At 73.4% G+C, this 55,247-nt stretch carries 52 protein-coding genes, 1 other RNA gene, 2 pseudogenes and 1 riboswitch (2 of these 56 only partly in view); of the genes and pseudogenes, 30 read left to right on the top strand and 25 right to left on the bottom strand.

Translation table 11 applies throughout. The annotated features are described in order from the left end of the window. Together AC2RP6_RS27250 and AC2RP6_RS27245 are read left to right on the top strand one after the other, a co-directional pair. On the top strand, positions 1-678 hold the 3' portion of the coding sequence (locus tag AC2RP6_RS27250) for a Bcr/CflA family multidrug efflux MFS transporter (RefSeq protein WP_486448576.1). Its footprint begins 639 nt before the window's first position; only the last 678 of its 1,317 coding nucleotides appear in the window; the start codon falls outside the window, past its left edge; the stop codon is at positions 676-678. A gap of 57 nt (positions 679-735) precedes the next feature. Continuing rightward, positions 736-1,746 (top strand): small ribosomal subunit Rsm22 family protein, encoded by a 1,011-nt coding sequence (locus tag AC2RP6_RS27245; RefSeq protein ID WP_486448575.1) that lies wholly within the window; start codon positions 736-738, stop codon positions 1,744-1,746. 11 nt (positions 1,747-1,757) lie between these two features. Here AC2RP6_RS27245 and ddaH read toward each other — a convergent pair. Continuing rightward, positions 1,758-2,585 (bottom strand): annotated as a pseudogene (gene ddaH / locus AC2RP6_RS27240) (dimethylargininase); the annotation flags it as partial. 160 nt (positions 2,586-2,745) lie between these two features. On the opposite strand from ddaH, the gene AC2RP6_RS27235 reads away from it, so the two are divergent. After that, the gene (locus AC2RP6_RS27235) at positions 2,746-3,357 is read left to right on the top strand and encodes a TetR/AcrR family transcriptional regulator (RefSeq protein ID WP_486448574.1); all 612 of its coding nucleotides are present in this window, start codon (positions 2,746-2,748) and stop codon (positions 3,355-3,357) included. A 170-nt stretch (positions 3,358-3,527) separates the two neighbouring features. Then, positions 3,528-4,277: a bifunctional DNA primase/polymerase gene (locus tag AC2RP6_RS27230; RefSeq protein WP_486448573.1), complete on the top strand. Its 750-nt coding sequence runs from the start codon at positions 3,528-3,530 to the stop codon at positions 4,275-4,277. 34 nt (positions 4,278-4,311) lie between these two features. Here AC2RP6_RS27230 and yaaA read toward each other — a convergent pair whose 3' ends face one another. Genes yaaA through AC2RP6_RS27215 form a run of 3 tightly spaced genes read right to left on the bottom strand, consistent with a single transcriptional unit; the run spans position 4,312 to position 6,743 of the window. Then, positions 4,312-5,115: a peroxide stress protein YaaA gene (gene yaaA, locus AC2RP6_RS27225; RefSeq protein ID WP_486448572.1), complete on the bottom strand. Its 804-nt coding sequence runs from the start codon at positions 5,113-5,115 to the stop codon at positions 4,312-4,314. Between the two features lie 51 nt (positions 5,116-5,166). After that, complete coding sequence (locus AC2RP6_RS27220; RefSeq protein WP_486448571.1) at positions 5,167-6,012, bottom strand: hypothetical protein; 846 nt, start codon at positions 6,010-6,012, stop codon at positions 5,167-5,169. Further along, entirely contained in the window at positions 6,009-6,743 is a 735-nt protein-coding gene (locus AC2RP6_RS27215; protein WP_486448570.1) for a MerR family transcriptional regulator, read from the bottom strand. The genes AC2RP6_RS27220 and AC2RP6_RS27215 overlap by 4 nt, the downstream gene beginning before the upstream one ends. A 77-nt stretch (positions 6,744-6,820) precedes the next feature. Between AC2RP6_RS27215 and rnpB the strand changes: the two genes are divergently transcribed. Then, an RNA gene (rnpB, locus tag AC2RP6_RS27210) (RNase P RNA component class A) lies at positions 6,821-7,222 on the top strand. Positions 7,223-7,626: 404 nt separating this feature from the next. Here rnpB and AC2RP6_RS27205 read toward each other — a convergent pair. The 3 genes from AC2RP6_RS27205 to AC2RP6_RS27195 are packed head-to-tail and all read right to left on the bottom strand — an operon-like array spanning position 7,627 to position 10,588. Continuing rightward, positions 7,627-8,991: a bifunctional RNase H/acid phosphatase gene (locus tag AC2RP6_RS27205; RefSeq protein WP_486448569.1), complete on the bottom strand. Its 1,365-nt coding sequence runs from the start codon at positions 8,989-8,991 to the stop codon at positions 7,627-7,629. After that, positions 8,991-9,734: a zinc ribbon domain-containing protein gene (locus AC2RP6_RS27200; RefSeq protein ID WP_486450462.1), complete on the bottom strand. Its 744-nt coding sequence runs from the start codon at positions 9,732-9,734 to the stop codon at positions 8,991-8,993. The genes AC2RP6_RS27205 and AC2RP6_RS27200 overlap by 1 nt, the downstream gene beginning before the upstream one ends. Beyond that, a complete protein-coding gene (locus AC2RP6_RS27195; protein WP_486448568.1) occupies positions 9,731-10,588 on the bottom strand; it encodes a Nif3-like dinuclear metal center hexameric protein in 858 nt (285 codons plus the stop codon). Before AC2RP6_RS27195 ends, AC2RP6_RS27200 begins: the two co-directional genes overlap by 4 nt. 224 nt (positions 10,589-10,812) lie before the next feature. On the opposite strand from AC2RP6_RS27195, the gene AC2RP6_RS27190 reads away from it, so the two are divergent. After that, the gene (locus tag AC2RP6_RS27190) at positions 10,813-11,946 is read left to right on the top strand and encodes a hypothetical protein (protein ID WP_486448567.1); all 1,134 of its coding nucleotides are present in this window, start codon (positions 10,813-10,815) and stop codon (positions 11,944-11,946) included. Between the two features lie 15 nt (positions 11,947-11,961). Here the strand turns inward: AC2RP6_RS27190 and AC2RP6_RS27185 are convergent, their stop codons facing one another. From AC2RP6_RS27185 to AC2RP6_RS27175, 3 genes are all read right to left on the bottom strand, one after another. After that, positions 11,962-12,903 carry a 3-oxoacyl-ACP reductase gene (locus tag AC2RP6_RS27185; protein WP_486448566.1) on the bottom strand — a complete coding sequence of 314 codons (942 nt, stop codon included), beginning with the start codon at positions 12,901-12,903 and terminating at the stop codon, positions 11,962-11,964. A 42-nt stretch (positions 12,904-12,945) separates the two neighbouring features. Continuing rightward, positions 12,946-14,022: a Zn-dependent alcohol dehydrogenase gene (locus AC2RP6_RS27180; protein ID WP_486448565.1), complete on the bottom strand. Its 1,077-nt coding sequence runs from the start codon at positions 14,020-14,022 to the stop codon at positions 12,946-12,948. Positions 14,023-14,097: 75 nt separating this feature from the next. Then, positions 14,098-14,952, bottom strand: coding sequence for a MaoC/PaaZ C-terminal domain-containing protein (locus AC2RP6_RS27175; protein ID WP_486448564.1), 855 nt, complete (start codon positions 14,950-14,952; stop codon positions 14,098-14,100). A 207-nt stretch (positions 14,953-15,159) separates the two neighbouring features. Here AC2RP6_RS27175 and AC2RP6_RS27170 point away from each other — a divergent pair, with 207 nt between their 5' ends. The 3 genes from AC2RP6_RS27170 (at position 15,160) to AC2RP6_RS27160 (ending at position 16,508) form a co-directional block, all read left to right on the top strand. Further along, positions 15,160-15,513 carry a response regulator gene (locus tag AC2RP6_RS27170; protein WP_486450461.1) on the top strand — a complete coding sequence of 118 codons (354 nt, stop codon included), beginning with the start codon at positions 15,160-15,162 and terminating at the stop codon, positions 15,511-15,513. A 157-nt stretch (positions 15,514-15,670) separates the two neighbouring features. Beyond that, positions 15,671-16,222, top strand: a complete 552-nt coding sequence (locus AC2RP6_RS27165; protein WP_486448563.1) for an RNA polymerase sigma factor — start codon at positions 15,671-15,673, stop codon at positions 16,220-16,222. After that, complete coding sequence (locus AC2RP6_RS27160; RefSeq protein WP_486448562.1) at positions 16,203-16,508, top strand: hypothetical protein; 306 nt, start codon at positions 16,203-16,205, stop codon at positions 16,506-16,508. The genes AC2RP6_RS27165 and AC2RP6_RS27160 overlap by 20 nt, the downstream gene beginning before the upstream one ends. 72 nt (positions 16,509-16,580) lie before the next feature. Here AC2RP6_RS27160 and AC2RP6_RS27155 read toward each other — a convergent pair whose 3' ends face one another. Both AC2RP6_RS27155 and AC2RP6_RS27150 read right to left on the bottom strand, forming a co-directional pair. Further along, the gene (locus tag AC2RP6_RS27155) at positions 16,581-17,768 is read right to left on the bottom strand and encodes a lipid-transfer protein (RefSeq protein ID WP_486448561.1); all 1,188 of its coding nucleotides are present in this window, start codon (positions 17,766-17,768) and stop codon (positions 16,581-16,583) included. A 15-nt stretch (positions 17,769-17,783) separates the two neighbouring features. Further along, a pseudogene (locus AC2RP6_RS27150) lies at positions 17,784-19,917 on the bottom strand (acyl-CoA dehydrogenase family protein). A 147-nt stretch (positions 19,918-20,064) separates the two neighbouring features. On the opposite strand from AC2RP6_RS27150, the gene AC2RP6_RS27145 reads away from it, so the two are divergent. Next, positions 20,065-20,406, top strand: coding sequence for a hypothetical protein (locus AC2RP6_RS27145; protein WP_486448560.1), 342 nt, complete (start codon positions 20,065-20,067; stop codon positions 20,404-20,406). A gap of 38 nt (positions 20,407-20,444) precedes the next feature. On the opposite strand, the gene AC2RP6_RS27140 is transcribed toward AC2RP6_RS27145, so the two are convergent. The 3 genes from AC2RP6_RS27140 to AC2RP6_RS27130 are packed head-to-tail and all read right to left on the bottom strand — an operon-like array spanning position 20,445 to position 23,153. Continuing rightward, positions 20,445-22,049, bottom strand: coding sequence for a serine/threonine-protein kinase (locus AC2RP6_RS27140; protein ID WP_486448559.1), 1,605 nt, complete (start codon positions 22,047-22,049; stop codon positions 20,445-20,447). Between the two features lie 35 nt (positions 22,050-22,084). Next, a complete protein-coding gene (locus AC2RP6_RS27135) occupies positions 22,085-22,345 on the bottom strand; it encodes a DUF397 domain-containing protein (protein ID WP_486448558.1) in 261 nt (86 codons plus the stop codon). Next, positions 22,305-23,153: a helix-turn-helix domain-containing protein gene (locus tag AC2RP6_RS27130; protein ID WP_486448557.1), complete on the bottom strand. Its 849-nt coding sequence runs from the start codon at positions 23,151-23,153 to the stop codon at positions 22,305-22,307. The genes AC2RP6_RS27135 and AC2RP6_RS27130 overlap by 41 nt, the downstream gene beginning before the upstream one ends. A gap of 111 nt (positions 23,154-23,264) precedes the next feature. Here AC2RP6_RS27130 and AC2RP6_RS27125 point away from each other — a divergent pair, with 111 nt between their 5' ends. The 6 genes from AC2RP6_RS27125 (at position 23,265) to AC2RP6_RS27100 (ending at position 31,699) form a co-directional block, all read left to right on the top strand. Further along, positions 23,265-25,067, top strand: a complete 1,803-nt coding sequence (locus AC2RP6_RS27125) for a serine/threonine-protein kinase (protein WP_486448556.1) — start codon at positions 23,265-23,267, stop codon at positions 25,065-25,067. A gap of 90 nt (positions 25,068-25,157) precedes the next feature. Next, positions 25,158-25,799, top strand: coding sequence for a class I SAM-dependent methyltransferase (locus AC2RP6_RS27120; RefSeq protein WP_486448555.1), 642 nt, complete (start codon positions 25,158-25,160; stop codon positions 25,797-25,799). Positions 25,800-25,882: 83 nt separating this feature from the next. After that, positions 25,883-26,866 carry an N-acetylmuramoyl-L-alanine amidase gene (locus tag AC2RP6_RS27115; RefSeq protein ID WP_486448554.1) on the top strand — a complete coding sequence of 328 codons (984 nt, stop codon included), beginning with the start codon at positions 25,883-25,885 and terminating at the stop codon, positions 26,864-26,866. A gap of 155 nt (positions 26,867-27,021) precedes the next feature. Then, positions 27,022-27,843: a hypothetical protein gene (locus AC2RP6_RS27110; RefSeq protein WP_486448553.1), complete on the top strand. Its 822-nt coding sequence runs from the start codon at positions 27,022-27,024 to the stop codon at positions 27,841-27,843. 162 nt (positions 27,844-28,005) lie between these two features. Beyond that, a complete protein-coding gene (locus tag AC2RP6_RS27105) occupies positions 28,006-30,591 on the top strand; it encodes a peptidoglycan recognition protein family protein (protein ID WP_486448552.1) in 2,586 nt (861 codons plus the stop codon). 97 nt (positions 30,592-30,688) lie between these two features. After that, the gene (locus tag AC2RP6_RS27100) at positions 30,689-31,699 is read left to right on the top strand and encodes an LLM class F420-dependent oxidoreductase (protein WP_486448551.1); all 1,011 of its coding nucleotides are present in this window, start codon (positions 30,689-30,691) and stop codon (positions 31,697-31,699) included. 42 nt (positions 31,700-31,741) lie between these two features. On the opposite strand, the gene AC2RP6_RS27095 is transcribed toward AC2RP6_RS27100, so the two are convergent. Both AC2RP6_RS27095 and AC2RP6_RS27090 read right to left on the bottom strand, forming a co-directional pair. Next, on the bottom strand, positions 31,742-32,125 hold the full coding sequence (locus AC2RP6_RS27095) for a hypothetical protein (protein ID WP_486448550.1): 384 nt from the start codon (positions 32,123-32,125) through the stop codon (positions 31,742-31,744). A gap of 93 nt (positions 32,126-32,218) precedes the next feature. Beyond that, the gene (locus tag AC2RP6_RS27090; RefSeq protein ID WP_470195392.1) at positions 32,219-32,722 is read right to left on the bottom strand and encodes a hypothetical protein; all 504 of its coding nucleotides are present in this window, start codon (positions 32,720-32,722) and stop codon (positions 32,219-32,221) included. A gap of 241 nt (positions 32,723-32,963) precedes the next feature. Between AC2RP6_RS27090 and AC2RP6_RS27085 the strand changes: the two genes are divergently transcribed. Then, positions 32,964-33,266, top strand: coding sequence for a hypothetical protein (locus tag AC2RP6_RS27085; RefSeq protein WP_486448549.1), 303 nt, complete (start codon positions 32,964-32,966; stop codon positions 33,264-33,266). Positions 33,267-33,351: 85 nt separating this feature from the next. Here AC2RP6_RS27085 and AC2RP6_RS27080 read toward each other — a convergent pair whose 3' ends face one another. The 3 genes from AC2RP6_RS27080 to AC2RP6_RS27070 form a co-directional block, all read right to left on the bottom strand. Next, entirely contained in the window at positions 33,352-34,434 is a 1,083-nt protein-coding gene (locus tag AC2RP6_RS27080) for a prenyltransferase/squalene oxidase repeat-containing protein (RefSeq protein WP_486448548.1), read from the bottom strand. After that, positions 34,431-35,165, bottom strand: coding sequence for a class I SAM-dependent methyltransferase (locus AC2RP6_RS27075; RefSeq protein WP_486448547.1), 735 nt, complete (start codon positions 35,163-35,165; stop codon positions 34,431-34,433). Before AC2RP6_RS27075 ends, AC2RP6_RS27080 begins: the two co-directional genes overlap by 4 nt. Before the next feature lie 64 nt (positions 35,166-35,229). Next, positions 35,230-36,543, bottom strand: a complete 1,314-nt coding sequence (locus AC2RP6_RS27070) for a glycosyltransferase family 4 protein (RefSeq protein WP_486448546.1) — start codon at positions 36,541-36,543, stop codon at positions 35,230-35,232. A 217-nt stretch (positions 36,544-36,760) separates the two neighbouring features. Here AC2RP6_RS27070 and AC2RP6_RS27065 point away from each other — a divergent pair, with 217 nt between their 5' ends. From AC2RP6_RS27065 to AC2RP6_RS27050, 4 genes are all read left to right on the top strand, one after another. After that, positions 36,761-37,384 carry a TetR family transcriptional regulator gene (locus AC2RP6_RS27065; protein WP_486448545.1) on the top strand — a complete coding sequence of 208 codons (624 nt, stop codon included), beginning with the start codon at positions 36,761-36,763 and terminating at the stop codon, positions 37,382-37,384. 569 nt (positions 37,385-37,953) lie between these two features. Continuing rightward, positions 37,954-38,439: a lactococcin 972 family bacteriocin gene (locus AC2RP6_RS27060; RefSeq protein ID WP_486448544.1), complete on the top strand. Its 486-nt coding sequence runs from the start codon at positions 37,954-37,956 to the stop codon at positions 38,437-38,439. A 167-nt stretch (positions 38,440-38,606) separates the two neighbouring features. After that, positions 38,607-39,242 carry a hypothetical protein gene (locus tag AC2RP6_RS27055; protein ID WP_486448543.1) on the top strand — a complete coding sequence of 212 codons (636 nt, stop codon included), beginning with the start codon at positions 38,607-38,609 and terminating at the stop codon, positions 39,240-39,242. A 58-nt stretch (positions 39,243-39,300) separates the two neighbouring features. Beyond that, positions 39,301-39,672, top strand: coding sequence for a VOC family protein (locus AC2RP6_RS27050; RefSeq protein ID WP_486448542.1), 372 nt, complete (start codon positions 39,301-39,303; stop codon positions 39,670-39,672). 145 nt (positions 39,673-39,817) lie between these two features. On the opposite strand, the gene AC2RP6_RS27045 is transcribed toward AC2RP6_RS27050, so the two are convergent. Together AC2RP6_RS27045 and AC2RP6_RS27040 are read right to left on the bottom strand one after the other, a co-directional pair. Beyond that, complete coding sequence (locus AC2RP6_RS27045) at positions 39,818-40,051, bottom strand: ferredoxin (RefSeq protein ID WP_486448541.1); 234 nt, start codon at positions 40,049-40,051, stop codon at positions 39,818-39,820. Further along, positions 40,051-41,514, bottom strand: a complete 1,464-nt coding sequence (locus AC2RP6_RS27040) for an aldehyde dehydrogenase (protein WP_486448540.1) — start codon at positions 41,512-41,514, stop codon at positions 40,051-40,053. The genes AC2RP6_RS27045 and AC2RP6_RS27040 overlap by 1 nt, the downstream gene beginning before the upstream one ends. A 184-nt stretch (positions 41,515-41,698) precedes the next feature. On the opposite strand from AC2RP6_RS27040, the gene AC2RP6_RS27035 reads away from it, so the two are divergent. The 7 genes from AC2RP6_RS27035 (at position 41,699) to AC2RP6_RS27005 (ending at position 49,710) form a co-directional block, all read left to right on the top strand. Continuing rightward, entirely contained in the window at positions 41,699-42,748 is a 1,050-nt protein-coding gene (locus tag AC2RP6_RS27035) for a Strvi_7410 family MBL fold metallo-hydrolase (protein ID WP_486448539.1), read from the top strand. Between the two features lie 103 nt (positions 42,749-42,851). Beyond that, a riboswitch (cobalamin riboswitch) is annotated at positions 42,852-42,918 on the top strand. 138 nt (positions 42,919-43,056) lie between these two features. Then, positions 43,057-44,331: an SCO2321 family membrane protein gene (locus AC2RP6_RS27030; RefSeq protein ID WP_486448538.1), complete on the top strand. Its 1,275-nt coding sequence runs from the start codon at positions 43,057-43,059 to the stop codon at positions 44,329-44,331. After that, the gene (locus AC2RP6_RS27025) at positions 44,331-45,002 is read left to right on the top strand and encodes an SCO2322 family protein (protein ID WP_486448537.1); all 672 of its coding nucleotides are present in this window, start codon (positions 44,331-44,333) and stop codon (positions 45,000-45,002) included. Before AC2RP6_RS27030 ends, AC2RP6_RS27025 begins: the two co-directional genes overlap by 1 nt. After that, the gene (locus tag AC2RP6_RS27020) at positions 44,999-46,243 is read left to right on the top strand and encodes an energy-coupling factor transporter transmembrane component T (RefSeq protein WP_486448536.1); all 1,245 of its coding nucleotides are present in this window, start codon (positions 44,999-45,001) and stop codon (positions 46,241-46,243) included. Before AC2RP6_RS27025 ends, AC2RP6_RS27020 begins: the two co-directional genes overlap by 4 nt. After that, on the top strand, positions 46,240-48,120 hold the full coding sequence (locus tag AC2RP6_RS27015) for an ABC transporter ATP-binding protein (protein ID WP_486448535.1): 1,881 nt from the start codon (positions 46,240-46,242) through the stop codon (positions 48,118-48,120). The genes AC2RP6_RS27020 and AC2RP6_RS27015 overlap by 4 nt, the downstream gene beginning before the upstream one ends. Continuing rightward, the gene (locus AC2RP6_RS27010; protein ID WP_486448534.1) at positions 48,117-48,995 is read left to right on the top strand and encodes an ECF transporter S component; all 879 of its coding nucleotides are present in this window, start codon (positions 48,117-48,119) and stop codon (positions 48,993-48,995) included. Before AC2RP6_RS27015 ends, AC2RP6_RS27010 begins: the two co-directional genes overlap by 4 nt. Positions 48,996-49,305: 310 nt before the next feature. Beyond that, the gene (locus AC2RP6_RS27005; protein ID WP_486448533.1) at positions 49,306-49,710 is read left to right on the top strand and encodes an aggregation-promoting factor C-terminal-like domain-containing protein; all 405 of its coding nucleotides are present in this window, start codon (positions 49,306-49,308) and stop codon (positions 49,708-49,710) included. A gap of 154 nt (positions 49,711-49,864) precedes the next feature. Here AC2RP6_RS27005 and AC2RP6_RS27000 read toward each other — a convergent pair whose 3' ends face one another. Beyond that, on the bottom strand, positions 49,865-51,034 hold the full coding sequence (locus AC2RP6_RS27000) for a steroid 3-ketoacyl-CoA thiolase (protein ID WP_486448532.1): 1,170 nt from the start codon (positions 51,032-51,034) through the stop codon (positions 49,865-49,867). Positions 51,035-51,275: 241 nt separating this feature from the next. On the opposite strand from AC2RP6_RS27000, the gene AC2RP6_RS26995 reads away from it, so the two are divergent. Further along, positions 51,276-52,520, top strand: coding sequence for a cytochrome P450 (locus AC2RP6_RS26995; protein WP_486448531.1), 1,245 nt, complete (start codon positions 51,276-51,278; stop codon positions 52,518-52,520). Positions 52,521-52,774: 254 nt separating this feature from the next. Here AC2RP6_RS26995 and AC2RP6_RS26990 read toward each other — a convergent pair whose 3' ends face one another. After that, a complete protein-coding gene (locus tag AC2RP6_RS26990) occupies positions 52,775-53,311 on the bottom strand; it encodes a PaaI family thioesterase (protein ID WP_486448530.1) in 537 nt (178 codons plus the stop codon). 106 nt (positions 53,312-53,417) lie between these two features. On the opposite strand from AC2RP6_RS26990, the gene AC2RP6_RS26985 reads away from it, so the two are divergent. Further along, complete coding sequence (locus AC2RP6_RS26985; protein ID WP_486448529.1) at positions 53,418-54,359, top strand: GlxA family transcriptional regulator; 942 nt, start codon at positions 53,418-53,420, stop codon at positions 54,357-54,359. Between the two features lie 9 nt (positions 54,360-54,368). Here the strand turns inward: AC2RP6_RS26985 and AC2RP6_RS26980 are convergent, their stop codons facing one another. Beyond that, a protein-coding gene (locus tag AC2RP6_RS26980; protein WP_486448528.1) for a phosphatase PAP2 family protein crosses the window boundary here: on the bottom strand, positions 54,369-55,247 show its 3' end. It continues 1,245 nt past the right edge of the window; the window shows 879 of its 2,124 coding nt (coding positions 1,246-2,124); its start codon lies off the right edge, out of view; it ends in the stop codon at positions 54,369-54,371.

Genomic DNA, 55,247 nt, shown 5'->3' with positions numbered 1-55,247 from the left:
ACCCTGCCGCCCGAACGGCGGCACACCGGCGGCGTCGGCTCCGCGCTGCGGACCATGCGCGGCCTGCTCGGCGACCGGGTCTTCGCCGGCTACACCCTGACCGGCGGATTCGCGTTCGCCGTCCTCTTCTCCTACATCTCCGCCTCGCCCTTCGTGGTGCAGGAGATCTACGGGGCCTCGCCCCAGACCTTCTCCCTGCTCTTCGGCCTGAACTCCGTGGGTCTGATCCTCGTCGGCCAGATCAACGGCAAGCTGCTGGTCGGCCGGGTCCGGCTGGACAAGGTGCTGGCCGTCGGGCTCGCGGTCGTGCTGACCTCCGCGGTGTCCCTGCTGCTGATGACGACGGGAGTCTTCGGCGAGGTCGGACTGACCCCGATCGCCGCCGCGCTGTTCGTCCTGATGTCGGCGATGGGCATCGTGCTGCCGAACACCAACGCGCAGGCGCTGATGCGGACCCCGCACGCGGCCGGATCGGCCTCCGCGCTGCTCGGCACCTCCTCCTTCCTGGTCGGCGCGGTCGCGTCCCCGCTGGTGGGCATCGCGGGCGAGGACACGGCGGTACCCATGGCACTGGTGCAGCTGGTGTGCGCGGTGCTCGCGGCGAGCTGCTTCCTGGCCCTGTGCCGGCCCTGGCAGCAGCGGGACGCGCACGCCGCGCCCGCCCCCGTCACGGACTGAACCGGGGGGCGGGGCCTCGCGGACGGGCCCGGCCCCGGCCCGCCGTAAACTCGGCAGGTGAACGCCTCCGCCCCCACCACCGCCGAGACCCTCCGCAGCACGCTCGGCGGGCTGCTCGACGGACTCCCGCCCAAGCAGGCCACGGCCGCCGTCGAGCGGCTCATCGCCAACTACCGGGGCCGGACCCCCACCGACGCGCCCGTCCTGCGTGACCGCTCCGACGTCGCGGCGTACGCGGCCTACCGGATGCCCGCCACCTTCGAGGCCGTACGGGCCGCCCTGGACGCCCTCGCCGACGCGGCGCCCGGCTGGGCTCCGGGCTCCCACGTGGACGTGGGCGGCGGCACCGGCGCCGCGACCTGGGCCGTGGACGCCACCTGGGACGGCCCGCGGGAGACGACGGTGCTGGACTGGGCCGAGCCGGCGCTGGCCCTCGGCCGGGAACTGGCGACGGCCTCCGGCTCGCCGGTGCTGCGCGGCGCCGAGTGGCGCCGGGCCGTCATCGGCTCCGGCATGGCGATCCCCGACGCCGACCTGGTGACGGTCTCGTACGTCCTGGGCGAGCTGACCGAGCAGGCCCGTACCGCCGTCGTCGCCGAGGCGGCCCGCGCCGGACGCGCGGTGGTGCTGATCGAGCCGGGCACTCCGGAGGGGTACCTGCGCATCCGCGAGGCCCGCGAGCAGCTGATCGCGGCCGGGCTGCGGGTCGCCGCCCCGTGCCCCCACGACGGGACCTGCCCCGTCGAGGTCGGCCAGGACTGGTGCCACTTCTCGGCGCGGGTCAGCCGCTCCTCCCTGCACCGGCAGGTCAAGGGCGGCTCGCTGCCGTACGAGGACGAGAAGTTCAGCTACGTCGCGGCGACCCGCTTCCCGGTGGAGCCGGCCGCCTCCCGGATCACGCGCAGGCCGCAGATCCGCAAGGGGCTCGTGCTGCTGGAACTGTGCGGCCCCGAGAAGGGCGACGGCGCGGGCCTGACCCGGACCAACGTGACCAAGCGCCACGGCGGCCTCTACAAGGCCGCGCGCGACGCCGACTGGGGCCAGGCCTGGCCGCCGCCCTCGGAGTAGGGCACCGCCCCCTACGGACGCAGCTCCTGGGTGCAGCACTTGACGCTGCCGCCGCCCTTGAGCAGTTCCCCGAGGTCCATCGGGACCGGCTCGAAGCCCCGGTCGCGCAGCGGGCCGAACAGCCCCGTGGCCGCCTGCGGGAGCAGGACGTGCCGGCCGTCGGACACCGCGTTCAGGCCGAGGGCGGCCGCGTCCCAGCCGTCGGCGATCAGCGCGTCGGGGAAGAGCCGCCGCAGCACGCCCTGGCTGCCGGGCGAGAAGGCGTCGGGGTAGTACATGACCTCGTCGCCGTCCAGGACGCTGAGCGCGGTGTCCAGGTGGTAGTAGCGCGGGTCCACCAGGTCGAGGCCGACGACGGGCCGGCCGAAGAACTCCTGGGCCTCGGAATGCGAGAGCGGGCTGGAGCGGAAGCCCCGGCCGGCGAGGACGAAGCTCGCCGTGACGGCGAAGTCGCCCTCGCCCTCGTTGACGTGGGCGGGCTCGTGGACGTCCTGGTAGCCGTGGTCGCGGAACCAGTCGAGGTGGATGCGGGCCTCGGGGCCCCGCTCCGGATGGGCGAACCGGGCCCCCAGGACCCGGCCGTCGACCACCAGCGCCCCGTTCGCCGCGAACACCATGTCGGGCAGCGCGGGATCGGGTACGAGGGTCTCGACGGTGTGGCCCAGGGACAGGTACCGGTCCCTGAGGTCTTCCCACTGTGCCTGGGCGAGGGGCAGGTCCACCGGTTTCGTGGGATCCATCCACGGGTTGATGGAGTACGTGACCTTGAAGTGTGCGGGTGGGCACATCAGGTAGCGCCGGGGTGTGGCGTCTCTGCGCAAAGAAGGCTCCTCACGACTTTCACGACTCGGGACGAGTGCTGGAAAGAATCGTCTCTCCTGGACCGGTACGACGCAGTGGACCGATGGGGTGGTTTACGAGAACGACGAACGGAACCGAACGGAACCGGACGGAGCCGGACGGAGAGGAGACGAGACGTCTCGCTGCGATACTGCGGGCATGACCAAGACCCCTGACGCCACGCGCCGCAGCGACCGCTCCCGGCGCGCCATCCTCGACGCCGCGCTCGCCCTGGTCGGGGAGGTCGGCTACAACAAGCTGACCATCGAGGCCATCGCCGCCCGCGCCGGCGTCGGCAAGCAGACCATCTACCGCTGGTGGCCCTCGAAGGCCGCCGTCCTCCTCGAAGCCTCCCTCGCCCTCGCCGGGGACGCGGAGGCGGAGGCGGAGTGGACCGGCTTCCCCGACACCGGGGACCTCGCCGCCGACCTGAAGCACGTCCTGCGCGCGACGGTCGACGAGTTCAACGACGAGAAGTACGAGGCCCCCGCGCGCGCCCTGGCCGCCGCCGGAGCCAACGATCCCGAGCTCGGCGCCCGGTTCACCGAGCAGCTCCTGGAGCCGCAGCTCGCCCTGTACGAGGCCCGGTTGCGCACGGCCCGCGAGGCCGGCCAGCTCGCGCCCGACACCGACCTGCGGCTGACGGTCGAGATGCTGGTCGGCCCGCTGACGTACCGCTGGCTGATGCGCACCGCGCCCCTCACGCACGCGTACACCGACGCGCTGGTGGACAAGGTGCTCACCGGGGTGGCAAACGTCACCGCGCGCTAGCCCCCCGACAACCTGCGTTCACCCGGGAATGTTTGCCTTGATTCTGTGGGTATGTTGCGGTTGGCGCTCACCCGTCCCCGGCCCCCCGGTCATCGAGAGCGGTCACCCGGGGCGCAGGATGGTGGGACCATGTGAAGGTCTGCCGGGGCAACGGTGAGGTGAGGGGATAGATGGGGTCTGAGTCCGGCCGCGTCAAACGCGGCGAGCAGAGCAGGATTTCCCAGTGGCTGCGCCGGCGGCAGAAACCCACCGCCGAGGACCCGGCGGGAGAGCGCGAAGCCCTCCTCCTGGCCGTCGCCGCCGCCGGTCTCCCGCTCGCCCCGGCCGCCCATCCCGTCGGCTACCGGTGTTCGTGCGACCGGATCGGCTGTCCGACCCCGGCCCGACATCCGGTCTCCTTCGCCTGGCAGACCCAGTCGACCACCGACCGCGCACAGATCGAGCGCTGGGCCCGCAACGAGCCCCGGGCCAACTTCATCACCGCGACCGGCATGGTCCACGACGTACTCGACGTCCCCCTGGAAGCCGGCGCCGCCGCCCTCGCGCGGCTCCTGGAGGCCGACGTCAAGGTCGGCCCCGTCGCCGAGTCGGGCGGCACCGGCGACCAGGCGCGGATGCTCTTCTTCACCGCCACCCGCGGCACCCCCGAGGACGAGGACGAGTGGTGGCCGTGCGCGCTGGACTGCCACCCCGAGACGATGGACGAACACCCCGGCCTGCGCTGGCACTGCCGCGGCAGCTACGTCCTGGTCCCGCCGGCGGCCCTCCCCGGTGACCAGGCGGTCACCTGGATCCGCGGCATGGAGCACCCCCTCCCGGACCCGCTCTCCCTCCTGGAAACCCTGACCGACGCCTGCGCCGCCTACGCGGACACCTCCGAGCGCACCCCGGCGACGGTGGCCTGGCCCCTGGGCCGTTGAGGCCCGGCGCGCCGGGGGTGCCCGGGCCGGCGCGTCAGTGGTGGATCTGCGTCACGACCACGTCGAGGGACCAGGCCCGGCCGCCCTTCGCGGGGGCTTCCGCCTCGACGACGTAGCCCAGGTCCCGCAGGGCCGTGACCAGCTCGGCCGGCGAGCCGGGAACGGCCCCCGCCACCAGCAGGTCCCGGACGAGCCGGCCCTTCGTCGCCTTGTTGAAGTGGCTCACCACGGAGCGCTTCTCCACGCCGTCGACCAGCTGCGAGTGCAGCACCCGCACCGTCGCCGTCCGGCCCGCCACCTCACCCTTCGGCTTCCACGCGGTCGCGTACGCCGCCGAACGAAGGTCCAGCACCAGTCCGTCCCCGGCGGCCGCGGGCAGCACTTCGGCCATCGGCCCGCGCCAGTACGCGCCGAGCGCGCCCAGTCCCGGGAGCTTCACGCCCATCGAGCAGCGGTAGGAGGGGATCCGGTCGGTCACCCGCACCGCGCCCCACAGCCCCGAGAAGACGAGGAGCGCGTCCTCGGCGGCCGCCCGCGCCGCCGCGGGCAGATCGGCCAGGCCCAGCGCGTCGTAGAGCACGCCCGTGTAGACCTCCCCCGCCGGGCGGGCCGCCGCCGAGCGCAGCCCGGCGTTCTTGGCGACCTCACCGCGCAGGCCCTCGCTCAGGCCCAGCACCTCACGGGCCTTGAGCTCATCGCCCGCGCAGAGCTCGACCAGCTCCTCCAGCACCGCGGCCCGGGCCGGCGCCAGACCGGGCAGGGACAGCTCCCGCGGCTCCAGCGGTGCGCCGGAGCCCCCGGCGGCCTTTCCCTCGGAGGGCGGCAGCAGCACGAGCACGGTGGTTCTCCTTCAGTACGACACGACGCGGGGATGCGGCCCCGGACCAGCCTAGGGGGTGTTCGGCGACCGGCGGACGGCGGTGACCAGGGCGCGGGGGTCGTCGGCGTGGAAGCGGATCGTGCGGGCCGTCCCGCGCGCGCCGAGCGGGCGGGTGAAGGCCAGCGGACGGTTCAGCTCCAGGGTCACCGTGGTCTGGCTGCCGACGATGAGGTCGAGCACCCCGTCGTCGGAGACCGTGACGAGCCGTCCCTCGGGGTAGCGGCGGTCCACCCGGACCGACGCCACCGCGTCCGGCGGGACGGCGAGGTCGAAGAGGGCGCCGTAGCGGATCCGCAGCGAGCCGTCGGCGCCGACCACGTGCGGCCGGGTCACGCAGGCGGCGTGCAGCGCGAGCAGCAGCACGATCCCGTACACGTCCAGGACGAGCACCACCCGGTGCACCGCCGGCCACGGGATGAGCAGGGCCAGCGCGACCGTCTCGACCACCGACACGAAGACCATCCCGTACATCATGGCCGTCTGCGGTCCCGTGTAGCAGGCGGCCAGGTCCCCGGGCCGCACCCCGTGCCGGCGGCGCAGGACCCACCGGCCGAGGGAGGCCCCGGCGCGCAGCTCGTGCCGCAGCAGCCGCCGCACCTGGACCGGCACCACGGCCCGGACCGCCGTCCGCAGCGCGGCCCGGGGTTCCTCCCCGGCGGCCCGGGCGGCGGCGTACAGGCGGTGCAGCACCCGTGCCTCCAGCAGGAGCACCCCCAGCACCACGGCCTCCGCGGCGGCCAGGGCCGGCGCGGGCAGCCGTACCCCGGCAGCGGCGCACACCACGAGCGCCAGCTCCGCCGGGAGGACCGCGGCCACCGCGATCCGCGCCGCCCGCACCCCGCGCACGGCGCTCATCTCCCGCCCCTCTCCAGGAAGGCCTCCATCACCCGGCGGACGACCTCCGCCTGCGCGGGCGGGTACTCGGCGAGCAGCGCCTCCTTGAACCCGGGGACGACCACCCCGTCCCGGGGAACCGCCGCGAACACCTCCTCGGGGACCGCCGCCACCAGCTCCGCCGCGAGGTCCGGGATCCGCGGATCGTCCGCGGCGGCGTCCGCGAGCTCGTCCAGCCGCTCGTACAGGGCGAGCACCGCCGGGTCGGCGGCCAGCGGCCCGAGCGCGGCGTAGATCTCCTGTCCACCCGCGCCCGTCGCGTCGAGGAGCGTCAGGTGTTCGCGGTCCTTCGCGGCGGCCGGGGACGACGTCCGCGGCGCCTTCGCCAGCAGCGCGGCGAGAGCGGGCGAGAGCGGCTCGCCCTCCCCCGGCCCGGCGGCCAGGAGCACCGCGAGCCGTCGCCGGCGCTCCTTGATCTCGGCCTCCTGCCGGGCGAGGTCGGCGTCGAGCTCCTCCAGCACGTCGGCCAGGTCGCGCCCGGCGTCGTCCGCGAGGACGTCGCGCACCTCGTCGAGGCCGAGCCCCAGCTCGGTGAGCCGGCGTACGCGGGCCAGCAGGACGGCGTCACGGACGCCGTAGGCCCGGTATCCGTTGGGGCGCCGCTCCGGCTCCGGGAGCAGCCCGACATGGTGGTAGTGCCGGATGGCCCGGGTGGTGACCCCGACGACCGCGGCGATCTCTCCGATCCGCATGCGCCCAGTAGAAACCCTGACGTCGCGGCAAGGTCAAGCGGCGACGGCACAGCCGGTAACATGGTCGCCACGGCAGACGAGTCGGCCGGGCGGCCGCGTCGGGATCCTCGGATCCCGCCGAGGAACGTCCGGGCTCCACAGGGCAGGGTGGTGGGTAACGCCCACCCGGGGTGACCCGCGGGACAGTGCCACAGAAAACAGACCGCCGGGGGCTTCGGCCCTCGGTAAGGGTGAAACGGTGGTGTAAGAGACCACCAGCGCCTGGGGTGACCCAGGCGGCTAGGTAAACCCCACCTGGAGCAAGGTCAAGAGGATCCGTCCCCGGACGGGTCTGCGCGAACGCTTGAGGGCTGCCCGCCCGAGTTCGCGGGTAGACCGCACGAGGCCGGCGGCAACGCCGGTCCTAGATGGATGGCCGTCTCCCCGGCGACCGCGAGGTCCCCGGGCGACAGAACCCGGCGTACAGGCCGACTCGTCTGCCCCTTCCACTGCCGTTCGGATTGGCCGGCGCCCTCCGGGGCTCCGCCCCGGACCCCGCGCCTCAAACGCCGGCGAGGCTGGGATGCTGCGGGCTGGTGCGCGGGGCCGCCGAGGGGTGTCTCCTCGGCTCGGCGCGCGCGAGCCTTCTCGGCTGTGGTCCCCCCGCGACGGGCACGGCAGTGGGGCGGGGACACGGCGGAGTGTCCCCACAGGACGAGGCGCCACCCCCGGCAACCACCGCGACATGCCCGCGCGCGCCGAGCCGAGGAGACACTCCGCCGGGGCACCGCCCCACACCCCACGAAGCCACCGCCCCGCACATCCAGCCCCGCCGGCGATTGAGGCGCGGGGTCCGGGGCGGAGCCCCGGAAACCACCGGGCCGGGCCCGGCCGTCGGCACGGCTTACCGCAGGTGCGCGGTGTCGTTCAGGAGGCGGACCGAGGCGTTGCCGTCGGCGTAGTAGGCCACCGCCGAGAGGGACGCCGCCGACAGTTCCATGCGGAACAGCGACTCCGGAGGGGCGCCCAGGGCCAGGCGTACCAGGATCTTGACCGGGGTCACGTGCGTGACCAGCAGGACCGTGCGACCCGCGTGCTCGGCCAGGAGCCGGTCGCGGGTCGCCGAGATCCGGCGGGTGGCGGCCGCGAAGCTCTCCCCGCCGCCCGTCGGGGCGGCCTTCGGGGAGTCCAGCCAGGCCTGCAGGTCGTCCGGGAAGCGTTCCTGCACCTCGGCGAAGGTCAGGCCCTCCCAGGCGCCGAAGTCCACCTCGCGCAGGCCCTGTTCGACCGTCACGTCGAGGCCGAGGCGGTCGGCGACGGCCTGCGCGGTCTCGCGGCACCGCAGCAGCGGCGAGCTGATGACCGTCTGGACGGTGCCGCGGGCGGCGAGCGCCTCGGCGACGGCCGCCGCTTGGCGGCGGCCCGCCGGGGACAGCTCGGGGTCGCTCCCGCCGCTTCCGGAGAAGCGCTTCTGCGGGGTGAGTGCGGTCTCGCCGTGGCGCAGCAGCACGAAGGTGGCCGGCGCGCCCATGTCGGGACCCCAGCCCTGCCCCGCTGCGGGGACCGGGGCGGTCGGAGCCGCCTGCGGGGCCGGTCCGCCCGTGCCGGCGCCGCTGGTGGCCGGCGTACGGGACGACGCGGGAGCGGTGGCCGCGCCTGCCTCGGCGGTCTCGGCAGCCGGTGAGCCGAACAGCGTGTCGGCACCGGCGGCGGTGCCGCGGGAGGCGGCCAGGGCGGCGCGCGCCGCCGCGGCGCCCGCGGCGGCGTTCCCGGGCGGGCCGGACGGCGGCGGGGTGGACAGGGACCGAGCCGCGGACGCGTCGAGGGCGGCGGAGGAGGCCGACGGCTCCCACTGCTCGCCGCGCTTGCCCGCGTCCATCGCCTCGTTGGCGAGCCGGTCCGCGTGCTTGTTCCGCTCGCGCGGGATCCACTCGTACGTGACCTGCGCGCGCGGCAGGATCCGCGCGGCCTCGGCCGCGAGCGGCTTCATGTCCGGGTGCTTGATCTTCCAGCGGCCCGACATCTGCTCGACGACGAGCTTGGAGTCCATCCGGACCAGGACCTCGGCGTCGGCCGCCAGTTCACGGGCCGCCGTGAGCCCTGCGATCAGGCCCTTGTACTCCGCCACGTTGTTCGTCGCGACGCCGATGTACTCGGCGCGTTCGGCCAGCGTCTCGCCCGAGGCCGGGTCGAGGACGACCGCGCCGTAGCCGGCGGGCCCCGGGTTGCCCCGGGACCCGCCGTCCGCCTCCACGACAAGACGGGGCATCAGATGCCCGAGTCGGCCGTACGGACCAGGATGCGGCCGCAGTTCTCGTGACGGACGACCTGGTCGCGGGCCGCGGCCTTGATCTCGTTGACCTCGGCCATGTCGAGCTCCAGGCGGCAGCCCTCGCAGCGGCGCTGGTAGAGGCGCGCGGCGCCGACCCCGCCCTGCTTGACGCGGATCTTCTCGTACAGGGCCATCAGGTCGGCCGGCATGGACGTGACGATCACCTCGCGGTCCTTGGTGACCTTCGCGGCCTCGGCGTCGATCTCGGCGGTGGCCGCGTCGCGGCGGGTCGTGGCGTCCGCGACCTTCACCTCCAGGGCGGAGACGCGCTCGGTCAGCTCGGAGACGCGCTCCTGCGCGGCCTCCAGGCGTTCCATGACCTCCAGGACCACGTCCTCCAGGTCACCCTGGCGCTTGGCGAGGGAGACGACCTCGCTCTGCAGGTTCGCCAGGTCCCGGGCCGAGATGCCCACGCCGGAGTCGAGCCGCTGCTGGTCGCGGACGGCGCGCTGGCGCACCTGGTCGACGTCCTGCTCCGCCTTGGTCTGCTCGCGGGCCGTGTCGCTCGCCTGGGTCTGGGCGGCCACCAGCAGGTCGCGCTGCTGCGTCAGGTCCTTGGTGAGCGTGTCGAGTTCGGCGTGCTCGGGCAGGGACTTGCGCTTGTGGGCGAGCTGAGACAGCCGGACGTCCAGCGCCTGGACGTCGAGAAGTCGGATCTGGTCGGCGGGCTCGGCGTTCAGTTGGGGGCTCCAGAGATAGAAGGGGAGGGTACGGACGGCGCGTGCACCGTCCACGGGTCGGTGACCGTGCGCGAGACGTGGGTGCGCAGACCCCAGCCGTGGCGCTCGGAGATCGCGTCGAGCTGCGCGGCTGCCTGCTCGCACCAGGGCCATTCGGTGGCCCAGTGGGCGGCGTCGACGAGGGCCAGCGGGCTCTGCTCGCGGGCCTCGGAGACCGGGTGGTGCCGCAGGTCGGCGGTGACGAACGCGTCCACGCCCGCGGCGCGGACCTCGGCGAAGAGGCTGTCGCCGGAGCCGCCGCTGACGGCGACGCGCCGGATCATGGCGTCCGGGTCGCCGGCGACGCGGATGCCCTGGGCGGTCGGCGGCAGCCAGGCCGCGCAGCGGGCGGCGAACTCGCGCAGGGTCTCGGGGCGGTCCAGCTCGCAGATCCGGCCGAGGCCGCGGCGGCCCTCGGGGTCGCTCGGGTCCGGCACCAGCGGGCCGGTGATCCGCAGGTCCAGGGCACCGGCGAGGGCGTCGGAGACGCCCGGGTCGGCGGTGTCGGCGTTGGTGTGGGCGACGTGCAGCGCGATGTCGTTCTTGATCAGCGTGTGCACGACGCGGCCCTTGAAGGTGCCGGCCTCGACCGTGGTGGTGCCCCTCAGATAGAGGGGGTGGTGGGTGACGATCAGGTCGGCCCCCAGCTCCACGGCTTCGTCGGCGATCTCCTGGACCGGGTCCACGGCGAAGAGGACCCGGCCGACCTCGGCATCGGGGTCGCCGCACACGGTTCCGACCGCGTCCCACTGCTCGGCCCGCGAGGGGGGCCAGAGAGCGTCCAGCGCGGCGATGACTTCAGAGAGACGGGGCACGGGCCAAGGCTACCGTCCGTGGCGGCCGGCCCGGTCAGCACCGGTACCTGCGAAGCGGCCCGCCACCCGCCCGGAGCGCCTGCCTTTCGATGCCGCACAGCACAATCGCACCGCCCATCACAGACGAATCGCCGCCCGGACACCCTTACGTGTGAAGCCGCCTTGGTCGTGTTGTTCGGCGGGAATCCCGAAAACTAGCTTCCTCACCGGAGGTGACGGCCCGGATGACTGTCTGTGCCATCGAGATGACGACCACGGCCCCGTTCACGATCTCCGCGGACGGGTCGTACGCCGCCCGGCTCGCCGGGAACGGAGAGGCCCGCTACGCGGAACGCTGGACCCTCGCGGGTCCCGAGCCCTACGCGGTGCCGCTGCCCCTCGCACAGCCCGAGGAGGCGGACAGCGAGCTCCTCCCGCTGACCGACGGGCGCGTGCTGATCCACCGCAGGGTCGCGGACCGGCACGCCTTCGCCCTGCTCTACCCGACGGGCGGCGCCGCGGCCGGGCCGCGCACCGGGGAGCTCCAGCTGGGCGGCGTGGACGCGGAGGAGGGCGTACGGGTCTTCCTGCTGCCGCCGGCCCCGGACGGCTCCGCCGCCTTCGCGGTGGCGGCGTCGGACACGGTGACGACGCTGTGGCAGGTGGCCGGCTGCGCCTTCGGGCCGCAGCGGGTGGCCCGGATCCCGGGACGCTGCTCCGGCGGGGTGTGGCTGGACCGCACGGGCCGGCTGCTGGCCCTGGACCGGGAGCTGGAGGGCACCACCAAGGCCGTCACCGTGGACCTGGGCGGCGACGGCAGGGTGACCCCGCTGCTCCAGATCACCGAGGACAGCGACGACCGGCTGGTGCTCGCCGACCCGGACAGCGGGCTGCTGCTGATCCGCTCCGACGCCCCGGGCGAACCGCGCCTGGGCTGGGGAGTGCTGGGCAGCTCGCGTCCGGTGCGCTTCCCCGAGTGCCTGCGGCTGGGGGACGCCGTGCCCTTCGCCGTCCAGCCCGGCCAGGCGCTGATGCCGGAGACCTGCGGGGTGGCGCTGCGGCTGCCCGAGGGCGACATCGGCCTGTGGCGCCCGGCCGACCGGCACGTCTTCCGGCTGGCCGCCCCCGCGGGGTGGCTCGGCGGGACGGGCCTGTGGAGCGCGCAGGGCCGCCTGCACCTGCCGTACGCGATCCCGCAGGTGCCCTGCGGGATCGTCGCAATGGCCCTTCCCCCGTCCCCTCCCGCGCCGGTGCACGGGGGCCCGCCGGTGGGTGCGGATCCGTCGGCGGGTGGGGACCCGTCGGTCCGGGCGGACCCCCCGCGCCCGCCGTCGCCCCGCCCGGTCCCCCTCCAGCAGGCACCTCTGGCGGGGCGGTAGGAAGGCGGGTCCGGCTCAGCCGTGCCTGAGGCCCAGGACCTCGGGCGCGGCGAAGGTCTCGTTCGCCGGGCGGGAGGCGTAGTACGGGGTGAGGACCCCGTCGAGCTCCTCGTAGGAGAAGGACTCCTTGCCCGTGTCGAACTTCGCGGCGACCTTCGGGCGCTCCATGACGACCACGATGCCGCCGTGGACGACGAAGAGCTGTCCGTTGGCCTGGGCGGAGGCGGGTGAGGCCAGGTAGCCGACGAGCGGGGCGACGTGCTCGGGGGCGAGGGCGTCCAGCCGGCCGTCCTCGGGGACCTCGAAGCCGGCGAAGACGTCCTCCGTCATACGGGTGCGGGCGCGCGGGCAGATGGCGTTGGCCGTCACCCCGTACTTCGCGAGGGCCAGGGCGGTCGAGGTCGTCAGGCCGACGATGCCGCCCTTGGCCGCCGCGTAGTTCGGCTGGCCGGCCGAGCCGCCGAGGAAGGCCTCGGAGGAGGTGTTGACGATCCGGCCGTAGACGGGGCCGCCCGCGGCCTTGGACCGTTCGCGCCAGTGCGCGGAGGCGAAGTGGGTGGTGTTGAAGTGGCCCTTGAGGTGGACGCGGATCACCGAGTCCCACTCCTCCTCCGACATCGAGAAGATCATCCGGTCGCGGAGGATGCCGGCGTTGTTGACCAGGACGTCGAGCTTGCCGTAGGTGCTCACCGCCAGCCCGACCAGCTCACGGGCCTGCTCGAAGTCGGCGACGTCGCCGAGGTGGGCGACGGCCTGCCCGCCCGCGGCGCGGATCTCCTCGGCCACCTCCTGCGCCGGAGCGGCCGAGGCCTCGCCCGAGCCGTCCCGGCCGGGCTGGCCGAAGTCGTTGACGACCACGCTCGCGCCCAGCCGCGCGAGCTCGATCGCCTCGGCCCGGCCGAGCCCGCGGCCCGCGCCCGTCACGATGGCGCTGAGCCCCTCAAGTGGGAGTGACATCGGTGGTGTTCCTCTCAGAGCTGGTCGGATCCGGCAAGGCGGTCAGAGTTCGATGCAGGTGCGCAGGGCGACGCCCGTGCGCATCTGGTCGAGGGCGTCGTTGACCTCCGCCAGGCTCACCCGGTGCGTGATCAGGTTCGCCAGGTCGATCCGGCCGGCCCGCCACAGCGCGATGGTCCGTTCGTAGGAGCGCAGCACGTCGCCGCCGCCGTACATCGAGGGCAGGATCTTCTTCTCGTCGAAGAACAGCGAGAACATGTTGATCTGGAAGTTGTCGTCGAGTGCGCCCGCTCCGACGACGACGACCGAGCCGCCGCGCCGCGTCATCTCGTAGGCCTTCTGGGCGGTCGCTGACTTGCCGACGACCTCGAAGACGTAGTCGAAGCCCTCGCCGGCGGTGATCCGGTTCTTGGCGTCGCCGAACTCCTCCGGGGAGACCGCCTCGGTCGCCCCGAAGCGCAGGGCCGCCTCGCGGCGGGACGCGACCGGATCCACGGCGACGATCTGGGCCGCGCCCTGCACCTTGGCGCCCTGGATGACGGAGATGCCGACGCCGCCGCAGCCGATGACGGCCACCGAGGAACCGGCTTCCACCTTCGCGGTGTTGATGGCGGCGCCCAGGCCCGTGGTGACCCCGCAGCCGATCAGCGCCGCGATGTCGAAGGGGAGGTCGTCGGGGATCGGGACGGCGCAGGCGGCGGGGACGACCATCTCCTCGGAGAAGGTGCCGGTGCCGGCGAAGCCGAAGATGTCACCGGCGCCCCGCTTGAAGTTGGGGGTGGCGACGTTCCCGAAGGCCTCCAGGCACAGGTGGCCCTGACCGCGCCGGCAGGACGGACAGTGGCCGCACGGCGGGAGCCAGCAGACGAGGACGCGGTCGCCGATCGCGTGGCCGGTGACGCCGTCGCCGACGTCCGTGACCACGCCGGAGCCCTCGTGGCCGGGGATGAACGGGGCGGGTTGCGGCAGGACGCCGCTCATCGCGGACAGGTCCGAGTGGCACAGCCCGGTGGCCTTGATCCGGATCTTCACCTTGCCGGGGCCGAAGCCCACGGCCTCCATGTCGTCGACGACTTCCAGCTTGTCCTGGCCGATCTCGCTCTGCAGTGCTGCGCGCACGGTGCGGCTCCTGTCGGTGCTGTCAGGGGGCGGGAGGGTGAGGGGGTGTCCGACCTTGATCCGCCGGACACACCCCTAGGAGTGTTCGACGACGGTGTCGGCGAGGACCGGCGCGTCGTCGCGTTCGACGGCGGTCACCGACGCCAGGACGCGGCCGGGCTCCTGCCACATCCGGATGCGCAGCGTCTCCCCCGGGAAGACGATCCCCGCGAAGCGCGTGCGGTAGGCGCGGACCCGGGACACGTCCCCGCCGAGGGCCGTGTCGACGACGGCCTTGAGGGTCATCCCGTACGAGCACAGGCCGTGCAGGATCGGTTTGTCGAAGCCGGCCAGCTTGGCGAACTCGGGGTCGGCGTGCAGCGGGTTCCAGTCGCCCGACAGGCGGTAGAGCAGGCCCTGGTCCTCGCGGATGTGCCGTTCCTCGACCCGGTCGGGGGCGCGCTCGGGCAGCTCCTCCCGGGCGGAGGGTCCGCGCTCGCCGCCGAAGCCGCCCTCTCCCCGTACGAAGATCTGCGCGTCGCTGGTCCACAGCGGCCCGTCGGCGTCGGCGACCTCGGAGCGCAGCACGATGACGGCCGCCTTGCCCTTGTCGTAGACGGCGGCGACCTTGGAGCTGGAGGTGGCGCGTCCCTTGACGGGGATGGGCCGGTGCAGCTCGATGGAGTGGCCGCCGTGCAGGACGTTGGCGAGGTTCACCTCGATGCCGGGCTGGCCGAGGCCGCCGAGCATGGCCATGCCCGCTCCGGCGACGGTCGCGAAGCTGGGGAGGACGTGGAGCTTGGATTCGAGGGTGTAGCGCAGCTCGTCAGGGTCGGTCGCCGGCAGGCCCGCGCCGAGGCCGAGGTGGTAGAGCTGGATGTCCTTGTGGTCCCAGCCGATGTCCCCCCGGCGGGGGTCTGCGGCGAGGGCCCTGGCGGCATCGATCGGCATGAGGACGCGGCTCCCTGTCGTTGGAAAATCGCTGCCTGGAAGACCTCGGCGCGGTCGTCCGCACCGTCGGCCGCACCGAGGTCGTATGCGGGACGGCCGGTTCTAGAACGCGTTCTAGGGTCGGCCGGTGAGGGAATGTATAACGCACGCCCCCGCACTTGGGAAGACTCTTGACTGCCCGTCAGATAGGCTGGCCGGGTGGACGAAATGCCCGTGGAACACCGTCAGGCCCGTGCCCTGCGGGTCCTGCTGGACCCGTCGAATCCGGCCCTGGCGCTGCAGCTCGGCCTCCAGCCCGACATCGAGGTCGTGAGGGACCCGTCGGCCCGCCCGGCGGTGGCCCTGGTGGAGGAACTCTCGGCGGTGACGACCCTGCTGGAGGACGATCCGGAGTGCCGGATCCTCGTGATGACGGGCTCGGCGCACCCGGGTCTGCGGGAGGCCGCGCTCGCCGCCGGAGCGGCGGGACTGGTCCTGCGGGACGGCCGGGTGGAGGACCTCGCGGAGGCGGTCCGCCGGGCGTCGACGGGCGAGACGGTGGTCGATCCGGCCCTGGGGTGAATCCTTTCGGGGTGCCCGCGCCTCTTGTGTATGGTGCCGACGCCGAGGTCGGCACCTGACCTGGAGGTTGACGTGATCACTGTTGTCATCGTTGCCGGCGCGGCCGTCCTGCTCTGCGCGTGCACCGTCGCCGTCCTGCGCCGCCGGGGCCGGGCCCGTGGCTGACCGGACCGACTGGCCGGACGAGGCCCTGGTCGTCGCCGCGCAGGGCGGTGACCTCGATTCGCTGACCGCGCTGGTCGCCGGATCGCACCCGAACGTACGGCGCTTCGCGCACTCACTGTGCGCGTCGCGCGAGGACGCCGAGGACGCGGCGCAGGAGGCGCTGATCATCCTGTACCGCAGGATCGGGATGCTCAGGGCGTCCGGGGCGCTGGCGTCGTGGATGTTCCGCATCGTCCGCAACGAGTGCCTGCGGCGGGCCCGGCTGATGCCGCGGGAGCGGCCACCGCTGCCGGACACGGCCGTGATGTCGGCGGAGGACGAGGTACTGCGACGCCTGGAGGCGGGGCGGGTGGCGGAGGCCATCGCCGAGCTGCCGGCGGACCAGCGGCGCGTGCTGATCATGCGGGACGTGCAGGGCCACAGTGGCCGGGCCGCCGCCGAGGCCCTCGGGCTGAGCACCGCCGCGATGAAGTCGCGGCTCCACCGGGCGCGCGCCGCCCTCCAGCACACCCTGGGAGACACCCGTGCCGCTGCCCACCACTGACATCGGGGCCCCGGCCCCGGCTCCCGCGTCCCGCTCCGGCTCCGGCTTCGCCAGCGCGTCCGTGCCGCGGCACCTGGCGCGCGGTGCGGTGGGCTTCGGCGCGCTGATCGCGGCCTTCGCCCTGATCCCGGCCTTCGGCCCGGCCACCCTGCTCCTGGCCCCGGTCGGCCTGATCGCCCTGCGCGGCTGCCCCATGTGCTGGGCGATCGGCCTGGCCGAGACCGTCTCCCGCGGCCGTCTCCGGAGGGAGTGCGGGCCGGACCGCTGCGAGCTGAGGAGGGCGTAAGCGGGTGCGGCGGCGTCCGGGGCGCGGGGAGCCGGGGCAGAGCCCCCGGGAGCCCGGCGGCGGGCCGCGCGGTCAGCGGCGCAGCAGGGTGACCACCGCCGCGCCGCCCAGGCCGATGTTGTGGGCCAGGCCCGTGCGAGCGCCCTCGACCTGCCGCGCCCCCGCCTCGCCCCGCAGCTGCCAGACCAGTTCCGCGGCCTGGGCGAGGCCGGTCGCCCCCAGCGGATGCCCCTTGGAGATCAGCCCGCCCGAGGGGTTGACCACCCAACGCCCGCCGTACGTCGTGGCGCCGCTCTCCACCAGCTTGCCCGCGGCCCCGTCCTCGCACATGCCCAGCGCCTCGTACGTCAGCAGCTCGTTGATCGAGAAGCAGTCGTGCAGCTCCACAACGTCCACGTCCTCGATGCCGAGCCCGGACGCCTCGTACGCCTGACGCGCCGCTGCCGCCGTCATCGGCTTGCCGACCACGTCGATGCAGGAGCCCGACGCGAAGGAGGCCTCGGTGTCCGTCGTCATCGCCTGGCCGACGATCTCCACGGCCTTGTCGTGCAGTCCGTGCGCCACCAGGAACCGCTCGGACACCACCAGGGCCGCCGCCGCGCCGTCCGAGGTCGGCGAGCACTGGAGCTTGGTCAGCGGCGCGTGGATCTCCTTCGCCGCGAGGACCTCCTCGACCGAGTACACGTCCTGGAACTGGGCGTTCGGATTGTCCGCCGAGTGCCGGTGGTTCTTGGCGCCGACCGCCGCCAGCTGCGCGGGCGTGGTCCCGTAGCGCTCCATGTGCTCGCGCGCCGCGTTGCCGAAGATCTGCGCCGTGGGCGGGGACATCTCGAAGCCGTGCCCGGCCGCCATGATCCCGTAGTGCCGGGCCACCGGTGAGGTCTTGAAGTCGCCCCCGTCCGCACCCCCGCCCAGCGCGCCGCGCTTCATCTTCTCGAAGCCCAGCGCCAGCACGCAGTCGCTCAGCCCGCCCTCCACGAACTGCCGCGCCATCATCAGCGCCGTCGACCCGGTCGCGCAGTTGTTGTTGACGTTGTAGACCGGCACTCCGCTCAGCCCCAGCTCGTACGCCGCGCGCTGCCCCGCCGTGGAGGCCTGGAAGCAGTAGCCCACCGGCACCTGCTGCACCAGCCCGTAGTCCACGCCCGCGTCCGCGAGCGCCGCGGACCCGGCCTCCTTCGCCATGTCCCAGTACTGCCAGTCCCGCGACTCGGGCTTCTCGAACTTCGTCATGCCGACGCCCACGATGTACGACTTCATGCCCCTGGTGTCCCTTCAGTCCCTCGGGAGGCCGAGAATCCGCTCGGCGACGACGTTGAGCTGGACCTGCGTGGTGCCCCCGGCGATGGTCAGGCAGCGGGACATGAGCATCCCGTGCACCGCCCGCTCCCCGGCCCCTTCCCGTACCGCTCCCGCCGGCCCCAGCAGTTCGAGCGCCAGCTCGGCGGTCCGCTGCTGGTGCGGGGTCTGGACGAGTTTGCGTACGGACGCCCCCGCGCCCGGCTCCAGCCCCGACACCTGCTGCAGCGTGGTGCGCAGCCCGATGCAGGCCAGGGCGTGCGCCTCGGCGGCCAGGGCGCCGATCCGCGCCCGGTGGGCGCCGTCGAGGTCGGCGGCGCGGGCGAGGAGCGCCTCCAGACCGGTGTCGAAGGTCATCCGGTCGGCCATGTGGACGCGTTCGTTGCCGAGGGTGTTGCGGGCCACCTTCCAGCCGCCGTCGGCCGCGCCGACCAGCGCCTCCGCCGGGAGCTCGACGTCGTCGAGGTAGACCTCGTTGAAGAGCGCCTCGCCGGTGATCTCCTTCAGGGGCCGCACGTCGATGCCCGGGGTGTTCTTCATGTCGACGACGAAGTAGCCGAGCCCCTTGTGCTTGGGGGCCGCCGGGTCGGTGCGGGCCAGCAGGATCCCGAAGTCGGCGCTGTGCGCGGAACTCGTCCACACCTTCTGGCCGTTGACCAGCCAGGAGCCGTCGTCCCGCCGCTCGGCGCGGGTCCGCAGGGAGGCCAGGTCGGAGCCGGCGCCCGGTTCGGAGAAGAGCTGGCACCAGGTGATCTCCCCGCGCAGGGTGGGGAGCACGTAGGCGTCGCGCTGCGCCTGCGTCCCGTAGGCCAGCAGGGAGGGCACGATCCAGGTGGCGATGCCGAGGTCGGAGACCTTGACCCCGGCGGCCGCCAGTTCCTGCTGGACGACGATCTGCTCGACGGGCCCGGCGCCGAGCCCGTACGGCGGCGGCAGGTAGGGGGCGGCGTAGCCGGTGGGGGCCAGGATCCGCCGGGCCGCGGCCGGGTCGAGCCCCCGGGCGTCCTCGATGGCGGCCCGGGCCTTCGCGCGGTACTCCTCGGCCCGTGCCGGGAAGCTCCAGGCGCAGCTCGCGCCGCGCCCCGCCCGCCGCGCACCGCACGGCCCGCACCCGGTGGCCGTCGCCGGGCCCGAGCAGTTGGCGGGCGACGACCGCCCGCCGCAGGTGGATGTGGGCGTCGTGCTCCCAGGTGAACCCGATCCCGCCGAGGATCTGGATGCAGTCCTTGGCGCAGGAGTACGCGGCGTCCAGGGCGGCGCCGGCGGCGAGGGCCGCGACGAGCGAGCGCACGTCGGCGGGCTCGTCCATGGCCCGGGCGGCGTCCCAGGCCAGCGCGCGGGCCTGTTCGAGGCGCACGAGCATGTCGGCGCACAGGTGCTTGACGCCCTGGAACTGTCCGATGGGCCGGCCGAACTGCTCGCGCACCTTGGCGTACTCGGCGGCCGTGTGCAGGGCCCGGGCCGCGGTGCCGCAGGCGTCGGCGGCGAACAGCGCGCAGGCGAGGTCGCGGACCAGGGGCGCGTCGAGCTCCAGCAGCCGCCCGGCGGGGACGGTCACGCCGCGCGCCCGCACCTCGGCGGTGGGGCGGGTCGGGTCGGCGCTCTCGTGCGTGCGGACGTCCAGCGCGACGGCGTCCACGGCGAACCAGCGGGTCCCGTGCGCGGCCTCGGCTGCGAGCAGCACGAGGTCGGCCTCGCCGGCGCCGAGGACGGGCGGCGCCAGCCCGTCGAGCAGGTGCCCGCCGCCCTCCGTGGCCACGGCGGTCAGGGTGCCCGGCCCCAGCGCGACCGCCCCGACCCGGCCGGACAGCGGCTCGGCCCCGGCCCGGTCCAGCAGTACGGAGGCCAGGGCGCTCGGCAGGTACGCCCCGGGCAGCGCGCCCCGGGCGGCCTCCTCGACGACGACGGCCAGGTCCAGCAGGGTCCCGCCGTCCAGGTGCGGCTCCATGAGCCCCGACGCGGTCAGCGCGTCCCAGTACCCGGGCCGCACTCCGGTCCGCGGCGGGGAGTCGAGCAGCTTGCGCACCTCTTCGGGCGGCGCGACCCGCGCCACCCAGCCGCGCACCGCCTCGGCCAACTCCCGCTGCTCCTGCGTGATTCCGATGCCCATGCGCGGCAGACTAGAACACGTTTCAATCTGACGCCAGGTCAGATACGGGTGTTCTTCGCGCCCGACCGCCCACCGTGACGGGGGTCCGCGCCCGGCGTCGCGGGGCAGACCGTGAGAAGAGACTCCGAACCGGAAAGGAAGGCCCGCATGGCCGCCCCCGACTGCCCGCGCTGCGGGCGCACGCTGACGCCCTTCACCGTCATGCTCCGCCGCAACCGCTGGGGCGGAGCGGGACCGGCGCCACGCCCCGAGGCGTGGTGGGAGTGCCCGGCGTGCGGCTGGCTCGGCTGCGAGCGCCGCGCCGGCGCACCACCCGCCCCCATGCGGCGCCTTGAGGGCGAGGACGGGGACTGCGTGTTCTGCGGCGAGGAGGAGTCGAACGTCGCCTCCGAGCCGCACCTGCGGGAGGACGGCCTGCTCGGCGACTGGATGGTCTGCCTGGCGTGCGGCACGAGCAACGGCCGCCGCCTGGGCCCGCCCTCCGCATAGAGCCCGGGCGCGGCCGAGCGGCGGCCCCGGAGCGCCGGTCAGCTGCGCGTCGCCGCCTTCAGGGCCGCGCGGGCCGCGTCCTTCGCCTTCGTCTCACAGGCGCCCTTGGCGTACGGCGTCGCCTTGAGGCCCACCCGGACCGAGAGGTTGCCCTCCCGTACAGCGAGGGCGCAGGTCCAGTCGGCGCCGGCGGACTCCCAGTAGGCCTCGGTGCCGAACCCGAGGCGGGAGGCCGCGCGCCGGCCGGCCGCCTCCGCCTGGAAACGCCGCTTCTGCGCGGCGGCGTCGGCGTCCGCGCCCCCGCCCAGGGTCAGGTCCCACCGGACCACCGCGGTCGGCGACGCGGCGGTTCCCCCGCCCCCGTTGCAGGTCGTCCGGACGCCGTCGGCCGTACGGACCTTGGCGTCCGCGTCCGACGGGCGCAGGTCCAGCGGCAGCATGCCGCGCACCTCCTGGCAGCCGGGCAGGGCCGTGTACGCGATGGGGGCGTTCATCCGGTCCCGGACGTACAGCGCGGTCCCGGTCCCGGCCACGAGGAGGACACCGGCCGCCACCAGCGCCGCCACCCGCCGCCGGGCGCGGCGAGGACCGCCGGGGCGGGTTTCCTCCGCGACCACGGGCGCGGGCGGGGCCTGCGGGGCGGGCACCTGCCGGTCCTGCCCGGTCGCCGCGGCCGGCCCGCCGTCGGGACCGCGCACGGGGCCGAAGGCCGCCTCGGGCTCCGGGTCACCGCCCGCCGGACGACGGCCCTCCAACAGGCTGTCGATCAGAACCCTCTGCTCGCGCAGCATGCCGTACACGACCGACGGCCACTGGCGGCCCGACGGCGGCACCGGACCGATCAGCCCGCGCAGCGCCGCCGGGGTCGGCCTGGCCGCCGGGTCCTTGGCGAGGCAGCGCGCGACGAGGTCGCGCAGCCCCACCGGGACCCCGCCGAGGTCCGGCTCGCCGTGCGCCACCTCGTACAGCGTCTTGAGCGTGGAGGTACCGGCGAAGGGGCTGCGGCCCGTCAGCGCCATGACCAGCACCGAACCGAGGGAGAAGACGTCGCTGGCCGGCGTGAGCGGATGGCCCTCCGCCTGCTCGGGCGACATGTACGCGGGCGATCCGACGACGAACCCGGTACGCGTCAGCCCGGTGTCGCCGTCCGCCTCGCCGTCCGTGGCCCGGGCGATGCCGAGGTCGATGACGCGTACGCCGTCCTCCGCGAGGAGCACGTTGTCGGGCTTGAGGTCCCGGTGCACGAGCCCGGCCCGGTGGATCTCGGCCAGCGCGGACGTCAGGCCCGCGGCGAGGCGGCGTACGACGTCCTCGGGCAGCACCCCGCCCGCCTTGACCACGGCGCCGAGGGAAGGACCGGCGACGAAGACCGAGGCCAGCCAGGGCGTCGGGGCGTCCGGGTCGGCGTCGATCACGGCGGCCGTGTACGCACCGGACACCTTGCGCGAGGCGGTGACCTCACGGCGGAACCGGGCCCGGAAGGCCTCGTCGTCCGCGAAGTGCGCGAGCACCTGCTTGACGGCGACGAGCCGCCCGTCGGGGCCGGCCGCCAGCAGCACCCGCCCCATCCCGCCCTGCCCGAGCACGCCGACGACCTCGAACGGCCCCACGCGCGTCGGGCCCCCCGGCCCCAGCTGCTCCATGTCCCCCGCCCCCTACTCCCCGAGTCGGGAGCGGATCATACCGAGACGGCCCTCACGAACGCGGCGAACGCGGCGGGGCGGACGGTGAAGACGGGCCCCTCGGGCACCTTGGAGTCCCGCACGGCGACGAGGCAGGGCTGCGGGGCGACCTCGACGCAATCGCCGCCGGTGTCGCCGCTGTACGAGGACTTGCGCCAGGCGAGGACGCCGAGCGGGGCGCACTCGACGCAGTTGCCTTCCGCGCTGTACGAAGACTTACGCCACCGCGTGCCCGTCAGGTTCTGGATGGTCTCCATAGCGCTCCTCCAATACGCGGGCGATCAGCGCCGCCGAGTCCTCCAGGGAGAGCGCAGCGGCCTGTAAATGATCGTATCGGAGCGAACCCTCCCTGAAAGCTTGCGGATTGGCCGTCATATGACCCTGCACGAAGTCTTCGGTGTAAACGAGATCCGGGTTGTCCTCAAAGCGCAGGAGGTTGAACTCACCTGGCAGTCCCGCGTGCGCGCCTGCCGCGTAGGGCAGGATCTGTACCTGCACCCACTCCCGCCTCCTTAGTGCCGCCAGGTGCGCGAGTTGGTCCCGCATGACCGTACGGCCACCGATCTCCTGGTGCAGCACGGCCTCGCTCATCACGACCCACATCAGTGGCGGGTTCTTGCGGTCCAGAATGCGCTGACGCTCCAGCCGAGCAGCCACCTTGGCATCGAGCCCTTCCTCGATCCACACACCCAGGACCGCGCGCGCGTAGGCCTCTGTCTGTAACAGACCATGCACCAACTGTGGCTGGAACGACGAGATATACGCAGCCCGCGCCTCCATCTCCGCGTACGCCTGGAACCACGTCGGCAGCTGGTGCCGCAGCACCAGCCCCACCAGCCGCGAGAACACCCCGCCCGTGCCCAGGGCCGCGTCCACCCGTTCCGAGAAGTCCCGCGTCGGGACCCTGCGGGTGGTCTCCACCTGGCCGATCAGGGAGCCCGTGCAGAAGACGATGCTGCCGAGCTGCGCCTGGTTGAGCCCCGCGTCCTCCCTCAGGCGGCGCAGTTCGGATCCGTAGTAGTCCAGCGGTGAGGCGCTGGGATCGAGATCGCGCACGCCGACCATGGACGGTCACCCCCAAGGCAGTTGCCGGTTCCGTGGCCGAGCGTAGCCATCCGACCGCACTGCGGTGGCTCGATTCATCCAACGGATGACACGGCCGGCGATAATGCGCACGTGGGGGAACTGATCGAAAGCCGGTACGCGCTGCAGGAGTTGCTCGGCCAGGGCGGCTTCGGCGAGGTGTGGCGGGCAGAGGACGGCCGGGTGGGGCGCAGTGTCGCCGTCAAGATCGGCTATCCGCAGACGCCCGAGGAGACCCGCCGCTTCGAGCGGGAGGCCAGCCTCGCCGGGAACCTCGCCCATCCCAACATCGCAACCGTCCACGACTTCGGCCGCATCGAACGCGGCGGTCGCGATGCCGTCTTCCTCGTCATGGAGCTGTTGCGGGGCCGCACCCTGGCCGACGTGCTGGAGGACGGCGTGCCGCCGCTCGCGGACGCCCTGGAGTGGGCGGCACGAATCGCGGACGCCCTCGGCGCCGCCCACTCCGCCGGGATCGTCCACCGGGACGTGAAGCCGGCCAACGTGATGGTCACCGGGGCCGGGGTGGTGAAGGTCCTCGACTTCGGGATCGCCAAGGCCGGAGCCGGGGCGGGTGCCGGCACGGAACTGACCGGCACCGGAACGGTCATCGGCTCGTTCCCGTACATGGCTCCCGAGCGCTGGACCGGTGGGGCGAACGGGGTTCCGGTCGACGGCCGGGCCGACCTGTACGCCCTCGGCTGCGTCCTCATGGAACTACTCACCGGGACCCGTCCGTTCACGGCCCGCGAGATGCACGAACTCCTCACCCAGCACCTCACAGCCGAGCCGCCCGCACCGAGTTCGCTGCGGGAGGAGTTGCCCGGCGCGCTCGACACCCTCGTACGGGACCTGCTGGCGAAAGACCCGCGCGACCGGCCCGCGGACGCGGTGGCGGTCTCCCGTCGGCTCGCCGAGATCGCCCGCGGCGAGGCCCCGGTCCCGGGGGCGGCCGTGTCGTACCCGCCGCCGCCCGCGTACGCCCCGACCGTGCACACCGCCGCCGACGACGCGGTCCGCCTGATGCTGGACCGGCGGCTGACGCAGTTGCTGGAGGACTCCCCGGCCGATGTCGTCGCCCGGCTCGCCATGCTGGTCGACGACCTGACCGAGGAACTGGGCGTGCACGACCCGCTCACGGTCCGGGCGGCCTACCACCGGGCGGTGCGGGTCCGCCGACGGTCCACCACGGACCTGGAACGGATCCTGCCGCGCATGGTGCGGATCCTGGGCCTGGAGCATCCGGACACGATCACCGCCCGTGCCACCTGCGTCGGCGAGGCCGCGGCTTTCGGGCCCGGTGACGGCCGCCGCCACGAGGAGGAGCTGCGCGAGCTGATCGCGCAGGCCGGCAGGGTGTTCGGCGTGCACGGACTCGTCACCCTGACCGCCCGCTACCACCTGGCCTCGGCCATGCACGGGGGCGCCCGCGACCGCGACGGCCAGTGGGACGCACGCACCCGTGAGCGGGCGGAGAGCGAACGCGCCTGGCTGGGGCCGCTGCTGCCCGACCTGGAGTGGGCGCTCACCGCCGGCAGCCCCGTCCTGCTCGACGTGCGGCGCCGGCTGGCCCACGACGCCTGGCTGGTCGGCGACCACGCGGGCGCCGCGCGGCTGTACTGGCGCCTCTTCCCGGACCTGGCGGAGCTGGCCGAGTACGGCGATCCCGAAGTGGCACACCGTGTGCTGCGCAGCATCGGCGAGGCGGGCGATCCCGTGAGCGCGCTGGCACACATGGACCTGCTGCTGCACCGGCTGCCCTTCCTGAGCGGCAGCCAGCGGCTGGCGCAGGAGGTCTCCGACACCCGCGCGGCCTTCCGGCGGGACGTACGGGAGCGGCGGCGCGCCGAGGGGACGGGCGGGACCGGCGGACTGTCCCGGCTGTTCGGCCGCTGATCCACGCGCACCTGCGGAGCCCCGGCATGGACCCCTACCCGGCGGTAGGGCAGCATGGGCCGCCACACGCAGCTCAGCAGGAGGAACGACATGGCCAGCCCCAAGCCGGAGACCCTCGCCGCCTTCGAGACGGCCAAGGGGTTCATGCCCGTACGGGAGGGCCTCGCCCTGTACGAGGCGGCCGCCGCGGCCGGGGCGCTCGGGCTGCCGCTGCTCGAGGTCGGAACGTACTGCGGGCGCTCCACGATCCTGCTGGCCGACGCGGCCCGCGAGGCCGGGGTCGCCGCGATCACCGTGGACCACCACCGGGGCAGTGAGGAGCAGCAGCCCGGCTGGGAGTACCACGACCCGACGGTCGTGGACCCGGAGGTCGGGCTGATGGACACCCTGCCCACCTTCCGCCGCACCCTCCACGGGGCCGGGCTGGAGGAGCACGTCATCGCGATCGTCGGCCGCTCCCCGCAGGTCGCGGCCGCCTGGGGCGGCAGGCTCGGCTTCGTCTTCATCGACGGCGGCCACACCGACGAGCACGCCTCGGGCGACTACGAGGGCTGGGCCCCGCACGTCGCGGAGGGCGGCACGCTCGTCATCCACGACGTCTTCCCGGACCCGGCGGACGGCGGCCAGGCCCCGTACCGGATCTACCTGCGCGCCCTCGCCTCGGGCGCCTTCGAGGAGGTCTCCGTCACCGACTCCCTGCGCGTCCTGCGCCGCACCGGCCCGGGCATCTGACACCGCCGTTCATATAAGCGCACCACGCCCCCGGATGGCGCAGTCCCGGTCGGGCGGGCGGGGAGCGGTCTAGCATCGCGGACGTGCGCTACGACGACAGCCCCCCGCCCCCCGAGTCCGGTTCCTCGGCCGATCCGGACCGGCACTGGTTCACCCGACGCTCCACGCTCGTGGTCGGGATCGCCGCGCTCGCCCCGGCCTGCCTGGCCGGCTGGGTCCTGACCCAGGCGCTGTCCGGCGCCGGGCCGGACGAGAACCGGCCCCGCTCGGCCCCGCAGCCCGCCTCGCACTCGACCGTCGCGCCGGGCCAGCGGGACGCGAAGCCCGGTTCCACCCCGAGCACGAGCCCGACCACGACCGCGGCGGCCCCCGCACCGGCTCCGGCCAAGGGCCCGCTCACCGGGAAGACCGTGGTCGTCGACCCCGGGCACAACACCGGCAACTTCAAGCACACCGACGAGATCGACCAGCAGGTCGACATCGGCACCAACCGCAAGGAGTGCGACACCACCGGGACCACCACGAACTCCGGCTACATGGAGGCCGAGTTCACGATGGACGTCTCGAAGCGCCTGCGGGCGGCCCTGGAGGCCCAGGGCGCCAAGGTGGTCCTCACCCACGAGACCGGCGACCGCGCCTGGGGGCCCTGCATCACCGAGCGCGCCCGCATCGGCAACGACGCGAACGCCGACGCCGTCGTCTCCGTCCACGCCGACGGGGTCTCGGCCGGCAACCGCGGCTTCCACGTCATCCTCCCGGCCAAGGTCAAGAGCGGCGCCGCCGACACCGCGAAGATCGTCGAACCTTCGCGCGAGCTGGGCGAACGCATCGCCGGGAACTTCGCGCGCACCACCGGCTCGGCGCCCGCCAACTATCTGGGCGGCGGGACCGGTTTGGTCGTCCGCGACGATCTGGGCGGACTGAACCTGTCAACTCGGCCCAAGGTGTTCATCGAATGCGGCAACATGCGTGACGCCAAGGACGCGGCGCAGCTGACGAGTCCGGACTGGCGGCAGAAGGCGGCCCAGGGCATCGCGGACGGCATCGTCGGCTTCCTGGGCGGGTAGTCCCTCTCGGGCGTCCCGCCGGGACGCCCGCCGCCCCGATCCTCTCGGCCGCGGGGAACCTCCGTACCATGGTGCCGCCCGCCCTGCTGCAGGCACGATCTGCGCTGCGACCGCGGCACCACGAGACGACCGAGACCGAGAAGGACACCTAAGACGTGAACATCCGCTCCCTCACTCGAGGCGACGGCGTGGTGATCGGAGCAGCGGCGCTGCTGTTCATCGCCTCGTTCTTCGATTTCTACTCCACCACGGGCGGCGACCTGCCGAGCGCGTGGGACACCGACGCCTACCGTCTGGTGCTCCCCAGCGTCTTCCTGCTCGGGTTCATCGCCGCGGGTCTGCTCGTCGCCGGCCGCTTCCAGCCGGAGAGCCGCAAGGTCATCGGGATGCCGCTGTCGGCGTGGGGCACCGTCCTCGCCGTCTCGGCCGCCTGGTCCGCCCTGTGGGCGCTGATCACCTGCCCGAGCACCCTCGACCTGGGTGCGGGCGCCGTCATCGCCTTCCTCGCCACCCTGGCCCTGGCCGGTGTGGCCGTCTTCGGCGCGAAGGTCCCGGCGCTCGCCGGTTCGCTGCTGCCGGAGGCGCGGCCCGCCGCCCCGCAGCCGTACGGCGGCCAGCCGCAGCCGGGGGCCGGCGACGGCTACCCGGGCGGGCAGCAGCAGCCCTACGGTTCGACCCCGCAGCCGGTCCCGCCGTACGGCGGCACGCCGACCCCGGCGCCCGGCCCGCACGACTCCGGCGCCGGCCACCAGGCGGCGACGCCCGCTCCGGCGGCGGACTTCAGCCCGTTCTGGTTCGCGGTGCCGGTGGCCCGCCCCCTCTTCGCGGAGGACGGCTCCCCCCAGCAGATCGCCGAACTCGCGCCGGGCACCTGGTACCTGGCGGTCGAGCAGCGCGGCGGGACCGCGCTCGTCGCGCAGACCCAGGACGGCCGTCGCGGCATCCTGAGCGACACCTCGGGGATCCAGCGCGGCTGATCCGCGTACGTCCCTCCCGTTCCACCCCGACGCCCCACCGGCAGCCCGCCGGTGGGGCGTCGTTGGTTCGGACCTGTCGGTACGGATCAGTAGCATCGAGCCAACCAGTACTCATATTCGATGAGTTGCGAACGGGTGGGGAACTACGTGATAGCAAGTCGCATGCGCGGAACGGCTCTCGCCGCCGCGCTCGGCGTCGTCGCGACGCTGTGCCTGCCGGGGGTGGCCGTCGCCGCCGGACCCGGTCCGGACCGGGCGGGCAGCAGTGCTTCCGCCGGGACGAACGGCCCGGTGGAGGGCACGGTCCGCAGGATCGCGCTGGAGTCGAAGGGTGCCGCCGAGGCAGCCGTCTCCGCGCGGAACACGGAGCGCTTCGGGCTCATGGGCGTGTCCTGGAAGGACGCCTCCGCCGAGGTGCGGGGGAAGATCGAGGCCCGCAGCCGCAACGCCGTGACCGGGGCGTGGACGCCGTGGGTCGAACTGGAGCCGCTCAAGGCCGGCCTCGACGGCGTCCGCCCGGACGCGCGCGGTGCCACGGAGCCCGTGTGGGTCGGCTCCGCCGACGGCGCCGAGGTACGGGTGAGCGGGGGTTCGGCGGCGCTGCCCGCGGGCCTGGAGCTGGACCTGGTGGACCCGGGCAGGGCCGGGCGCGGCGGTGCGGCGAAGTCCGCGCCGGCGTCGGGCGCCCGCGCGGCGGCCGCGGCGGCGGCGCCCGGGCCGGAGTCGACGGCTCCGCGCCCCGACGTCGTCTCGCGCGCCCAATGGGGTGCGGACGAGTCCCTGAACAACGAGGGCCCGATCTATCTCGCGGGCGGGAGGATCAAGGCCCTGTTCGTGCACCACACGGCGGCGACCGCGCCCTACGAGTGCACCGACTCGGCGGCCATCGTCCGCGGTCTGCACGTCTACCACGTGAAGACCAACGGCTGGCGCGACCTCGGCTACAACTTCCTCGTCGACAAGTGCGGCACCCTCTTCGAGGGCCGCCAGGGCGGCGTGGACCAGCCCGTGATGGGTGCCCACACCTACGGCTTCAACTCGGAGTCGACGAGCGTCGCGGTCCTGGGCGACTACACGAACGCCGGGGCCTCGCCCCAGGCGCTCGAAGGCATCTCGAAGATGGCGGCGTACAAGCTGGGCCAGTACGACGTCGACATGGACGGCACGACGACGCTGACCGCGGGTGCCACGCAGAAGAACTACGCCGGCACCAGCTTCACCGCCGGCCAGCCCTACCCGTTCAGGACGGTCTCCGGCCACCGGGACGGCTTCAACACCGAGTGCCCGGGCCACCAGCTGTACCCGCAGCTGGACACGATCCGGAAGTCGGGGCCCGCGGCCCAGCTGAAGATCGTTTCGGTGAACGACAAGCCCGTCGTGCCCGGCGGGACCGTGAAGACGCCGGGGCAGCTGGTGGTCGGTTTCTCCACCAGCACGGCCGCCTCGCTGGTGAGCTCCTTCGAGCTGCTGGTGGACGGCGTCCCGGCCGGGGCGGTCGCGGGTGACGCGACGAGCGCCGCGACCATGCTGGGCCTGGGCAGCCACCGGATCCAGGTCCGGGCGACCGCGAAGAACGGCAAGGTGTCCACGAGCCTGCCCGTCACCGTCGAGGCGGACGTCTCGGACGTCAAGTACGTCCCGGTCCTGCCCAAGCGGCTGATGGACACGCGTGAGGGCCTGGGCGTGCCACGGGCCAAGGTCGGGCCCGGTGGGGTGGTGCCCCTGAAGGTCGCGGGCGTCCAGGGCGTCCCGGCGTACGGGGTGACCTCCGTGGTCCTGAACGTGACGGCGACCAACCCGACGGAGGCCGGATACGTGTCGGTGTACCCGAACGGCACGGTCCGCACGAGCGCCTCGAACCTCAACCTCACCCCCGGCCAGACCATCCCCAACCTGGTCGTCGTGCCGGTCCACGACGGGATCGTGCAGTTCTACAACAGCGCGGGCACCGTCGACCTCATCGCCGACATCACCGGCTACTTCCTGGCGAGCGGCGAGGGCTCCACCCACATGAACCTCGGCCCGAAGCGGGTCCTGGACACGCGCAACGGCACGGGTGGCGTGCCGACCGCCCCGGTCGGCCAGGGCGGGGTCCTGGACCTCGACCTCTCGGCCGTCGACGGGCTCCCCGCACCGGGCGGCCTCACCGCGGTGGTGCTCAACGTGACGGCGACCAACCCGACGCAGTCGAGCTTCGTGTCGGTCTACCCGAGCGGCACCACCCGCACGAGCGCCTCCAACCTCAACTTCACCGCCGGCCGGACCGTCCCCAACCTGGTCATCGTCCCCGTGGTGAACGGGAAGGTCAGCTTCTACAACAACGCGGGCAGCGTCGACCTCATCGCCGACATCACCGGCTACTTCACCACGACCGGTGAGGGCGCCAAGCACTCCAACCTCGGCCCGAAGCGCCTGATGGACACCCGCGAGGGCCTCGGCGTCGCCAAGGCACCGGTCGGCCAGGGCGGCGTCGTCACCCTGACCGTCGCGGGCGTCGAGGGGGTTCCGGCCACCGGTGTCACCGCAGTGATCCTGAACGTGACGGCCACCAACCCGACGACGTCCAGCCACGTGTCGGTCTACCCGAGCGGCACCACCCGCACGAGCGCCTCCAACCTCAACTTCACCGCCGGCCAGACCGTCCCCAACCTGGTCATCGTCCCCGTGGTGAACGGGAAGGTCAGCTTCTACAACAACGCGGGCAGCGTCGACCTCATCGCCGACATCACCGGCTACTTCGGCAAGTAGCCGGACCCGGAGCCGCGGCCCTCCGCCCTTCCGGGCGGGGGGCCGTTGCCCTACAGTCACCTGACGCATCGTCAGTTCCGGCTGGAGGGACCCGCTCATGCGCCTCGGACTCGCACTCGGATACTGGGGCCGCGGCCCCTCCCCGGCCCACCTCGACCTCGCCACCGAGGCCGAGAACCTCGGCTACGACTCGGTGTGGACCGCCGAGGCCTGGGGGTCCGACGCCTTCACCCCGCTGACCTGGATCGCCGCACACACCTCACGGATCCGCCTGGGCACCGCCATCGCGCAGATGGCCGCCCGTACCCCCACCGCGACCGCCATGCACGCCCTGACCCTGGACCACCTCTCCGGCGGCCGGATGATGCTGGGCCTCGGCCTGTCCGGCCCGCAGGTCGTCGAGGGCTGGTACGGGCGCCCCTTCCCCGCGAGCCCCCTGACCGCGACCCGCGAGTACGTCGACGTCATCCGCCAGGTGCTGCGCCGCGAGGGACCGGTCGCCCTGGACGGCCGCTTCCACAGCCACCCGTACCGGGGCGAGGACGGGACCGGCATCGGCAAGCCGCTCAAGCCCATCACCCACCCGCTCCGCGCCGACCTGCCGCTCCTCCTCGGCGCGGAAGGCCCCGGGAACATCGCCCAGACCACCCGGATCGCGGACGGCTGGCTGCCCCTGTACTGGTCACCGACCCGCACCGACGTCTACCGGGCCTCGCTCACGGACCTCCCCGACGGCTTCATGATCGCGCCGATGGCCCGCGCCAAGGTCTGCGACGACGTCGCCGAGGGACTCCTCCCCGTCAAGGCCATGCTCGGCTTCTACATCGGCGGCATGGGCCACGCGGCCCGCAACTTCCACGCCGACCTGATGGCCCGGATGGGCTACGAGGACGAGGCCCGCCGCATCCAGCAGCTTTTCCTCGCCGGACGCAAGGAGGAGGCCGTGCTCGCCGTCCCGGATGCCTTCGCCGACGAGATCTCCCTGGTCGGCCCGCGGGAACGGATCGCCGAACGCCTCGACCTGTGGCGCAAGGGCCCCGTCACCGACCTCCTCGTCACGGCGCCCGACCCGCACACCCTGCGCGTCCTGGCAGAGCTCAACGGCTGACGCCGACCCCGACGACCACCGAGAGGCGCGGCGGACGTCCGGTCACTCCGCCCGGGGCACGGCCTCCAGCAGCTCCCGCACGTCCAGCGGCATCACCGCGATCTCGATGCTCCCGCCACCGTCGTAGACGCAGGACACGATCCGCGAACCGGGGTTGATGGAGATCCCCTCCTTCATCGACGGCACCCGCAGACCGGTGGCCCGCCCGCCGGGGAGCGCCAGCGCCTCCCCGCGCTCCGGAACCCACCGGGCCACGCCCTCCTCGGCGTACACCCGGCCCGGCCGCCACCGGCCCTGCCCGGCCGGCATCCGCGCCATCCCGGGGATCCCGGGCACCGGCCCGGCACCCGCCCGCGCCAGGTGCTTGCGCCGCACCAGCCACCCGACGCCGACGACACCGCCGGCCAGCAACACGTACTCGATCACGGGCCCCATTCAAACAGCCCCGCGACCGGGCGGGCCGCGAAGCCCGCCCCGACCACGGGGCCGTCGAGCGCGAGCGGGCGCTGGGGGAACCCCCTAGCCGCCGAGCTGGGACGCGCTGGGGACCTTGTCGGTCACGGTGGCGCCCGCGCTCTTGCCCGCCTCCTTCACACTGCTGATGACGTCGTCGAAGGACGAGATGTCGGCGTCACCCGCCTGGCCCTTGCGCAGCTTGGTGCCCAGCCCCTTCAGCGACTCGATCCCGGCCGTCAGCGGAGCCATCGCCTTCGACAGCAACGGGTCACCCTTGGCGTTGTCGGCCGCCGCCTTGAGCCGGTTGTACGCGAACGCGCCCGCCAGGCCCGCCTTGATCAGCGCGAAGGTGCGGCCCTTCGCCCCCTTCTTGAACTTCCCCGCCCGGTACGGCTTGACGATCCACTGGTACGTCGCACCCGCCGCGAGCCCCGCGTTGGCGACGAACCGGGTCTTGGCGAACTTCTGCTTCTCCGCGGACGTGCTCGGCGACGGGGTGGCCGCGGCCAGCTCGTCGGCCTCCGCCGCCGCCGGCTCAGCCGCGGCGAGCGCGGCCAGCTCCCCCATCGAGGCGGCGGACAGTTCCTCCCGGGGGCTGCCGCCGCTGCCGCAGGCGGTGGCACCGGCGAGCAGCGCGGTCGACAGGACCACCGCCGTGAGGGCGCGACGGAATCGGACGGTCGTGGGTACGGACACGGTTTCCTCCGGGGACTCAGGCGTCCCCCGCAGCCTCACCCCGCACCCACAAGCCCGCCACCCGGCGGACCCGTTCGGGTTTGCGACGCGCCCGGGCGGCAACACGCGCAGCATGACCTCACACACGCGAGTACGCACCCGAGGAAGCAGTCAGGCAGGCCGGGCCGTCGCTCTGGTGGCGGACGTGCTTGCCTTCGTGATCGTCCTGTGGATCCTGCTCTACTTCCTGGACGCCAATCAGGGCAACGAGCTCGTCAACTTCATCCACGACTCCGCGAGCTGGCTGGCCGGCTGGTCCTACGACCTGTTCACCTTCAGCCGCGAATGGGTCCAGGTCGTCGTCGGCTACGGCCTCGCCGCCGTCGTCTACGTCCTGGTCGGCCACGCCGTAGCCGGCTGGCTCTACCGCCGCTGACGCGCCCGGACGGAGCCCACGACGAGAAGGGCCCTCGCCCGCCGCCCGGCGGGAAAGGGCCCTTTCGCACGCGTACGGGCGGGGCTCAGCCGCAGCAGTCCGGCTCCAGCCCGGCCGGGAGCGAACCCCCGCCGAACACCTCCGTGGTCGCCTCGTCCCCGCCCAGCGCCGCCACCGCCAGCAGCAGCGACCCGGCGGTCCACGTCGTCTGCTCCACCGGCCACACCGCCCGGTCCTGGAAGACGTACCCCGTCCAGTACATGCCGTTGTCCGCGCGCAGGTGCCCGATCGACCGCAGGACCTCCAGCGCCCGGTCCGACTCCCCCGTCGCCCACAGCGCGAGCGCCAGCTCGCAGGACTCGCCGCCCGTCACCCACGGGTTCGGCAGCACGCAGCGCACCCCGAGGTCCGGAACCACGAACTCCTCCCAGCGCGCCTCGATCCGCGCCGTCGCCTCCGCACCCGTCAGAGCACCCCCGAGGACCGGGTAGTACCAGTCCATCGAGTAGTGGTCCTTGTCCAGGAACCGCTCCGGGTGACGGCGGATCGCATGCCGCAGCGCGCCCGCGGCCAGCTCCCAGTCCGGCTGCGGCTCCTCCCGGTGCTCGGCGATCGCCAGCGCACAGCGCAGCGCCTGGTGGATGGAGGACGACCCCGTCAGCAGCGCGTCGGTGACGGCCGTGCCGTCCGCCTCCCGCTTCCAGCCGATCTGGCCACCGGGCTGCTGGAGCGACAGGACGCACTCCACGGCCGCGTACACCGAAGGCCACATCCGGTCGAGGAAGGCGTCGTCACCCGTCGACAGGTAGTGGTGCCACACGCCGACGGCTATGTAGGCGGTGAAGTTGCTCTCGCGGCTCGCGTCCTGCGGCTCCGCGGTGTCCACCCCGTCGGGCCGGTCGGCGTACGCCGCGAACCAGGAACCGTCCTCGTTCTGGTGCCGGGCCAGCCACGCGTACGCCCGTTCGGCCGCCTCGTGCTCGCCGGCCGCGTCCAGCGCCATCGCCGCCTCGGTGTGGTCCCACGGGTCGAGGTGGTGCCCGCGGAACCACGGGATCGCACCGTCGGCGCGCTGCACCGCCAGAATGCCCGCGACCGTCTCGGCCGCCTGCTCCGCCGTCAGCACACCGTCCAGGACGAGGTGTTCCGTACGCCCGGGCGAGCTCACTGGGTCGCGCCGACGGGAAGGTGGGGCTTGGTCGCGTACGCCACGAAGCTCTTGCCGATGAGCGGGTTCAGCGCCTGCTCCGCCACCCGCGTCGCCAGCGGCTTCTTCATGATGTCCCAGACCAGGAGCTTGTGGTACGCCCTCACCGGCAGCGCCTTGTCGTTGTCCACGCCGAAGGCGCACTTGAGCCACCAGTACGGCGAGTGCAGCCCGTGCGCGTGGTGCGTGCCGTACGGCTTGAGGCCCGCGGCCCGCATCTTGCCCAGCAGCTCGTCCGCCTTGTAGATGCGGATGTGGCCGCCCTCGACCTCGTGGTAGGCGTCGGACAGCGCCCAGCAGATCTTCTCCGGGCCGTAGCGCGGCACGGTCACGGCGATGCGGCCGCCCGGCTTGAGGACGCGGACCATCTCCGCCAGCACGCCCTTGTCGTCGGGGATGTGCTCCATCACCTCGGAGATGATGACGACGTCGAAGGACTCGTCGGGGAAGGGCAGCGCCAGCGCGTCGCCCTCCATCGCGGTGGCCGTGGCGCCGACCGGGGCCTCACCGGCCTCCTTCATCGCGGCGAACCACTTGGCGACCTCGCGGATCTCCTCACCGTTACGGTCGACGGCGACCACCTGGGCGCCTCTCCGGTAGCACTCGAAGGCGTGCCGGCCTGCGCCGCAGCCAAGGTCGAGTACGCGGTCGCCTGCGGCGAGCGGGAACCGGGAGAAATCGACGGTCAGCACGGGGTCCTGCCTTCGCGGTCGCGGGGGTGTACGGGGATGGGCACGGGATGGACGAGGCGGAAGGTCACCGCGCGCGGCGGGCGCGGGCGGCCTGCTCGATGGCGGCGCGGTAGTGCGCGGCGGTGCCCTTGGCCGCCGCGGCCCAGGTGAAACGGGTCAGGACCCGCTCGCGCCCGGCGGCGCCGACACGGGCCCGCAGCTGCGGGTCGCCGAGCATCCGGCCCAGCGCGGCCGCCAGCGCGCCCGCGTCGCCGGGCGGCACCGCGAGGCAGGTCTCCCCGTCGGTGCCGGTGACCTCGGGGATCGCCCCGCCGGTCGTGGCGACCAGCGGGGTGCCGGTGGCCATGGCCTCGGCCGCCGGGAGCGAGAAGCCCTCGTACAGCGACGGCACGCACGCCACCTGCGCGCTGCGCACCAGGTCGACGAGCTCGGCGTCGGTGATGCCCTTGACGAAGCGGACGGCGTCCTGGAGGCCGTACGTCTCGATGGCGCGGGCGACGGGGCCCTGCTCGGCGCGCTTGCCGACCACGACCAGATGGGCCTCGGGCTGCTCGGTACGCAGCTTCGCGAGCGCCTCGACGAGGAACACCAGGCCCTTGAGCGGGACGTCGGCGCTGGACGTCGTCACGATGCGGCCCGGCACCTCTGCCACCGACGCGTCGGGCGACCACAGGTCGGTGTCGGCACCGATGTGCACGACGTGGATGCGCTCGTCCTGGACGCCGAGGTGGTCGCCGATCTCCTGCTTGGAGGATCCGGAGACGGTCAGCACGGACGGCAGCTTGCGGGCCACACGGCCCTGCATGCGGGTGAAGGCGTACCAGCGGCGCACGGACGCCCGCTTCAGGCGGCCCTGCGCGGCGTCGAGGTCGAGCTTGCGGTCGACGGTGATGGGGTGGTGGATCGTCGTCACCAGCGGCGCGCCGAGGTCGCCGAGCAGGCCGTAACCGAGCGTCTGGTTGTCGTGGATGACGTCGAACTCCCCGGCCCGCCGGCGCAGATGGCGTCGGGCGCGCAGGGAGAAGGTCAGCGGCTCGGGGAAGCCGCCGGTCCACATCGTGGCGACTTCGAGGGCGTCGACCCAGTCCCGGTACTCGTCGCGCTTCGGCGTGCGGAAGGGGTCGGGGCTGCGGTACAGGTCCAGGCTCGGCAGCTCGGTGAGCGTGGCGCCCGTGTCGAGCACCGGGTAGGGCTGTGCGCCGATGACCTCGACGGAGTGCCCGAGACGGACCAGCTCGCGCGAGAGGTGCCGGACGTAGACGCCCTGACCGCCGCAGAACGGGTTCCCCTTATAGGTGAGGAGGGCGATGCGCAGCGGACGCTCGCCGTCGTCGGCGGGGCCCGCGAAAGGGCTCGTCACCACGGCCTCAGCGGTCACTCTCGGCCCCCTTCTCGCTGCACTTTCGCCGGAGCGTAACCGCTCGGATAATGTAGAACAAGTTTCAGACTTGATCCGCCTAAGAGCATTGAATCTACCGGCCGGAAACCCCACCGTAAGAGGTGGAGCAGGTGATTCACGCCACGACTGCGGCGCCTGCGATGCTGGCTGCGGATCACCCCGCAGACAGCCCGCGCAACGACACGGAACGGGACACATGACAGCGGAAGTGAAGGCCGTCACCACACCGGCGTCGCCTCCCCTGACGGAGCGCCAGGAGGCGCGCCGCCGCCGGATCCTGCACGCCAGTGCCCAGCTGGCCAGCCGGGGCGGCTTCGACGCCGTCCAGATGCGCGAGGTCGCGGAGGCGGCCGGCGTGGCGCTCGGCACGCTCTACCGCTACTTCCCGTCCAAGGTGCACCTGCTGGTCGCCACCATGCAGGACCAGCTCCAGCACATGCACACGACGCTGCGCAAGCGCCCGCCCGCGGGCGACGAAGCGGCGGCCCGGGTCGCGGAGACCCTGATGCGCGCCTTCCGCGCGCTCCAGCGGGAGCCGCAGCTGGCCGACGCCATGGTGCGGGCCCTGACCTTCGCGGACCGCAGCGTGAGCCCCGAGGTCGACACGGTGTCCCGCCTGACCGCGGCGATCATCCTGGACGCCATGGGTCTCGAACAGCCGCCGACGGCGGAACAGCTCTCGGCGGTCCGGGTCATCGAGCACACCTGGCACTCGGCGCTGATCACGTGGCTGTCGGGCCGCGCCTCGATCGCCCAAGTCAAGATCGACATCGAAACGGTCTGCCGCCTGATCGACCTGACGTCGCCAGAAAAGTCCTGAACCAACCGCTGAAGCCGACGGGGCCTGCGGGAGCGGGGCGGGCCCCTATGCCGGGCGGGGTCAGGCGTGCCCCGGACCCCGGACCGAGGGACAGGCCGGGCAACAGGGGAGCTTCGAGCCCGTCGCGCACTGCCCGACCGGAGCCCGAGCGGGCCCCAACCGCTACGCGCTCCAGCCTGACGGTGCGCACGAGCCATCGGGACGGGCATGCGCCGGCACAGTCCGCTACGCGCCTCTCTGTTGCGCGCCCACAGTCTGCTCACTCCCTACGCCCCATGCCGGCTTCCCCACGGGGCGGACCGTTCCGACCGCGTTCGCGGCTGCTCGAGCGCCAGGTATCAGCCACCGCTCGACACTGATGGCGGTGGACGGATGGACCGTCAGAATCGACACCCTTGTCATGTTAGTCCCATTAAAGCAGGCTATATAAATGACCAAATATCGCGACGAATGGCGATCGAATCGGTGGGGGGATTTCGAGTCAGCAGATTGATATTCCTTTGCCGGCCCACGTCGACCCATGAAAGATCTCCTTGTTCCCAACACGGGGAGACAGGGGAGGGAATTTCATGAAGATCACCGGAAGAACCGTCAGCTTCACCATCGCGGGCGCAGCCATTGCAGCCTTAGGCTTCGCGACACCCGCCACTGCGGACCCGTCTGCAACCGTCGGCGTTTCCGGAGCGACCGTCACCGTCCATCACCGCGGCGACGGAACCCAGGCGCCCGCAGAGCTGGGCAACCCCTCCGAATGGGGAGTCGTGACGTTCAGGACGGACGCCTCGACCGGCTCTTTCAGCGCGCAGTCGCAGGCATGCATCAGCCCGTCCACAGGCGGCACCTGGTGTTACGGGTGGTATCCGAAGGAGGTCAGCCCCGGGGTGATCCACAAGTACTGCTACTCGAATTACTACCAGGGGACGAGGGGTCACTCGTCCACGGTGAAGCTCGCGGGCAGCACACGTCGCGCCTGGGCAGCAGCCGGCGGCACCACCAATGCCAACCTCACCGCGGGTCTCGCTTACACCTGCTCCACCTATTACAGCGTGGACTAGCCTCCGCTCGCCGCACCGATCAGCAACTCCGTGGCACGTGCGCTAGGTTGAGTAATCGCTCTGGGGCCGCTCGGACACCCGCGCGACCCCGGAGCGGTACCACCGCCACGCCGGCCCACCCACCGAATGGGGGAAGGACCATCACACCCTTGACACGTGCTCGCGCAGTGCCGGTCGCAGTCGCTCTCGCGACCGGTCTCCTGCTTGGCCTCGTGGGCCCGGTCGCCGGAAAGTGGGACAATCCATTCGGCGCCGCCGTGGGTATCGTTTTCTCCAGCGGCTGGCCGTGGGCCTGTTACGCATTTCTGGTGGGCCACTTCCGGCAATCCAAGATCGAATCAGCATTGCTGGCATCTTTGGGGCTGGCCATCGGTGTCGTCACATACTACGTCTTCAAGGATATGAATCCCACTATTCCCGCCGGAATGACGGAAGCCACCTCCGTTCCACCCGGAATGGAGCCTGAAACCTCCGGCCAGGGTCAGATCATTCTGTGGGGAGCAGCGGCTTTCGTTTTCGGTGCGCCCGTCGGGCTCATGGGGAACGTAGCCCGAACGCCCGGAATCGGCGGCCTTCCGTTCCGTCTGGTCGTGCCTCTCACCGCCTTCTCCGAGGCTACTCAGCGACTGAACGTAGAAGCGGAATCGGAGGGTGCGGTTTTCGCCCTGACCTGGAACATCACCCGTGTCGCGGCATGCCTCGCTGCCGCGGCCCTCCTGGGACGCACCCTGTGGAGCCGGCGCGCCCGACGTGACCGGGCCGTGGAGCCGACGGACGCAGCCGCGCCGGTGCGGCGCCCCTGACCTGGGCCGCCCGCAATCTCGGTGGACAGGGGGCGGGGGCTGTTCGATAGTCCCGCCCATGGCTTCTCTCGTACGACACATCACAGTTGACTGCTCCGACGCCTACGGCCTCGGCACGTTCTGGGCCGGCGTCCTCGACGGCTCGCTCGCCGACGACGACTTCCCCGGGGACCCCGAGGCGCTGGTCACGGCTCCCGGTTCGGCGCTGCTCTTCGTGACGGTTCCCGACGCCAAGAGCGTCAAGAACCGTGTGCACGTGGACCTTCAGCCCCAGGACCGGACGCGCGACGAGGAGGTGGAGCGCATCGTCGCGTTGGGCGCCACCGTCGTCGGCGACCACCGCAGGCCCGACGGCACCGGGTGGGTGACCCTCGCCGACCCCGAGGGCAACGAGTTCTGCGTCGAGCGGAGCGCCGCCGAGCGGAAGTGACGACGGTGCGCGCCCCCGTGAACCGGGCCGGCCGGCGCACGTCGTTCGTGCCGGGCCGCCTTGAGGGGTACCCGTACGCGCTCTGAGCGCTCCCGCCGGACGCCGGGGAGGGAGGCGCCCCGGGCCCCCTCCCCGGTCGGTGCGGTCACTCCTCCGGCGGGAAGACCGGTTCGCCGGTGGCGGCCAGGGTGATCATGATGGCTTCGACCGGGCAGCCCTCCGCCGCCGCGAGGACCGGTTCGCTCGCGTCCGACTGCGGGCTGCGCGGGTGGGACTGGCGCGCCGAGTCCAGGACGAAGCCGTCCGGGGCGTGGTTCACGCACATGCCCGAGCCGATGCACACCCCCCGGTCGACCTCGACCTGCCAGCGGTCGCCCATCAGGCACCCGCCCCGTAGCCCGCGGGCAGGTGGATCATCTTGTGCTCCAGGTACTCGCTCAGCCCCTCGGGGCCGAACTCCCGCCCCAGTCCGCTGTTCTTGTAGCCGCCGAACGGCCCCAGCATGTCCAGGCTGAAGGTGTTCACGTTGAAGGTGCCGGTGCGGATCCGCCGGGCGAAGTCGATGCCGTGCTCGACGTCGCCGGTCCAGACGCTGCCGCTGAGGCCGAAGTCGGAGTCGTTGGCGACGCGTACCGCCTCCGCCTCGTCCCCGTACGGGATCAGGCAGACGACGGGGCCGAAGATCTCCTCGCGGGCGATCCGCATGGTGTTGTCGACGTCGCCGAAGAGCGTGGGCTCCACGTACCAGCCCCGGTCGAGTCCCGCCGGGCGGCCGCCGCCCGCCAGGACCTTCGCTCCCTCCTCCTGGCCGATGCGGATGTAGTCCAGGGAGCGCTGCTGCTGGCGCCGGGCGACGAGCGGGCCGAGTTGGGTCGCCGGGTCGAGCGGGTCGCCGACGACGAGCGCGCCGGCGGCGGCCGCGAGGGCCTCCGCGACCTCCTCGTAGCGGCTGCGGGGGGCGAGGATCCGGGTCTGGGCCACGCACGCCTGACCGTTGTTCATCCAGGCGGCGGGCACGATCCCGGCGACCGTGGTCTCGATGTCGGCGTCGGGGAGGACGACGGCGGCGGACTTGCCGCCGAGTTCGAGGGTGACCCGGGTGAGGTTGCGGGCGGCGACCTCCATCACGCGTTTGCCGGCGGCGACCGAGCCGGTGAAGGCGACCTTGTCCACGCCGGGGTGGCCGACGAGGTACTCGCTGACCTCGCGGTCGGCGGGCAGGATCGACAGCACGCCCTCGGGGACCCCGGCCTCGCGCGCGATGTCGGCGAGGATGTAGGAGTCCAGCGGCGCCTCCGGGGAGGGCTTGAGGATCACGGTCGAGCCGGAGAGCAGCGCCGGGGCCAGCTTGGCGGCCGCGACGAACTGCGGGACGTTCCAGGGGATGACGGCGGCGACCACGCCCACGGGTTCGCGGCGCACGAGGATCGGACCGAGCGCGCCCTGGCGGTGCTCCTCGTAGGGGTAGTCGCGGGCGACGGTGATCGCGGCGTCGTAGACCATCATCGGACCCAGGGCCTGGGCCAGGACGCTCCAGGAGTAGGGGGAGCCGTTCTGGGAGCTGATGGAGCGGGCGATCTCCTCGTGGCGGACGGCGATGGCGTCCTTGATGCGGGAGACGACCGCGGTGCGTTCCTCCAGCGTCATCCGCGGCCAGGGGCCTTCGTCGAAGGCCTTGCGGGCGACGGCGACGGCACGGTCGACGTCCGCCTTCGACGCGTGCGGGACGGAGCCGATGACCTGCTCGGTGTGGGGGGAGACGATCCGGATCGTGTCGGTGCCCAGCGGATCCGTCCACTCACCGCCGATGAACAGCTTTTCGTGTTGCACGAGCTCCGTCATGGCTGAGGCCTCCTGCGGCTTGGCGTTCCCGAACTGATACCAGTTCTAGTTCTAGGAGTCCACGGCCGGGACGGAAGAGTGGAGAAGATCCAACGGCTGGTCAGATGAGTGGGAAGATGGTCGACTTGGGCTACTACTGGAACGCGTTCTCGTCGGAGGACGGCGGTCGACAGGCGGAGGGCTCATGCCGCAGGACACGTCACAGGTCACCGATCACGGCGGAGGCGTGTGGGGGATCAAGGTGCCCATCCCCGACAACCCCCTCGGACACACCCTCGTCCACGTCATCGACACCGACCGCGGGCCGGTCCTCGTCGACACCGGCTGGGACGACCCCGAGTCCTGGGACACCCTCGTCGCCGGCCTCGCCGCACTCGGCATCGCGATCGCCGACGTCCACGGCGTGGTCATCACCCACCACCACCCCGACCACCACGGGCTGTCCGGGCGGGTCCGCGAGGCATCGGGCGCGTGGATCGCCATGCACGCCGCCGACACCGAGGTCGTCGTCCGCACCCGCTCCTCCGAGCCCGGCGTGTGGTTCGACTACATGAGCGCGAAGCTCGCCGCCGCCGGAGCCCCCGAGGAGCACATCGCCCCGCTGCGCGCCGCCCGCGCGAGCGGCCGCATGCGGACCCTGCCCGGACTGCGCGCCGCCGTCCCCGACCGGGAGATCGTCCCCGCCGAGCTGCTCCCCCTCGCCGGACGCCGGCTGCGGGCCGTCTGGACCCCCGGCCACACCCCCGGCCACGTCTGCCTGCACCTGGAGGAGGAGCATCCGGCGCACCTCCCCGGCAACGGCCGCCTCTTCTCCGGCGACCACCTGCTGCCCGGGATCTCCCCGCACATCGGCCTCTACGAGGCGCCCGGGGACACCCGCGTCACCGACCCCCTCGGCGACTACCTCGACTCCCTCGAACGCATCGGCCGCCTCGCGCCCGCCGAGGTGCTCCCCGCCCACCAGCACGCCTTCACCGACGCCCCCGCCCGCGTACGGGAACTGCTCGACCACCACGAGGAGCGCCTGGCGGGCCTGTGGGCGCTGCTCGCCCAGCCGCTGACCCCGTGGGGACTCGCCGAGCGGATGGAGTGGAACCGGCCCTGGGAGCAGATTCCGTACGGCTCCCGCAACATCGCCGTCTCCGAAGCGGAGGCGCACCTGCGGCGGCTGGTGAAGCAGGGCCGCGCCGAAGCGGTCCCGGGCACCGACCCGGTCACGTACCGGGCGGTGTGAGCGGCGCCGCGGCGCCGGGCTGCGCCGTGATCCGGCCGACACCCCAGGGGTCCGGGAGCTACGGGCCGGTAGAGTGAGGCGGTCGTCCACACCCCGTACGGGGGGAAGCCGGTGCGAATCCGGCGCTGACCCGCAACCGTGACCCGCCCGGCACCTCCGGGCGGGGAGCCGGAATGCCCCGTACCGGAGTGCGCGGCTCGTGCCGCCGGTCCTCCCGGCGGCCGGCACCGTCGAGGAAACACGGAGCCGGAGCCCGGTGCCTGTGCGTGCCTGCCCCGGTTTCCCCAGCAGGAGAGGCACCCTCCCCCATGACCGTCCGCCGCAGCGCCGCCGCGCTCGCCGCCTCCGCCGTGCTCTGCGTGGGTGTCGCCCCCGCAGCCCTCGCCGACACCGCACCGCCCTCCCCCTCCGCACCCCCGGTCATCCCCTCCGGGCTCTACGGCAAGAAGGACCCCACCTACGACGGCGTGTGGCGGCAGTCCTTCGCCCTGCTCGCCCAGGACACCGTCGGCGTGAAGCCCGCCGCGCAGGCCGTGGACTGGCTGGTCGGCCAGCAGTGCGCGAACGGTTCCTTCGCCGCCTTCCGCGCGGACACCACCAAGGACTGCGACGCGACGGCGTACATCGACTCGAACGCGACGGCCGCGGCCGTGCAGGCGCTGACCGCGCTCGGCGGCCACGACGAGACGGTGAAGAAGGCCGTCGGCTGGCTGAAGTCCGTCCAGAACGAGGACGGCGGCTGGAGCTCCAACCCCGGCGGCGCCATGGACGGCGGTTCGGACGCCAACTCGACCGCCATCGTCATCAGCGCCCTGACCGCGGCCGGTGAGAAGCCGGCCGACACGAAGTCGAAGGCGGGCAAGTCCCCGTACGAGGCGCTGCTCTCCTTCCAGCTGGGCTGCACCGCCGAGCCGGCCACCGACCGGGGCGCCTTCGCGTTCCAGCCGGTCGGGGGCAAGCTGGTCGCGAACGCCGATGCCACGGCCGCGGCGACGCTGGCCGGCCTCGGCACGGGCACGGCCGTCGTCCCGTCCGGTACGGACACCCCCGCGGCCCCGCTGACCTGCCCGGCAGCGGCCGGTACGGACCCCGCGGCCGGCGCGGCCGCCGCCGCCCAGGGCGCGGCCGGCCACCTGGCCGAGGCACTGAAGAAGGACGGCCACCTGACGGCCGTGACCCCCGGTTCGGACCAGCCGACGGCGGACACCGGCAACACCGTCGACGCGGTGATCGCCCTGGCCGCGGCCGGGCACAAGCAGTCCGCGGCGGGCGCGCTGGAGTGGCTGAAGGCCAACTCCGCCGAGTGGGCCAAGGACTCCCCGGCGGGTCTGGGCACCCTGGTCCTGGCCGCGCACGCCACGGGCACCGACCCGAAGTCCTTCGGCGGCACCGACCTCGTCGCCGCGCTGAACGCGACGGGCCCGGCCCCGCAGGGCGCGGCCACCGACGCGACCGAGGTGAAGAGCGACGAGGACGAGCCCTCCGGCGGCCAGAACCTCTGGTGGATCATCGGTGCGGGCGCCGCGGCCGGTGCCGGCATCGGCATCCTGCTGAGCGGCCGCCGGAAGAAGAACCAGCTCTGATGCGCCGCCGCCTGCCCGCCGCCGCCCTCGTCCTCGCCGCCGTCCTGGCCCTGCTGGCCGCCGCTCCGGCGCTGGCGGCCGGCTACCGCTACTGGTCGTTCTGGGACGGCGCGGCAGGCGGCCAGTGGTCGTACGCCACGCAGGGGCCGTCGCTGGCCCGCCCCGCGGACGGCTCCGTGCAGGGGTTCCGCTTCGCGGTCAGCAAGGACGCGGCGGCCGAGGCGGCCAAGCCGCGGGCCGCGGCCGACTTCGAGGCCGTGTGCGGGGCCACCGCACCGGTGGAGGGCCGCAAGCGGGTGGCGCTCGTCATCGACTTCGGTGTGCAGGCGGACGCCCCGACGGGCGAGGTCGCGCCGCAGGAGGCCCCGCGCACGGTGTGCGCGCAGGTGGCGCCGGAGGCCACGACGGCCGAGGCACTGGCGGCGGTCGCGAAGCCGCTGCGCTACAACAGCGCGGCGCTGCTGTGCGCGATCTCGGGCTACCCGCAGCACGGCTGCGGCGAGCAGATCGCCGACACCGGGGCGGGGCAGGCGTCCGCGACGCCGTCCACGCCGTCCGGGTCCGCCCCGGGCGGTGGCGGCGGCCCGTCCGCCGGGCTGCTGGGGGGCATCGCCCTGGTCGCGGTCCTGGCCGCCGCGGGCGTCTGGCAGTCCCGCCGCCGGGGCCGATGACCCGGCCCGTGTCCGACCGCCCCACCGGAGCACCTCCCGCGCCGGCCGCGGGAGCGACCACCGGAGCCGCACCCGCCCCCCTGCCCCCGGCCCGCCGGAGCGGGCCCGGGGCGGCGGACTCCCCGCGCCGGTCGTCGTACGAACGATGGAGGGCGCCGCTGGGCAGCCGCGCCACCGCCCTGCACGCGGGGGCCTGGTGGCTGTGGGCCCTCGGGCTCGCGACCGCCGCCTCCCGCACCACCAACCCGCTGCTCCTCGGGCTCATCGTCGGCGTCGCCGGTTTCGTGGTCGCGGCCCGCCGCACGAACGCCCCCTGGGCCCGTTCCTACGGAGCGTTCCTCAAGCTCGGCCTCGTCGTCGTCGGCCTGCGCCTGCTCTTCTCCGTGCTCCTGGGCTCGCCCATCCCGGGCACGCACGTCCTCTTCGTCCTGCCCGAGGTGCCGCTGCCCGCCTGGGCGCAGGGCATCCGGTTCGGCGGCAGGGTCACCGCCGAACAGCTCGTCTTCGCCTTCTACGACGGCGCGAAGCTGGCCGCGCTGCTGGTGTGCGTCGGCGCCGCGAACGCCCTCGCCAATCCGGCCCGGCTCCTGAAGTCCCTGCCGGCGGCCCTGTACGAGGCGGGCGTCGCCGTCGTCGTCGCCATGACCTTCGCGCCGAACATGGTCGCGGACGTGGTGCGACTGCGGACCGCCCGCCGTCTGCGCGGCCGTCCCACCGGCGGGATCAGGGCGGTCCTCCAGATCGGGCTGCCGGTCCTGGAGGGCGCCCTGGAGCGTTCGGTCGCGGTCGCCGCGTCCATGGACGCCCGCGGCTACGGCCGGACGGCCGAGGTACCCCCGGCCGTCCGGCACACCACCACCGCCCTCACCCTGGGCGGTCTGCTCGGCATGTGCGCGGGCACGTACGGGCTGCTGGCCGCGCAGGGCGCCGCGTACGGGCTCCCCGTGCTCGGCGTCGGCGCGGTGTCGGCCCTGGCGGGCCTGCGGCTGGGCGGGCGCCGGTCGGTGCGCACCCGGTACCGGCCCGACCGGTGGGGTGTGCGCGCCTGGCTGGTCGCCGGTTCCGGGGCGGCCGTCGCGGGCCTGCTGATCCGGGCCGGCGGCGTCGATCCGGCCGCTCTGCACCCGGGGGTGGTCCCGCTGGTGGCCCCGGCGCTGCCGTTGTGGCCGGCGGCCGCGGTCCTGATCGGCCTGCTGCCCGCGTTCGTGGCACCCGTACCGCCCGAGGAGGCGTCGCAGTGATCCGCTTCGAGCAGGTGTCGGTCACCTACGACGGCGCCTCCGCCCCGTCGCTCCGAGGGGTGGACCTGGAGGTCCCGGAGGGCGAGCTGACCCTGCTGGTCGGCCCGTCCGGGGTCGGCAAGTCCACCCTGCTGGGAACGGTCTCCGGGCTGGTCCCGCACTTCACGGGCGGCACCCTGCGCGGCCGAGTCACGGTCGCGGGCCGTGACACGCGGACGCACCGGCCGCGCGAACTCGCCGACGTGGTGGGCACGGTGGGCCAGGACCCGCTGGCCCACTTCGTCACGGACGTGGTGGAGGACGAGCTGGCCTACGGGATGGAGTCCCTGGGCCTGCCGCCCGCGGTGATGCGCCGCCGGGTGGAGGAGACCCTGGACCTGTTGGGCCTGAACGAGCTGCGCGACCGGCCGATCACGACGCTGTCCGGCGGACAGCAGCAGCGGGTCGCGATCGGCTCGGTGCTGACCACGCACCCGAAGGTGCTGGTCCTGGACGAGCCGACGTCCGCGCTGGACCCGGCGGCGGCCGAGGAGGTCCTGGCGGTCCTCCAGCGCCTGGTGCACGACCTGGGCACCACCGTGCTGATGGCGGAGCACCGGCTGGAGCGGGTGGTGCAGTACGCGGACCGCGTCCTGCTGCTGCCCGCCCGTGGCGCGGCCCCGGTCCTGGCCTCGCCGGCGGAGGCGATGGCCGTCTCCCCGGTCCACCCGCCGGTGGTCGCGCTGGGCCGCCTCGCGGGCTGGTCCCCCCTCCCCCTCTCGGTCCGCGACGCCCGCCGTCAGGCTGCGCCGCTGCGGGACCGCCTGGAGAGCCCCGATCTTTCAGCCCCGCCGGCGTTTGAGGCGCGGGTGGCCGGGCGGAGCCCCGATCTCCCAGCCCCGCCGGCGTTTGAGGCGCGGGTGGCCGGGCGGAGCCCCGATCTCCCAGCCCCGCCGGCGTCTGAGGCGCGGGTGGCCGGGCGGAGCCCCGATCTCCCAGCCCCGCCAGTGTTTGAGGCGCGGGGGTCCGGGGGCGGCGCCCCCGGCAGCGGCGCCGCACCCGGCCTGCTCAGCCGCCTGTTGCGCCGCGGGGGCAAGCCGGGCCCCGCCGAGCCCGCCGAGCCCGCCGCAGGCGAAACGGCCCACACCCGGAACCTCGGCGTCCGCCGCGGCCGCGCCGACGTCCTGCGCGCCGTCGACCTCACCGTGGCCCCCGGCGAGACCATCGCCCTGATGGGCCGCAACGGCGCCGGCAAGTCCACCCTGCTCGCCGCGCTCGTCGGTACGCTCGCCCCCGCCACCGGCGAGGTGACCGTCGGCGGGCGGACCCCGCACCGCACCCCACCGCCCCAGATGGTGCGCCACGTCGGCCTCGTCCCGCAGGAGCCCCGCGACCTGCTGTACGCCGACACCGTGGCCGCCGAGTGCGCCGCCGCCGACTCCGACGCCGGCGCGCCCCCCGGCACGTGTCGCGACCTGGTCGCGGGCCTGCTGCCGGGGGTGCCCGACGACATCCATCCGCGGGACCTGTCCGAGGGGCAGCGCCTCGCGCTCGCGCTGGCGCTGGTCCTCACGGGCCGCCCCGCGCTGCTGCTCCTCGACGAGCCCACCCGCGGTCTGGACTACGCCGCCAAGGCCCGCCTGATCGAAATACTGCGCGGTCTGGCGGCCGACGGGCACGCCGTCGTCCTGGCCACCCACGACGTGGAGCTCGCCGCGGAACTGGCCGACCGGGTGGTGATCCTGGCGGGCGGGGAGGTCGTCGCGGACGGCCCGACGGCCGAGGTGGTGGTGTCCTCGCCGGCCTTCGCGCCCCAGGTGGCGAAGGTGCTGGCACCCGGCCACTGGCTGACCGTGGCCCAGGTCGCGGAGGCCCTCGCCGCGGAGGGGTCCCGATGAGCCGCCCCGCGAGGCGCCCCGCGGGCCGCCCGGTCCGGATCGGCCCCCGGGCCGCCGCCGCGCTGGTCCTCGTATCGCTGATCGGTGTGGCGGCGTTCGGGTGGCCGCTGCTCGCCGACCGGCAGTCGGGGCTCGCGCACTCCCAGGACGCCCCGTGGCTGTTCGCGGCGCTGCTGCCGCTGCTCGTCGCCGTCGTCGTGGCGACCATCGCCGACAGCGGCATGGACGCGAAGGCGGTGGCGATGCTCGGTGTGCTCGCGGCCGTCGGGGCAGCGCTGAGACCGCTGGGCGCGGGCACGGCCGGCCTGGAGCCGATGTTCTTCCTCATGGTGCTGAGCGGCCGGGTCCTGGGGCCGGGCTTCGGTTTCGTGCTGGGCTCGGTGACGATGTTCGCCTCGGCGCTGCTGACGGGCGGGGTCGGGCCGTGGATGCCGTTCCAGATGCTGGCGATGGGCTGGTTCTCGCTGGGGGCGGGGCTGCTGCCGGGCCCGGAGCGGATCCGGGGCCGGGCGGAGCTGGCGATGCTGGCCGCGTACGGGTTCGCGGCCGCCTTCGCGTACGGCTTCGTCATGAACCTGCAGGGCTGGGTGATCATCCAGGGGATGGGGCAGGGCATCTCCTTCCACCCGGGAGAGCCGCTTGCCGCGAACCTGGTGCGGTTCGTCGCGTACTATCTGGCGACGTCGCTGGGCTGGGACCTGGGCCGGGCGTCGCTCACGGTCGTGCTGACGCTCCTGCTCGGCGGCACGCTGCTGCGGGCGCTGCGGCGGGCGACCCGCAGGGCGGCTTTCGACGCGCCCGTCTCCTTCGGCCCCGGGGACGGAGAAGCCCGGAAAACTGCCCCGGACGGGTGTGCGACCGGACACCGAGGGTGAGTTCCGGGGCCGTCGCCGGTGAGGCGGCCCACAGGACGCAGGTCACATACGAAGGCGGGTAGGAGGCCGCCGACCCGCCTGGAAGCGCCCCTTTTGCAGTTTTCAGTGGGGTCGGAGGTCCCGGGTGTGCGGGGTGGGCTAGTAGGCGGCACCTTTGCCAGGGCGTCGGGCCGTCGGTAGAACTGGATGAGTCGCAAGGCGGCAGGGGTGCTTCACCCGCCGCCGACGAACCCCTCTCCTCCGCGTGAGTGGCTCACGCATGCCCTCGGCATGCCCGCGACCGCCCTTGTCCCCTTCGGAAGGTTCATCCGTGTCCCACACCGTCATCCGCCGCATCGCCGCTTCCAAGAAGACCCTCGTGGGTTCCGTCCTCGCCCTGGGCGTCGCCGGTTCCATGCTGGCCGCGGTTCCCGCGCAGGCCGCTCCGACGGGTGCGAAGGCGATCGCCCAGCAGATGATCAAGGACCCGGCGCAGTTCGCGGCCTTCGACAAGATCGTCTCGCACGAGAGCGGCTGGAACCCGTCCGCGACGAACTCCTCCTCCGGCGCGTACGGCCTGGTGCAGGCCCTGCCGGGGTCGAAGATGGCCTCCGCGGGCGCCGACTGGAAGACCAACCCGGCCACCCAGATCAAGTGGGGCCTGGACTACATGAACTCGCGCTACGGCAGCCCGGTCGAGGCCTGGAACTTCTGGCAGGCCAACCACTGGTACTGAGCCGCGGCACCGACCGCAGCAGCAGCAGCAGTCGCAGCAAGCATTCGAAGGCCCCGGTGGCCGGCCTCCCCAGGTCCGGCCTCCGGGGCCTTCTGCATCCCATCCCACGGGATCACGGGCGCCGTGCGCGCGGGGGGTGTGCGCGCGGACGCGGTCAGAGGCGCTGGATGATCGTCCCGGTCGCCAGTGCGCCGCCGGCGCACATGGTGATCAGGGCGAACTCCTTGTCGCGGCGTTCCAGCTCGTGCAGCGCGGTGGTGATCAGGCGAGCGCCGGTGGCGCCGACGGGGTGACCGAGGGCGATGCCGCCGCCGTTGACGTTGACCTTCTCCAGGTCCTGGTCGAAGACCTTGGCCCAGCTGAGGACGACGGAGGCGAAGGCCTCGTTGATCTCGACGAGGTCGATGTCCTTGAGGGACATCCCGGCCTTGCCGAGCACGGCCCGCGTCGCGTCGATCGGTCCGTCCAGGTGGTAGTGGGGGTCGGCGCCGACGAGCGTCTGGGCGACGATCCGGGCGCGCGGCCTGAGCTTGAGCGCGCGGGCCATCTTGCGCGAGGCCCACATCACGGCGGCGGCGCCGTCGGATATCTGCGAGGAGTTGCCGGCGGTGTGCACGGCGGTGGGCATGACCGGCTTGAGCCGGGCCAGGGCCTCCATGCTGGTGTCGCGCAGGCCCTCGTCCCGGTCGACCAGGCGCCACATGCCCTGGCCGGCGGCCTGCTCCTCCTCGGTGGTGGGCACCTGCACGGCGAAGGTCTCGCGCTTGAAGCGCTCCTCGGCCCAGGCGGTTGCGGCCCGCTCCTGGGACTGCAGCCCGAGGCGGTCGACGTCCTCGCGGGTCAGGCCGCGGTTGCGGGCGATGCGCTCGGCGGCCTCGAACTGGTTGGGGAGGTCGACGTTCCACTCGTCCGGGAAGGGCTTGCCCGGGCCGTGCTTGGAGCCCGAGCCCAGCGGTACGCGGCTCATGGCCTCGACCCCGCAGGCGATGCCGATGTCCATGACGCCGCCGGAGATCATGTTGGCGACCATGTGGTTGGCCTGCTGGGAGCTGCCGCACTGGCAGTCCACGGTGGTCGCGGCGGTCTCGTACGGGAGCCCCATGGCGAGCCATGCGTTGCGGGCGGGGTTCATGGACTGCTCGCCGGCGTGGGTGACGGTGCCGCCGACGATCTGCTCCACGCAGTCCGGCTGGATTCCGGTACGGGCGAGGAGTTCGCGGTAGGTCTCCCCGAGCAGGTAGGCGGGATGGAGGTTGGCGAGCGCGCCCCCGCGCTTGCCGATGGGTGTGCGTACGGCTTCGACGATGACGGGTTCCGCGGCCATGAGCTCGTCCTCTCCTGCACAGCGCCAGCGCGGCGGGCCGTCCCGGCGCCCCGCCCCGAACTAGTACGCGTTCTAGTTCTCTCCGCAGTCTCATGACCCGGGGCCCCGCACGCAAGGGTCTTGCACGCGCCCTGCACGGATTCCACACGCAACAGTTGGCGCGCCGACCCTTGTCACTTCTAGAACTCGTTACTACCTTCAAGCCAACTTCTGATGGTCCGTCAGACTTTGGAGTTGCCCGATGTCCTGCCCCGCGCTCCCCGACGGCTTCGACGCCACCGACCCCGACCTGCTCCAGAGCCGGGTTCCCTACCCGGAGTTCGCGCGGCTGCGGCGGACCGCACCCGTGTGGTGGTGCCCGCAGCGGCGCGGGGTCACCGGTTTCGACGACGAGGGCTACTGGGCCGTGACCCGGCACGCGGACGTCAAATACGTCTCCACGCACCCCGAGCTGTTCTCCTCGACCACCAACACCGCGATCATCCGCTTCAACGAGCACATTCAGCGTGATGCCATTGATGCCCAGCGGCTGATCATGCTGAACATGGACCCGCCGGAACACTCCCGCGTACGCCAGATCGTGCAGCGCGGCTTCACCCCCCGGGCCATCCGCGGTCTGGAGGAGGCCCTGCGCGACCGGGCCCGCAAGATCGTCGAGGAGGCCGCGGCGGTCGCCGCGGACGGCAGCTTCGACTTCGTCACGCAGGTCGCGTGCGAGTTGCCGCTGCAGGCCATCGCCGAGCTGATCGGCGTACCGCAGAAGGACCGCGCCAAGATCTTCGACTGGTCGAACAAGATGATCGCCTACGACGACCCCGAGTACGCGATCACGGCCGAGGTCGGCTCCAACGCCGCCATGGAACTCATCGGTTACGCGATGAACCTGTCCGCGCAGCGCAAGGAGTGCCCGGCCCAGGACATCGTCACCCAGCTGGTGGCGGCCGAGGGCCAGGGCAACCTCGGCTCCGACGAGTTCGGCTTCTTCGTGCTGCTCCTGGCCGTCGCGGGCAACGAGACCACCCGCAACGCCATCAGCCACGGCATGCACGCCTTCCTCACCCACCCCGAGCAGTGGGAGCTGTACAAGGCGACACGGCCGTCCACCGCCGCCGAGGAGATCGTCCGCTGGGCGACCCCTGTCGTGTCCTTCCAGCGCACCGCCACGCAGGACACCGAGCTGGGGGGCCAGAAGATCAAGGCGGGCGACCGGGTGGGGATGTTCTACTCCTCCGCCAACCACGACCCCGAGGTCTTCACGGATCCCGACGTCTTCGACATCACCCGCGATCCCAACCCGCACCTCGGCTTCGGCGGCGGCGGCCCGCACTTCTGCCTCGGCAAGTCCCTCGCCGTGATGGAGATCGACCTGATCTTCAACGCCCTGGCCGACGCGCTGCCCGACCTGCGGATGGCCGGGGAGGACCCGCGCCGGCTGCGGGCGGCCTGGCTCAACGGCATCAAGGAGCTCCGGGTCAGCCACGGCTGACCCGTGACCCAGGACGGCAGGGGCCGCTCCTCCCACGCCCCGGCCCCTGCCGTCCGCTGGTCGCGCCGGAGCCCGACAGGTCCGGCCCGACCGGTCCGGCCCGGCCGTTCGGGTGGCGGACCCGCCCGAACGGGGTGATCCTGACTCACAGCGGCGATCCAGCCGAAGGGGCGCCGGGGCATCGTGCGCCCCGGCGCCCCTTCGGTCCGCGCCGGCGCGGGATCCCGGGCGCGCGGGGCCGGACGGTGCGCCGCTCAGCGCGTACGCAGGATCGCGCAGGTCGTCGTCCCGTGCGCGTAGAGCTTCCCGTCGTGCGTGCCCGTGATCCGGGCCTCGGCGGTGGCGGTCGTACGGCCCACGTGCAGGGCGGTGCCCTCGCAGCGCAGGGTGGGCGTGTCCGCCGTCACCGGCCGGATCATGTGCACCCCGAGCTGCACCGTGGTGTAGGCGGTCCCGGCCGGGAGCAGGGTCATCACGGCCGAGCCCAGCGCCGAATCCAGCAGCGTCGCCAGGAAACCGCCGTGCACCGTGCCCATGGGGTTGAGCAGGTGGTCGCCGGGGTCGCCCTCGAAGACGGCGACGCCCTCGGCGGCCTCGGTGAGCCGGAAGCCCAGCGTGCTCGCCATCGACGCACCGGGCAGATCACCCTTCAGGCTCGCGCGGAGGATCTCCAGGCCGCTCATGCCGAGGATGTCCGCGGTCATGTCCGGCCGCGACTGCCAGGTGTGCGTACGGCTGCGGAGCGGGGCATCGGCGTCGCGTGGCGGGGCACTGGTGTCATAGGTGGTCATGGCACCGACCCTAGGCGCGGCCCCGGCCAGGCGGGAGTGTCGGATCCGGCAGCTTCCGCACGGATTCCGACACCCCGGCGGGGCCGGGCGGCGCTACCGTGGAGCGGTGAAAGTCGCCGTACTGGCCCTCGACGGGGTCTTCGACTCGGGTGTCTCGGCCGTCCTGGACGTGCTCCACACCGCGGACGCGCTGCGCCGCCGGGTGGCCGGGGCCCCGCCGCCGGCCTTCGACATCACCACGGTGGGCGTGCGCCGCCGGGTCCGCACCGGTCTCGGCCACCGCATCGACACCGCGCCGGCCGCCGCGGCCGAGGACGCGGACCTGCTCGTGGTGCCCGCGCTGATGGAGCGCCGCCCGGAGGCCCTGGTCGACGCCGTCGCGTCGGCCGCGTACCGCCCGGCCCGCCGGCTCCTGGCGGAGGCCCGCGAGCGGGGCACGCCGCTCGCCACCTCCTGCACCGGAACGTTCCTGCTGGCCGAGTCCGGGGTGCTGGACGGGCAGCGGGCGACGACCAGTTGGTGGCTGGCCCCCTTCTTCCGGGACCGCTACCGCCGGGTCACGCTGGAGGAGACCCGCATGGTCGTGACCTCCGGCGGGGTGACCACGGCGGGCGCCGCGTTCGGCCATCTCGACCTGGCCCTGTCGATCGTCGGCACGCGCAGCCCCGCCCTCGCGGACCTGGTCCGCCGCTACCTCGTCGTCGACGACCGGGCCTCGCAGGCCGCGTACGCGATCCCCAGCGCCCTGGCCCGCCACGACCCGCTCGTCGCCGCCTTCGAACAGTGGGCGCGGGCCCGCCTCGCGGAACCGGCCCCGATCGCGGACGCGGCCCGGGACCTCGGCGTCAGCGAGCGCACCCTCCAGCGCGCGGTCGCCCGTACACTCGGCCGCACCCCGGTCGGGCTGGTGCAGGACCTGCGCGTCGAGCAGGCCGAACACCTGCTGCGCACCACGGACCTGCCGCTGACGGCGGTCGCCCGGCGGGTCGGCTACGAGAGCCCCGGCCCGCTGCGCACCCTGCTGCGCAGACACCGCGGCGACGGCTGACGGGACCCGCTACGGACGCCCGGCCACCGGCTGGGCGGCAGGGGCCGTACCCGGCGGGACGGCCGCCCGTCGTTCCGTACCGCCGCCGTCTCCCTTGCCGTTGACCTCACCGTCACCGTCGCTGTCGCTGTCGCCGCGCTGGGCCGGAAGGCCCACCTGCAGGCCGCGCGGCCCGGACAGCACGTGGACGAGCCCGAAACCGGCGGTGACGACGGCCGCCCCGCCGACCGCGTCCAGCACCCAGTGGTTGGCGGTGGCGACGATCGCGCACACCGTGATCAGCGGGTGCAGTGCGCCCAGCAGCTTCTGCCAGCCCTTCGGGGCCAGCACCACGATCACGATCCCGCACCACAGCGACCAGCCGAAGTGCAGCGAGGGCATCGCCGCGTACTGGTTGGAGATCGCGGTCATGGCCCCGTACGACGGGTTGGCCAGGTCCTGCGGACCGTGCACGGTGTCGACGAAGCCGAGGCCCGGCATCAGGCGCGGCGGGGCCAGCGGGTACAGCCAGAAGCCCGCCAGCGCCAGGACGGTGGCCAGTCCCAGGGAGGCGCGCGCCCAGCGGTAGTCCCCGGGGCGCCGCCAGTACAGGACCGCCAGGATCGTCAGCGGGACCACGAAGTGGAAGGAGGTGTAGTAGAAGTTGAAGAAGGCCTCCAGCCAGGGCGTTTCCACCACGGCGCGGTTCACGGCGTGCTCGATGTCGAGGCCCAGCGCCCGTTCGATCCCCAGGATCTGGCTGCCGTTGCCCTCGGCGAGGGAGCGGCTGGTGGGGGCGGCGGCCCGGATGTGGGAGTAGAGCGAGTAGCCGACCCGTATCAGCAGCAGTTCCAGCAGCAGGTTCGGGCGGGACAGCACGCGCCGCCAGAACGGCAGCAGCGGCACGCG

The sequence above is a fragment of the Streptomyces sp. WAC03905 genome, from assembly GCF_057371075.1.
This window is presented reverse-complemented; position numbering and strand designations above follow the sequence as displayed.

Bases quoted from the DNA above. Each gene is read 5' to 3' on its own strand.
- AC2RP6_RS27235 (WP_486448574.1), top strand. From the start codon at position 2,746: ATGACCAAGACCCCTGACGCCACGCGCCGCAGCGACCGCTCCCGGCGC.
- AC2RP6_RS27230 (WP_486448573.1), top strand. From the start codon at position 3,528: ATGGGGTCTGAGTCCGGCCGCGTCAAACGCGGCGAGCAGAGCAGGATT.
- AC2RP6_RS27220 (WP_486448571.1), bottom strand. From the start codon at position 6,012: ATGAGCGCCGTGCGCGGGGTGCGGGCGGCGCGGATCGCGGTGGCCGCG.
- AC2RP6_RS27215 (WP_486448570.1), bottom strand. From the start codon at position 6,743: ATGCGGATCGGAGAGATCGCCGCGGTCGTCGGGGTCACCACCCGGGCC.
- AC2RP6_RS27205 (WP_486448569.1), bottom strand. From the start codon at position 8,991: ATGCCCCGTCTTGTCGTGGAGGCGGACGGCGGGTCCCGGGGCAACCCG.
- AC2RP6_RS27190 (WP_486448567.1), top strand. From the start codon at position 10,813: ATGACTGTCTGTGCCATCGAGATGACGACCACGGCCCCGTTCACGATC.
- AC2RP6_RS27185 (WP_486448566.1), bottom strand. From the start codon at position 12,903: ATGTCACTCCCACTTGAGGGGCTCAGCGCCATCGTGACGGGCGCGGGC.
- AC2RP6_RS27175 (WP_486448564.1), bottom strand. From the start codon at position 14,952: ATGCCGATCGATGCCGCCAGGGCCCTCGCCGCAGACCCCCGCCGGGGG.
- AC2RP6_RS27170 (WP_486450461.1), top strand. From the start codon at position 15,160: ATGCCCGTGGAACACCGTCAGGCCCGTGCCCTGCGGGTCCTGCTGGAC.
- AC2RP6_RS27155 (WP_486448561.1), bottom strand. From the start codon at position 17,768: ATGAAGTCGTACATCGTGGGCGTCGGCATGACGAAGTTCGAGAAGCCC.
- AC2RP6_RS27145 (WP_486448560.1), top strand. From the start codon at position 20,065: ATGGCCGCCCCCGACTGCCCGCGCTGCGGGCGCACGCTGACGCCCTTC.
- AC2RP6_RS27140 (WP_486448559.1), bottom strand. From the start codon at position 22,049: ATGGAGCAGCTGGGGCCGGGGGGCCCGACGCGCGTGGGGCCGTTCGAG.
- AC2RP6_RS27135 (WP_486448558.1), bottom strand. From the start codon at position 22,345: ATGGAGACCATCCAGAACCTGACGGGCACGCGGTGGCGTAAGTCTTCG.
- AC2RP6_RS27130 (WP_486448557.1), bottom strand. From the start codon at position 23,153: ATGGTCGGCGTGCGCGATCTCGATCCCAGCGCCTCACCGCTGGACTAC.
- AC2RP6_RS27120 (WP_486448555.1), top strand. From the start codon at position 25,158: ATGGCCAGCCCCAAGCCGGAGACCCTCGCCGCCTTCGAGACGGCCAAG.
- AC2RP6_RS27105 (WP_486448552.1), top strand. From the start codon at position 28,006: ATGCGCGGAACGGCTCTCGCCGCCGCGCTCGGCGTCGTCGCGACGCTG.
- AC2RP6_RS27100 (WP_486448551.1), top strand. From the start codon at position 30,689: ATGCGCCTCGGACTCGCACTCGGATACTGGGGCCGCGGCCCCTCCCCG.
- AC2RP6_RS27090 (WP_470195392.1), bottom strand. From the start codon at position 32,722: ATGGGGGAGCTGGCCGCGCTCGCCGCGGCTGAGCCGGCGGCGGCGGAG.
- AC2RP6_RS27085 (WP_486448549.1), top strand. From the start codon at position 32,964: ATGACCTCACACACGCGAGTACGCACCCGAGGAAGCAGTCAGGCAGGC.
- AC2RP6_RS27065 (WP_486448545.1), top strand. From the start codon at position 36,761: ATGACAGCGGAAGTGAAGGCCGTCACCACACCGGCGTCGCCTCCCCTG.
- AC2RP6_RS27060 (WP_486448544.1), top strand. From the start codon at position 37,954: ATGAAGATCACCGGAAGAACCGTCAGCTTCACCATCGCGGGCGCAGCC.
- AC2RP6_RS27050 (WP_486448542.1), top strand. From the start codon at position 39,301: ATGGCTTCTCTCGTACGACACATCACAGTTGACTGCTCCGACGCCTAC.
- AC2RP6_RS27045 (WP_486448541.1), bottom strand. From the start codon at position 40,051: ATGGGCGACCGCTGGCAGGTCGAGGTCGACCGGGGGGTGTGCATCGGC.
- AC2RP6_RS27040 (WP_486448540.1), bottom strand. From the start codon at position 41,514: ATGACGGAGCTCGTGCAACACGAAAAGCTGTTCATCGGCGGTGAGTGG.
- AC2RP6_RS27035 (WP_486448539.1), top strand. From the start codon at position 41,699: ATGCCGCAGGACACGTCACAGGTCACCGATCACGGCGGAGGCGTGTGG.
- AC2RP6_RS27030 (WP_486448538.1), top strand. From the start codon at position 43,057: ATGACCGTCCGCCGCAGCGCCGCCGCGCTCGCCGCCTCCGCCGTGCTC.
- AC2RP6_RS27025 (WP_486448537.1), top strand. From the start codon at position 44,331: ATGCGCCGCCGCCTGCCCGCCGCCGCCCTCGTCCTCGCCGCCGTCCTG.
- AC2RP6_RS27020 (WP_486448536.1), top strand. From the start codon at position 44,999: ATGACCCGGCCCGTGTCCGACCGCCCCACCGGAGCACCTCCCGCGCCG.
- AC2RP6_RS27010 (WP_486448534.1), top strand. From the start codon at position 48,117: ATGAGCCGCCCCGCGAGGCGCCCCGCGGGCCGCCCGGTCCGGATCGGC.
- AC2RP6_RS27000 (WP_486448532.1), bottom strand. From the start codon at position 51,034: ATGGCCGCGGAACCCGTCATCGTCGAAGCCGTACGCACACCCATCGGC.
- AC2RP6_RS26995 (WP_486448531.1), top strand. From the start codon at position 51,276: ATGTCCTGCCCCGCGCTCCCCGACGGCTTCGACGCCACCGACCCCGAC.
- AC2RP6_RS26990 (WP_486448530.1), bottom strand. From the start codon at position 53,311: ATGACCACCTATGACACCAGTGCCCCGCCACGCGACGCCGATGCCCCG.